Consider the following 47542-nt stretch of genomic DNA (forward strand, 5'->3'; position numbering starts at 1 on the left):
CAACTCCTGCTGCCGGCGCTGCACCGCGCCGAACACGCCCGCGTCGTCATGATGACGGCGAGCATCCCGCCGTCCACACCCGCGGAGTTCGAGAGGTTCCCCGCGTTCGAACAGTTCAACTTCCGGCACGACAGGGAGGCGGTCCAACTCGCCAACCACCACTACGCCGCCCACCTCACGCGTGCCGAACCGGGGCTGCGCGCCGGGGTGGTGAACGCCGGCGCCGCGAAGACCGACATCCTGCGGATGTCACCGTGGTACATGCGGGCGATGGCCAAGGTCGTGGGCCCGTTGTTCTTCGACTCCGTCGAGAAGAGCGCCCACAACGTCGTCGAGGCCTGTCTGCGCGAGGACTGGCCCTCGGCGATGTACTGGCCGAAGCCCGGGGACTTCGAGCAGCGCCTGCCGATCGGCCTCGACAAGTCGACCACGCAACGCCTGATGGACGTCTCCCGGGACCTCACGGGCGTCTGAAGTCAGGGGAAGAGACAGGAAACCTCTTTTCCCTCACCGGAGTTGCGCCGCGAACGCCTCGTAGGCCCGCTCGTCGAACAGCACGAACCGCACCTCCTCCACGGCGGTCTCCGCCTCCCGTACCGCCGCCACCGCGATACGGGCCGCGTCCTCCATCGGCCAGCGGTAGACGCCCGTGGAGATGGCGGGGAACGCGACCGTCCGGGCGCCCAGTTCGTCGGCGACGCGCAGCGACTCCCGGTAGCAGGAGGCCAGTTGGTCCGAGCGGTCCTCCGACGCACCGCCGAACACAGGTCCTACCGTGTGGATCACCCAGCGTGCGTCCAGTTCGCCGGCGGTCGTGGCGACGGCCTTGCCGGTGGCCAGGCCCTTGCCGTACTGCGAGGCGCGCAGGGCTCGGCAGGCGGCGAGGATCTCGGGGCCGCCTCTGCGGTGGATCGCTCCGTCGACTCCTCCCCCGCCCAGGAGTGACGAGTTCGCCGCGTTGACGATCGCGTCGGCACTCTGTCGGGTGATGTCGCCCTTGGCGAGCGTGATGGCGGTCATGACCGTCTCAGCCTTCTCCAGACGGCCTTCGCCGCGTTGTGTCCCGACATGCCGTGCACGCCCGGGCCCGGCGGGGTGGCCGACGAGCAGATGAAGACGGCCGGGTGCGGGGTGGCGTACGGGAAGAGGGAGAGCCTGGGGCGCAGCATCAGCTGGAGGCCGCTGGCCGCGCCGGAGCCGATGTCGCCGCCGACGTAGTTGGCGTTGCGGGCCGCGAGTTCGGGCGGGCCAGCGGTGGCGCGGGCGAGGACGCGGTCGCGGAAGCCGGGGGCGAAGCGCTCCAGCTGGCGTTCGATGGCGTCGGTGAGGTCGCCCGTCCAGCCGTTCGGGACATGGCCGTAGGCCCAGAAGACCTGCTTGCCCTCGGGTGCCCGGGAGGGGTCGGCGACGCTCGGCTGCACGGTGATCAGGAAGGGGGTGTCGGGTGCCCGGTTCTCGCGGGAGGCGGCGCGCAGGGCGGTGTCGATCTCGGCGCTGCTCGCGCCGACCTGGACGGTGGTCGCCGTGCGGGCCTCCTTCGCCGTCCAGGGCACGGGGCCGTCCAGCGCGTAGTCGACCTTGAAGACGCCGGCGCCGTAGCGATAGCCCTCGTAGTAGCCGCCGAAGCCCGCGATCCGGGCCAGTGCGGTGGGTGAGGTGTCGAAGACGTACGCACGTGCGGGTGGAAGGTCGTCCAGCCGCTTGACCTCGTAGTCGGTGTGGACGGTGCCGCCGAGGTCGGTCAGATACGCGGTGAGCGCGTCGGAGATCGACTGGGAGCCGCCCCGGGCGACCGGCCAGCCACGGGCGTGTGCCGCGAGGGCGAAGACCAGGCCCACGGCGCCGGTGGCGACCCCGTTGAGGGGGGCCATGACATGGCCGACGAGGCCTGCGAACAGGGCTTTCGCCCGCTCGTCACGGAAGCGGCGCATCAGCCAGGTCGAGGGCGGCAGCCCGGCCAGGCCGAAGCGGGCGAGGGTGACCGGGTCGCGGGGCAGGGAGGTCAGGGGCAGGGACATGAAGTCGTGGGCCAGGGTGTCCCACCTGCTGAGGAACGGCTCGACCAGCCTGCGGTACGCGCCCGCGTCACGCGGCCCGAAGGAGGCAGCCGTCTCGGCCACGGAACGGGACAGCACCGCCGCCGTGCCGTCCGGGAAGGGGTGGGCCATGGGCAGGTCGGCGTGCAGCCACTCCAGTCCGTACCTGGCCAGCGGCATCGCCCTGAACGCCGGGGAGTTGACGCCGAGCGGGTGCGCCGCCGAGCACGGGTCGTGCCGGAAGCCGGGCAGGGTCAGCTCCTCGGTGCGGGCGCCGCCGCCGACGGTGCCGCGTGCCTCGAAGACGGCCACGGAGAAGCCGCGCCGGGCCAGCTCCACGGCGGCCGTCAGCCCGTTGGGCCCCGCCCCCACCACGACCGCATCGAGCATCGACGGCACCTTCGGACTCCTTCGTCAGCCGACGGCCACTTGAGATCAGGATATGCCGGGACACCGACACTGCCCGGCGCGGGTAACCTCGGCCGGATGACGCGCCGTTTCCGCATCCAATCGCCCGGCGAGGACGCCGACGACACCGCCTGGTACTGGTTCGAGGTCGAGGACGACGGCTGGGTGCTGCGGCAGGCGGTGTTCGAGGCGAGGCTGGAGATCCCGCGCTCCTGCGAGCCCCTGCAGAACGCCGACGGCACCACCTCGGGCGGTGCCTCGATGGCCGCCGCCCAGGCCCAACTGGCGCTGGTGCGCGAGCGGTTCGGGCGCCTGGGCGTCCAGCTCTACCAGACCGTGTACGGGGCGTTCACCGAGGGCGCCGTGGAGGTGCCGCCGGAGGCGGCGGACGTGACCGATTCGGAGTTCGAGCGGGCGTGGTCCACGGCCCTGCGGCACCGGCACCTCAGCCACTACACCACCGGCCCGCTGCCGGAGGGCTCCCTGCTCACGGGCATGGTCTGCGCGCTGCCGTGGGGGCCGGGCCGGACGGGTCTGTTCGTCGACGTCAACCTGCCGGTCGACGCCTTCGTGGACATCGCGTGGCTGCCCTTCGACCCGGGGGACTGGCCGGTGGTCGGCACCGTGGCCGAGTTCGAGGTCGTCACCCTGCGGTTCAGCTCGGCCCGCCCGCAGATCAGGCTCCGCCCGACAGTAGTTCCACCACCCGGCCAGCCGTGGCCGCGTCCCGCGCCGCGGTGAACGGCAGGACGTTGCCGCCGGTTATGCGGAACGGTTCGCCCGCGCGGGTCAGATGGGCGCCGCCCACCTCCTCGACGAGGAGGATGCCCGCGGCGTGGTCCCAGGCGGCCTCCCAGGAGAACGCCGTGGCGTCCAACTCGCCCCGGGCGATGGCCAGATACTCCAGGCCCGCCGAGCCGCACGCGCGCGGCTGCACACCGTCCGTCCACAGACCCAGCAGCGCGCGCTTCTGCTCGTCCGTCGTGTAGTCCGGGTGGGAGGTGGCCACCCGGAGGTCGCGGCCGGGCTCGGGCGAGCCCGCTAGCAGGCGTGTGCCGTCGAGGAAAGCGCCCTGGCCACGGATCGCCGTGGCGAGCTGGCCGCGGGCCGGGGCGAACGTCCAGGACGCACGGACGACGCCCCGGTGGGCGAGCGCGACGAGCGTGCAGAAGCCGGGGTCGCCGTGCACGAACTGGCGGGTGCCGTCCACGGGGTCGACGATCCAGACCGGCGCGTCGCCCTGTATCGCCTCGTACGAGGCGGGGTCGGCGTGCACCGCCTCCTCGCCGACCACGACGGACCCGGGCAGCAGCTTGGGCAGCACCTCGGTGAGATACAGCTCGGCCCTGCGGTCGGCGTCCGTCACCAGGTCGTGCGGGCCGCTCTTCTGGTCGACCTCGTGGGCGGCGAGTTGACGGAAGCGCGGCATGATCTCCGTGGCCGCCGCCTGGCGGACCGCTTCCTCGACGTCGGACGCGTGCCGTGCGAGAAACTCTTCGATGGTTTCGGTGTCTCCGATCATGCCTCCATGAGAGCATGCGCCACTGACAATCCCTGCCCGGCCGGTGGACATGGGATGGAATCGCCCTGAACACCCGGATTCGGACATCAGCGCCCCACGGCGTACCCCTGCATCCCCCGGGGATTGGCCGCCGCTGACAGGACACCCGTCTCCGGGTCCCGGGCGACCGCGCACAGCCGGCCCTCGGACCAGCCGCCGCCGATCGTCACGTCGTGCCCCCGCCGACGCAGCTCCTCGACCACCTCGCCCGGCATCCGGGCCTCCACTGTGACGCTCCCGGGGCGCGCCCCGCGCGGGTAGAAGGAACTCGGGAAGCTGTCGTTGTGCCAGTTCGGGGCGTCGATCGCGCCCTGGAGGTCCAGGCCGCCGCGCACCCTCGGGCGCAGGGCGACCGTGAGGAAGAAGTGCAGCTGCCACTGGTCCTGCTGGTCCCCGCCGGGCGTACCGAACGCCAGCACGGGCACCCCGTCGCGCAGCGCGACCGAGGGCGTGAGGGTGGTCCGGGGCCGACGTCCCGGGGTGAGGGAGTTCGGCAGGCCCTCCTCCAGCCAGGCCATCTGGAGCCGGGTGCCGAGCGGGAAGCCCAGCTCGGGCACGACCGGGTTGGACTGGAGCCAGCCGCCGCTGGGCGTGGCCGCGACCATGTTGCCCCAGCGGTCGACGACGTCGAGATGGCAGGTGTCGCCCCGGGTACGGCCGTCGGCGGCGACATCGGGCTCACCCGACAGCCCACCGATCGCGCCCCCAGCCCCGCCCTCGGCCCCAGCCCGGACCTCGACTCCAACCGTCGGCTCCCCGGCCCCCGGAGCGCTGACCCCGGGCTCGTCCGTGGCCACCACGCGCGCGCGTGCGCACAGCTGCGGACTGCGTCCGCCGGGGCTGCCGGGCCGCAGCTCGTACGAGGCCTTGCCGTCGACGAGGGTCCGCCGGGCGGCGTTGTACGCGTCGGACAGCAGCTCGTCGAGCGGCACGTCGGCTCCGCCTGACGCGTCCCCGTACCAGGCCTCCCGGTCCGCCATGGCGAGCTTGCAGCCCTCGATCAGCAGGTGGACGTAGTCGGCGGACCCGTACGCGGGCAGCTCGGGCGGGAGGAGCGCGAGCTGCTGGAGGAAGGCGGGGCCCTGGCTCCAGGGGCCGGCCTTGCAGAGGGTCCAGCCCTGCCAGTCGTACGTCGCCGGGGCCTCGTAGGACGCGGACCAGGAGGCGAGGTCGGCGGCGGTCAGGGTGCCGGTGTGGTGCTCGCCGCTGGTGTCGAGGGTGGGCCGCGCGGACTGCCGTACGAGCGCCTCGGCGATGAAGCCGGTGCGCCACACCTCCCGTGCCGCCTCGATCTGGGCGATGCGGTCCCCCGCACCGGCGACCTCGGCGAGCAGTCGCTTCCAGGTGGCGGCCAGGGCGGGATTGCGGAACAGCTCGCCGGGCCGGGGCGGCTGTCCGCCGGGCAGGTACACGTCCGCCGACGAGGTCCACTCCGTCTCGAACAGTTCCCGTACGGTCTCGACGGTCGCGCCGATGTTCTCCACGGGCGCGTGCCCGTCCTCGGCGTACCCGATGGCGTACTTCAGGACGTCGGCGAGCGGCTTGGTGCCGTGGTCGCGGAGGAGGAGCATCCAGGCGTCGAAGGCGCCGGGCACGGCGGCGGCGAGGGGTCCGGTGCCGGGGACCAGTTCGAGCCCGAGCCCCTTGTAGTGCGCGACGGTGGCTCCGGCGGGCGCGACGCCCTGTCCGCACAGCACCCGCACCTCGCCGTCGGCCGGGGCGATGATGATCGGCACCTCACCGCCGGGCCCGTTGAGGTGCGGTTCGACGACGTGCAGGACGAAGCCCGCGGCGACGGCGGCGTCGTATGCGTTGCCGCCGTCCTCCAGGACCGCCATCGCCGACTGCGAGGCCAGCCAGTGCGTGGAGGACACCATCCCGAAGGTGCCCTGGAGCGTGGGTCGGGTGGTGAACACGGGCGGCTCCTTCACTACGGCACACGATCCGATGATCGTACGTACGCCACCCGGCCGCAGAGCACCAGTCACCTATGAGTCATTCGCCGCAATTGATCGCATTAACAGTGAATTGGGCACTGTCGACGCCGATTTGGGCATTCTGACGGACAGTCCGGGCGGCCGATCATGAAGGACAGTCATCGCACAGCCACGGAGCGAGTTCTTACTTCCGCCCCACAGGCAGTCATGTGACACTGGCGTCCCGTCCGGAGTGCGGACCCCCCTCCGCACCGTCCCCCACGAGAAGTGCGCCTTGAGCCTTCCTCTGCCGCTCGCGCTCGTCACCCGCCTGGCGCCGGTCGCCGTGCTCGCCACCGCCGGCTGGGCGTTGTCCTCGGGTCCGCTCGCCGCGTCACCGACCGCCGACGAACCCGAGACGACCGCCAAGGGCGCGTCCTCGTCGCCCACCGCGCCCTCGACCTCGGCGGCCTCGAAGACCTTCACCGCCGCGCCCGCGCCCTGCTCGGCCATACCCCCTGGCACGATCAAGTCCCTTGTCCCGGGCGCCAAAGCGGCCGGCAAGGAGATCCCGTCGACGGACACGGAGGCGCGCCGCACCTGCTCCTGGAACGCGCTCAAGGGGTACGACTACCGCTGGCTCGACGTGTCGTTCGAGCTGTCCGACACGGACGCGGCGGCGGAGAAGACGTACAAGGACCGGATGACCGAGAAGAGCGGCGGCGGAGTCGTGCCGGGTCTCGGTGACGCCGCCTACTCCGTCGTCAACCTCACCACCGAGGACAAGCAGCAGACCCGCGAGGGCGTGGTGCTGGTCCGCGCGTCGAACGCGCTCGTGATCATCACGTACAACGGCAGTGACTTCGAGTCGAAGAAGGCGCCCAGCACTGATGTGATCAACAAGGGCGCCATCAAGGCGGCCCGGGACGCGGTGGCAGCGCTGGAGGGCGGCCGGTAGAACCGGCCGCCCTCCACATCGGGTCACAGGGTCAGGCCTGCGCCTCCACCTCGTCCTTCCCCTTGCCGGTCGCCAGCATCAGCACCAGGTAGAGGACCATCGAGGTGCCCAGGCCCACGGCCCAGCCGTAGTCCGCCAGCGAGGACAGCGCCGGGATGGGCCGCCCGTCGATCAGCGGCGCGAAGTTGGCGCCGCCGATCGCCAGCACACCGCCGACCAGGAACGCGACTACCGCACGCCAGTTCCAGCCGTTCTCGTACCAGTAGCGTCCGCCCGGCTTGTACAGGTCGGCGAGGTCGAGCTTGCCTCGGCGCAGGATCCAGTAGTCGGCGATGAGGATGCCGGCGACCGTGCCGAGGAGCCCGCCGACCAGACCGAGCCAGGTGAAGATGTAGCCCTGCGGGTCGGAGTACAGCTTCCACGGGAAGATCAGGACGCCGAGGACGCAGGTGGCGAGCGCACCGGCCCGGAAGCTTATTTTCCGGGGCGCGATGTTGGAGAAGTCGAAGGCCGGGGAGACCAGGTTGGCCGCGACGTTCACGGACAGGGTCGCCACCAGCACGGTGACCAGGGCGAACAGCAGACCGAAGACGTTGTCGGTCTTGGCGGCGAGCTGTACCGGGTCCCAGATCGCCTCGCCGTACACGGCCTGCGAGCCCGAGGTGACCATGACGGACAGGAACGCGAAGAGCGTCATCGTGGTCGGCAGACCGAGCGCCTGCCCCCAGGTCTGGGCCTTCTGGCTCTTCCCGTACCGGGTGAAGTCCGGGATGTTCAGCGACAGCGTGGACCAGAAACCGATCATGCCCATCAGGGCGGGCGCGAAGATCTTCCAGAAGTCCGCGCCGTAGCCCAGCTTGGAGGGCTGGTCGAGCAGCGGACCGAAGCCGCCGGCCTTGTCGGCCATCCACCACAGCATCACGCCCGCGCCGAGAAGCACGAAGGGCGCTGCCCAGTTCTCGAAGCGGCGGATCGTCTCCATGCCCCGGTAGATGATCGCGACCTGGATCGCCCAGAAGATGGCGAAGGACAGCCACATCGTCCAGGCGTAGCCGCCGATCTTCCCGGCGTCGCTCCAGCCGTTGCCGATGAGCTTGCCGGCGAGGAAGTAGATCGCCTCGCCGCCGATCCAGGTCTGGATGCCGAACCAGCCGCAGGCCACCAACGCCCGTACGACAGCGGGGAGGTTGGCGCCCCGGATACCGAAGGAGGCGCGTGCGAAGACGGGGAACGGGATGCCGTACTTGGGCCCGGCGTGCCCGGTGAGCAGCATCGGGATCAGCACGATCACGTTCGCCAGGGCGATCGTGAGCACGGCCTGCTTCCAGTCCATGCCGACGGCGATCAGACCCGAAGCAAGGGTCCAGGAGGCCGTGTTGTGGGCCATGCCCACCCAGAGCGCCGAGAAGTTGTACGTGGTCCAGGTGCGCTTCTCGATCGGAACCGGCAGCAGGTCCTCGTTGGCGTACGGCCCGCTGGGGGCGGGCGCGTCGGGGGAGATCTCCACCCGGCCGTCGGGGAGGGTGAGTTGGGAGGACGGCGGTATGGCCGTGGGAGCGGTGTCGGTCATGGGCAGGCCAATCAAACGAGGGGCGGATCCGGAAAGGCCGTGCGGGCTCCGGCCCCCTCCTCCAGGACGGTGGAGGAGGGGAGAACAGGAGTGGGGGGACGGGGAGTTGTCGTTCTGGGAAGGGGTCAGCTGTTGACGGCGGGGATGACCGTCGTGCCGTACGCGTCGATGACCTTCTCCTGCGCGTCGTGCATGTCGTAGACCGCGAACTGGTCGACGCCCAGTTCACGCAGCTTGTTGAGCTTCTCGATGTGCATCTCCGGTGTGCCGATGATGCAGAACCGGTCGACGATCTCGTCGGGCACGAACTGGGTGTCGGGGTTGTCGGCGCGGCCGTGATGGGAGTAGTCGTACCCCTCACGGGCCTTGATGTAATCGGTGAGTTCCTCGGGTACGGCGGCGGAGTGCTCGCCGTACTTCGACACCAGGTCGGCGACGTGGTTGCCGACCATCCCGCCGAACCAGCGGCACTGCTCGCGCGCGTGGGCGAGCGCCTCGGGCGAGTCGTCCTCGGTGATGTACGCGGGGGCGGCGACGCAGATCTTCACCTCGGACGGGTCGCGTCCGGCGGCGACGGCGGCGTCCTTGACCGTCTTCACCATGTACTCGGTGAGGTAGAGGTCGGCGAGCTGGAGGATGAACCCGTCGGCCTCCTCGCCGGTCATCTTGAGCGCCTTGGGGCCGTACGCGGCCATCCAGACGGGGAGTTCGGCGCCCGGCTTCACCCACGGGAACTTGATGACCGTACCGCCGAGGTCGGCCTCGTCACCGCGACCGAGCGAGCGGATGACCTTCATCGCGCCGCTGATCCGGGCCAGCGTGTTGGGCGAGCGGCCGGCGACACGCATCGCGGAGTCGCCGCGGCCGATGCCGCAGACCGTGCGGTTGCCGAACATGTCGTTGAGGGTCGCGAAGGTGGAGGCGGTGACCTCCCAGGTGCGGGTGCCCGGGTTGGTGACCATCGGGCCGACCGTCAACTTCTCGGTGCTGGAAAGGATCTGACTGTAGATCACGAACGGTTCCTGCCACAGCACGGCGGAGTCGAAGGTCCAGCCGTACGTGAAGCCGTTGCCCTCGGCGCGCTGCATCAGCTCGATGACACGCGAGGCCGGCGGGTCGGTCTGCAGGACGAGTCCGAAGTCCATGAGCGCTGCTCCTAGTTGAGGTACTGACAGGTGGAGCGGGGGGTGTAGACGCCGTGACCCGCGCGTCCGGTGAACTCCCGCTCGGTGATGACGAGTTCGCCCCGCGAGAGGACGGTCTCGACGCGGCCGGTGATCCGCTTGCCCTCGTACGCCGAGTAGTCGACGTTCATGTGGTGGGTCTCGGCGGAGACGGTCTGCTCGGCCGCCGGGTCGTAGATGACGATGTCGGCGTCGGCGCCCGGGGCGATGGTGCCCTTCTTCGGGTAGAGGCCGAACATCCGCGCCGGGGTGGCGCAGGCGATCTCGATCCAGCGGCGACGGCTGATGTGCCCGTCGACGACGGCCTGGTGGAGCAGGTCCATGCGGTTCTCGACGCCCGGGAGCCCGTTGGGGATCTTCGAGAAGTCGCCGCGGCCCAGCTCCTTCTGCCCTTCGAAGCAGAAGGGGCAGTGGTCCGTGGAGACGACCTGGAGGTCGTTCGTGCGCAGGCCCCGCCACAGCGCGGCCTGGTGGTCCTTGGGCCGAAGTGGCGTGCTGCACACGTACTTCGCACCCTCGAAGTCCGGCTCGGCGAGGTTGTCCGTCGAGAGGAACAGGTACTGGGGGCAGGTCTCGCCGAAGACGTTGAGCCCCTCGTCGCGCGCCCGTGCCAGCTCGGCGACTGCCTCCTGCGCCGAGACGTGGACGACGTACAGGGGCGCTCCCGCGACCTGCGCGAGCTTGATGGCGCGGTGCGTGGCCTCCGCTTCGAGGAGGGCCTTGCGGACCTCGCCGTGGTAGCGGGGGTCGGTCTCGCCCCGGGCCAGCGCCTGCTCCACCAGGACGTCGATCGCGATGCCGTTCTCGGCGTGCATCATGATCAGGCCGCCGTTCTCGGCGGAGCGCTGCATGGCGCGCAGGATCTGGCCGTCGTCGCTGTAGAAGACGCCCGGGTAGGCCATGAACTGCTTGAAGGAGGTGACGCCCTCCTCGACCAGCAGGTCCATCTCCTTGAGCGTGTCCTGGTTCACGTCGGAGACGATCATGTGGAAGGCGTAGTCGATGGCGCAGTTGCCGTCGGCCTTGGCGTTCCAGGTGTCGAGTCCGTCGCGCAGGGACTGGCCGACGCTCTGTACGGCGAAGTCGATGATCGTGGTCGTACCGCCCCAGGCGGCGGCCCGGGTGCCGGTCTCGAAGGTGTCCGAGGCGGCCGTACCGCCGAACGGCAGTTCCATGTGGGTGTGCGCGTCGACGCCGCCGGGGATGACGTATTTCCCGGTGGCGTCTATGGTCCGCTCGGCCGTCCAGGACTCGGCGGTCGCGGTTCCGCTCGTGGCGAGGGCGGCGATGCGGCCGTCCTCGATCAGGACATCGGCGTGGATCTCGTCGGACGCGGTGATGACGAGTCCGCCTCGGATGACGGTACGGCCGGCCATGGGTTCACGCTCCGTTCGGTTGTCTCAAAGGTGCCGGTTGGGTGTGGCTGGTCGCGCCCCGCGGCGGAGCCGCAAATGGACGCTGCCCCGCGCCCCTGAAAGCGGGGCGCGGGTGTGACCGTCTGCTTGTTACGGCGCCGTCAGCGGGCCGTACGCCTCCGGGCGGCGGTCGCGGAAGAACTGCCAGCGGTCGCGGACCTCGCGCAGCTTGTTGAGGTCCAGGTCGCGGACGACGAGTTCGGTCTCCTTGTCGCTCGCCACCTCGCCGACGAACTGTGCCTCCGGGTCCACGAAGTACGAGGTCCCGTAGAAGTCGTTGTCGCCCAGCTCCTCGACACCGACCCGGTTGATCGCGCCGACGAAGTACTCGTTGGCAACGGCCGCCGCAGGCTGCTCCAGCTGCCACAGGTAGGCGGACAGACCGCGCGAGGTGGCCGACGGGTTGAAGACGATCTCGGCGCCTTCGAGGCCCAGCGCACGCCAGCCCTCCGGGAAGTGCCGGTCGTAGCAGATGTAGACGCCGATCTTGCCCACGGCGGTGTCGAAGATCGGCCAACCCGCGTTGCCCGGACGGAAGTAGAACTTCTCCCAGAACCCGGCGACCTGCGGGATGTGGTGCTTGCGGTACTTGCCGAGGTACGAGCCGTCCGCGTCGATCACGGCGGCCGTGTTGTAGAGGACGCCCGGCTGCTCCTCCTCGTACATCGGCAGGACGAGGACGATGCCCAGTTCCTTCGCGAGGGCCTGGAAGCGCTTCACGATCGGGCCGTTGGGGATCTGCTCGGCGTACTCGTAGAACGCCTTGTCCTGGACCTGGCAGAAGTACGGTCCGTAGAACAGCTCCTGGAAACACATGACTTGAGCACCCTGCGCCGCGGCGTCGCGGACCGCCTGCTCGTGGACCTGGATCATCGACTCCTTGTCGCCCGTCCAGGCAGTCTGGAAGATGGCGGCGCGAATCACCCTGCTCATCGGGACCTCCGGTCACTCGGTGTACGCCGAGCCTAGGAAGCCCGGAGATCGGGTTTGAGTTGCACGGTGTCACGCCTGCGGGCGTCCGGCGTTCCACGGTGTCACCCTGACTCGGTCCCATGTTTCACCACTGTTTTCCCAGGTCCTTTGATGTTTCGGAGCGGTAAGACGGAGCAATGGAGCGTGCGGTCATCGGCCTTGCTGAGCGTCGTGCGCGAGGAGTGCGATGTGCACGGAGGCGGCCTGCTCGAAGTCGTCGAGATCGAGCCCGAGCCGCGCCTCTATCGCCTCCAGGCGGCGGTAGAGCGCGGGGCGCGAGACGTGGTGGAGTTGCGCGGTACGTGATTTGTTGCGCCCGGTGGCGAGATAGGTCCGCAGGACCGGCAGCAGCTCGGACTCGCCCTCGGCCCCGCACAGCAACCCGTCCAGCTCCCGCTCGGCGAACGCCTGGACATGCGGATCGTCGCGCAACAGCCGCACAAGCCCGCGAAGGCGTACGTCCCTCAGGTGCACCAGGACCGGCAGATCCTGCCCCGCCGGGGTGTCCGCGACGGCCGCCGCGACATGCAGCGCCTCGCGCAGTCCGGTCGGTACGTCGTCCCAGGAGCCGAGCGCCTCGGCGGCGGCCACGACGGTCCGGGCCCCGGCGGTCTCCGTACGCAGCCGGAGCGCGAAGTGTGCGGCGAGCGCCTTGGCGTCCTGGTCCCGGGCGAGACTCAGCAGGACGGCGGTGGCGTCGTCGGCCAGCTCGGCGACCAGCCCCGGCAGCCCCAACAGGCGTAGTACGCGGTCGAGTTCGGCGGGGTCACCGTCCCGTACGACGAGCGGCACGAAGGTCCGCCGGTTGACCGGCAGCCCGGCCGCGCGAGCCCTCGGCAGCAGTTGCCTGGCCGGTACGACCCCGCTCACCAGGTCCGTGAGCAGGCTCTGCGCGGACTGCTCCTCCCAGGTGTGCACGGAGCCCCCGAGCATGCGGTGCAGGACGAGCGCCTCGGCGGCCCGGTCGGCGAGCAGCCGCCCGGTGGCGACGTCGCCGCGATATCCGCAGAGCACGATCCGCCCCCACCGCTCTCCGCGCCCGCCCAGCTCGGCCCGGATCCATCCGTCGCCCTCGCTCCCGCCCGCCTGCCGGGAGATGCGCTCCCAGTCCCGCAGCACGTCGTCGACGGACGACCGCTCCCCCGCCGTGGCGAGGACACGATGGGCGAGGTTGGTGACGACGACCGGACAGCCACTGTGCGAGGCGACCTCGTCGAGGAGCAGTTGCATGGGAGCACCGGAGGTAATCAGCCCCGTAAGAGCGGTCCTTACCGCCTCCGACAGACTCACGGCGGCGAACTTCCGCCGTACGAGCCGGGATTGGACCTCCTCCGTCAACTCCGCGAAGGGGAACGGCCGATGGAGCACCACCATGGGCAGCCCGCACCGCTCGGCCGCGCGCCGCATGACGTCCGGCGGCGCCGGGAAGGCCCGCCCGAGCCCGAGAACGACGGCGGCTGCCTCCGCCCGGTGCAGCGACCGGATGTACTCGGCCTGGGCCTCCTCGTCCCCCGCGAGCAGCACCCCGGTCGTGAGGATCATCTCGCCGCCACTGAGCATCACGCCGACATCGGCGGCCTCGGCGACATGCACCCAGCGCACGGCCCGGTCGAGATGGCCGGCCCCGGCCACCACCTCGGGCTCACCCGCGAGCACCCGTTCCAGGCCGAGGACCTGACGGACCGACAGGGCGGGTTCCAAGGTGGTGGTCGTAAGCATGGGGCCGACTTCCTTGCTGTGGTGTTACTGGACGCAGCTCCTCAGAGCGCGTTCGAGGATCGCGGCGCCCTCCTCGGCCTCCGCGACGGTGAGCGACAGCGGCGGTGCGATGCGCAGCGCGCTCGTGTTGTGGCCGCCGCCCTTGCCGAGGAGCAGCCCCTCCGCCCGGGCCGCTTCGAGCACGGCGGCGGCGGTCTCCGGGTCGGCGGTGTCGGTACCGGGTTTCACCAGCTCGACGCCGATCATCAACCCGCGCCCACGGACCTCCCGTACGCCCGGAAGCTGGGCGGCGACGCCCCGCAGCCGCTCGATCAGCAGACCGCCGACGCGACGGGCGTTGCCCTGGAGGTCGTGTTCCAGGAGGTACGTGAGGTTGGCGAGGCCGGCCGCCATGGTGATCTGGGTGCCGCCGAAGGTCGAGATGGAGTTGGAGTCGAGGCAGTTCATGATCTCGGCGCGAGCCACGACCCCGCCGATGGACATGCCGTTGCCGATGCCCTTGGCGAAGGTGACGATGTCCGGCGGACCGTTCTCCGCGTGGGCCTGCCAGCCCCAGAAGTGCTCGCCGGTGCGACCCCAGCCGGTCTGCACCTCGTCGGCGATCCAGAGGATGCCGCGCGCCGCCAGCACCTCGCGGAAGGCCGCGTACAGCCCGTCGGGCGGCGAGGTGAAGCCGCCGACGCCCTGGATGGGTTCGGCGATCAGGGCTGCGGGGGGACGGACGTGGCCGAGCAGGTCCTCCAGGTCGGCGACGCAGGCGGCGATGAACTCGTCGTCGCTGAGATCCGCGTACGGGCCTCGGCTGCGGACGCCGCCGTGGACGTACAGGGTCTGGAGCGGGGACAGGGAGGTCGGGGACCAGCCCTTGTTGCCGGTGATGCCGACCGTGGAGAAGGAGCGGCCGTGGTAGCTGTTGCGCATCGCCAGGATCTGGTTGCTGCGCCGGTAGGAGGTGGCGAGGAGGAGGGCCGTGTCGTTGGCCTCCGTGCCGGACGTGGTGAAGAAGACGCGCGCGTCCGGGATGCCGGACAACTGGGCGATCCGCTCGGCCAGTTCGACCATCGGGCGGTTCAGGTAGAGCGTGGACGAGTGGATGATCCGCCCGGCCTGTTCGCTCACCGCCTTGGTGATCTCGGGGAGGGCGTGCGCGGTCATCGTGGTGAGGATGCCGCCGAAGAAGTCGAGGTACTGCTTCCCGTTCGCGTCCCACACGTACCGGCCCTCGCCGTGGGTGATCTCGATCGGGTCCTCGTAGTAGAGGGCGAGCCAGTCCGGCAGGACGGCCTTGTGACGCCCGTACAGATCGCTCACGGCTGCACCAGCCCTTCGTACGCGTCCGGCCGCCGGTCCCGGTAGAAGGCCCACTGCTGCCGGACTTCCTCGATGAGATCGAAATCCAGGTCCCGAACCACGAGTTCCTCGTCCTTGTCGCTGGCGACCTCGCCGACGAACTGGCCGCGCGGGTTCACGAAGTACGAGGTCCCGTAGAAGTCGTTGTCCCCGTACTCCTCCTTCCCCACCCGGTTGATGGCTGCGATGAAGTACTCGTTGGCGACGGCCGCGGCCGGCTGCTCCAGCTGCCAGAGGTAGGCGGAGAGACCGCGCGAGGTGGCGGACGGGTTGTAGACGAGCTGCGCGCCGTTGAGGCCAAGCTGCCGCCAGCCCTCGGGGAAGTGGCGGTCGTAGCAGATGTAGACGCCGATCTTCCCGACGGCCGTCTCGAAGATCGGCCAGCCGAGGTTGCCGGGCTTGAAGTAGTACTTCTCCCAGAAGCCCTTGACCTGCGGGATGTGGTGTTTGCGGTACTTGCCGAGGTAGGTCCCGTCGGCGTCGATCACGGCCGCGGTGTTGAAGTAGAACCCGGACTGCTCGACCTCGAACACGGGGACGACGATGACCATGCCGGTCTCGCGCGCCAGCTCCTGCATACGAACCACCGTCGGCCCGTCGGGCACGGGTTCGGCCCAGCTGTAGTGCTCGGGCTCCTGGACCTGGCAGAAGTAGGGGGCGTTGAAGACTTCCTGGAACCCGATGACCTTGGCGCCCTGCCGGGCGGCCTCACGGGCGTGCTCCACATGTTTGGCGACCATGGACTCGGTGTCGCCGGTCCAGGTCGCCTGAACCAGAGCGGCACGTACGACGTTGGCCATGACCCGTTCCTTCCGGCTGGACGTCAGAGAGCCTCTACGCCCGTAGACAGAGGTCGTAGGGGCTTGAAAGTAAGCCTCCGGAACAGCCTTGCCAAGACCATCGCCGTTAACCCGCGGAGTCGATCACGTTTCACACCCCGGTGGGCGAGTCCCACGCACCCGGGTCACGCACTGTGGCCTGCCACCCGGAGCGCGTGCACCAGATCCCAGTAGCAGTCCTCGGACGCGCCCCGGGCCGCCTCCAGGAGCAGCGGTACGAGGTGCTGGGGGTCGGGGCCGACGCTGCGGGCGGCCTCCTCGGGGGTGCGGACGCGGACGTACGCGTCGAGCAGCGCGCGTGCCTCGCGCTGTCTGCCCTCCTCGACGAGCCCGAGCACGGCCTCGCCGACCTCGTGCGCGGGCCGCACGATGCCCTGCCGCAGGATCTGCTGGCCGTCGTTCCCGCGTCCGGCCGCGACGAGCGCATCGGCGGCGGCGACCAGCTGGCCGGCCGGCAGGGACGCGGCCTCCCAGAGCAGGGTCGCCCAGTCGGCGCCGAGCCCGGCGCGGTGCAGCTCGGCGGCGAGCAGCGGGAAACGGGCGGCGGGCCAGTAGGCGGCCTCGACGAGCAGCGCGTGCGCCTCACCGCTGCGCCCCTCGCTCCGCAGTCGTACGAGGCTGCGGACGGCGTCGATGGTGTCGTGCCGGGCGTCGTCGTCCAGCGCCTCCCGCTTGGGCGCGGCGGGCTTCGCGGCAGCGGGGGACCCGGCGAAGCGTGCCCCTCGCGGGGTACGGCGGGTCGGGGCGGCGGCGGGCGCGGGCATGACCGGCATGGAGGTGGGGTCGACGGTCGGCGTGGCGCCGGTGTCCGCGTCGTCCATCATCCCGGCGAACCGGGCACTGCCACGGGTGCGGCGCTTGGAGCGCTGCTTGGAGGCGCGGCCGGATTCCGGCACGGGCTCGGGGTCGGGTTCGGGGGTGGCGGCTGGGGCCGGGGGGTCGTACCAGTCGGCGGGGAGTTGTGGCGTCCCGCGCTCCGCCGGGGGTTCCGGGGTGTCGGGGGCGTCGGCCCGGCGGGGATCGTCGTCGCCGTCCGCGCCGCCGGAGCGACGGATGTGGCCGCGCCAGGGGCGCAGGTCGTCCTCGGAACCCGGCCGGTCGGGGCCGTGGTCATCGGCGTGGCCGACGGGACCGGAGCCGTCCGGAGCCTGCCGCTGGGAACCGGGCCCGTTCCCGTACCCAGCGGTCGGCCGCTCGTCCGCCCCTTGCCGACCGGCGCCACGCTCGTCGTCGTACCCGGCGGCCGGCCGGTCGTCCGCACGCTGACGACCGGCGTCGCGCTCGTCGTCGTACCAGCCGGCAGGGCCGTCGGCGGCAGGCTGGCGACGGGCACCGTGGTCAACGTCGTACCCGGCGGCCGGCCGGTCGTCCGCACGCTGCCGACCGGCGTCGCGCTCGTCGCCGTACCAGCCGGCCGAGTCGTCGCCGGCGCGCTGCCGAACGGCGTCGCGCTCGTCGCCGTACCAGGCTCCCGTGTCGTCGGCCGGGTGCCGCTCGTCGGTGTCGGTGCGCTGTCTCGGCAGGTTCAGGGGGTCGGCGGGCTGCGGGGTGTTCTGGACGCGGGCGGCGAACAGGCCCGCCTCGTCGTCGGGGTCGCGGCGGGGGATGGTCGCGCCGCTCACCGCCCGGCGGGCCAACTGGTCGAGCCTGGACCGGAGTTCGGCGCAGCGCGCGGTGGCGCGTTCATGGTCGTCGTGGGCCCAGGCGAGGTCGAGGCGGAAACCCTCGGCCTCCTCGTGGGTACCGGCGGAGTTGAGCAACCGGCCCAGTTCGGCGAGCCGTTCGGCGGCGTACTTCTGTTCGCGGAGCATCACGTCGAGCCGGTCGCCGAGGGTGTCGCGGGCGCCGGGCCGGGAGTCGAACGCGGTGAGCGAGGCCTGGTGCAGGGCACGCGCCCGCTCGGCCTCGGGGGTGACGGCACCGGTTCCGTATTCGGCGGCGAGATCCTGGAGCAGCGCCTCCACGACGTCCCAGGGCGGCACTTCGTACCCCTCGAGACAGGCGCGCATACCGTCGGGGTCGCGCTGCCAGAACACGCCGCACCAGCCCGCGCCCTGGTCGAGGCGGGCCAGCAAGCCGCTCAGATACCGCGCGAACTCCCGCACCTGCCCCGGGAGTTGTTCCACCGCCATGATGTCCACCCCATGCCCGAACGGAGTACTCCGCCCCGTAGAAAACACCAGTCGTGTTACGGAAGGGCTACGGGGGGTTTTCGGACCGGACGCAGAGTACCGCGCACCCAGCGGAACGTGATGTGAAGCACGGTCACAATGGCCGGAACCGTGCCACGGGGCTCATGCGGCGACCGGGGCGAGTGGCGCGCACTGCCCGACGAGTTCGTCCATGGACAGTCCGAGGACCCGCGCGAGGGCCGCGACCGTGAAGAAGGCCGGCGTCGGCGCCCGTCCGGTCTCGATCTTGCGGAGGGTCTCGGCGGAGATTCCGGCGCGGGCCGCGATCTCCGCCATGCTGCGGCCACCACGCGCCGCACGCAGCAGCCGGCCGAGCCGCTCGCCGCGTTCACGTTCTTCGGGGGTGAGAGGAGTGCGTACCATGCCGCCATTCTAATACCGGTATAGTAATTGGCATGGTGGAACTGAAGACAGACACAGCGATCGACGCCATGTACGAGACGGGCCAGGTGGTCGGCAGAGGCCTGACGGCTGTCCGGGAAGCCGCTGACGTGGGCGTTTCCCTGCGGGAGCTGGACGAGGTCGCGCACGAGGTGCTGCGTGCGGCGGGGGCGACCTCCCCCTTCCTCGGCTACCGCCCCTCCTTCGCGCCGACGCCGTTCCCCGCGGTGCTCTGCGTCTCGGTGAACGACGCGATCGTGCACGGCATCCCGGACGACTACCGGCTGCGCGACGGCGATCTCGTCTCCGCCGACTTCGGCGCGGAGCTGGGCGGCTGGGCGGGCGACTCGGCGATGAGCTTCATCGTGGGCGAGCCGCGCCCGGCCGACGTACGGCTCGTCGAGACCGCCGAGCGGGCCCTCGCGGCGGGTATCGCGGCGGCGGTCGTCGGCAACCGCATCGGCGACATCGCGCACGCGATCGGCGAGGTGTGCCGTACGGCGGGGTACGGCATCCCGGAGGGCTTCGGCGGCCACGGCATCGGCCGCCGGATGCACGAGGACCCGCCGGTCCCGAACGAGGGCCGCCCCGGCCGGGGCATGCCGCTGCGCCACGGTCTGGTCCTGGCGATCGAGCCCATGCTGATCGGCAGCGGCAAGGACGGCTACCACGAGGCCCCGGACGGCTGGACCCTGCGCACGAACGACGGCTCCCGCGCGGCCCACGCCGAACACACGGTGGCGATCACCGAGTCGGGGCCCCGGATCCTCACGGCACGCCAGGAGGCGCACACGAGCCGGGCGTAACGTACGGCTCCATGCGCATCAGGAACGGCACTTCGGCGGACGCGGAGAGCGTCGCGGCCCTGCACACGGCCAGTTGGCGCAGCGCGTACACCGCGCTCATGCCCGCCGCGTACCTGGCCGGCCCGGTGGCGGCGGAGCACCTCGCCAAGTGGCGAACGCGCACAACGGAACTGTCGGCCGACCGATGTCTCCTGCTTGCCGAACAGAACGGAGACCTCTGCGGCTTCATCCACCTGGACACGGCCACGGACGGCCGGGTCCACGTGGACAACCTGCACGCCCGGCCGGACCACGTCGGCACCGGCGTCGGCCGCACCCTGCTCCACCACGGCTTCGCCTGGGCGGCCCGCCACCACCCCGGCCAGGACGTCTACCTGGAGGTCCTGGCCGGCAACACCCGCGCGATCACGTTCTACGAGCGCGCGGGCGGCGTGCGCACGGCCGAACGCCCACTGCGGATGGCAGCGGGCTTCACCGTGCCGGAGATCGAGTACACGTGGCCGGCGGCGACGGTCCGCGACCACGAGGACGGGCGGCCGGCTTCGAACACGCCGCCGCCCGCCGTCGACTGACCGAGGACACGGGGGCACACCAATACGCCTGACCCGCCGCGCGGGCCGCGTCACGCGGGCGGGGCGGCCTCGAACACGCCGACGCCGCCCGCCCTCCGCCGGCCTACGACGCCGGCCGCACCACCATCGCCGAGCCGCCGCCCCGGCGTACCGTCTCCGCCGCCGCCAGCCACTTGCCGGTCGGGAGGCGTTGCACGCCGGTTGCCGCGCCGATCTCGGCGTTGAGGCGGAAGCCGTGGCCGATTGCCTCCAACTTGGTCCTCAACTCACCGGTCCACAGGGCCGGTTCCAGCTCCGTGGTCGTCTGGTTGCGCTGGCTGGCGCGCGGTGCCGCGATCGCGTCGACCAGCGGGAGGCCCCGGTCCAGGAAGCCCGTCAGGGTCTGCAGGACGGTCGTGATGATGGTCGCGCCGCCCGGGGAGCCGAGGGCCACGACCGGCTTGCCGTGGGCGTCGAGGACGATCGTCGGGGACATCGACGAGCGCGGTCGCTTGCCCGGGCCCGGCAGGTTCGGGTCGGGGACGGCCGGGCTGGCCGGGGCGAAGGAGAAGTCCGTCAGCTCGTTGTTCAGGAGGAATCCGCGGCCCGGGACCGTGATTCCGCTGCCGCCGGTCTGCTCGATCGTCAGCGTGTAGGACACGACGTTGCCCCACTTGTCGGCGACGGTCAGGTGCGTCGTGTTCTCGCCCTCGTACGTCGTCGGCGCCGCGACCCCGCCGGTGTTGCAGGCGGCGGGGTTGCGCGGGTCGCCCGGCGCGACCGGGCTCGTCAGCACCGCGTCGTCCTTGATCAGGCACTCGCGCGAGTCGGCGTACGACTGCGACAGCAGCTCCTTCGTCGGTACGTCCTCGAAGGCAGGGTCGCCCACCCAGCGCCCCCGGTCCGCGAAGGCGATTCTGCTCGCCTCGATGTAGCGGTGCAGGAACTGGACCTCGCTCACCTTCGAAAGGTCGGTCTTCTCAAGGATGTTGAGGGCCTCGCCCACCGTCGTACCGCCCGACGAGGAGGGTGCCATCGAGTAGACGCCCAGGCCCCGGTACGTGGTCTTCGACGGCGCCTGGCGCTTCGCGCGGTAGGCGGCGAGGTCGGTCAGCGACAGCTTGCCGGGGCGCGCGTTGTAGCCCGAACCCGGGTCCACCGGCGGCTCGTTGACCGTGTCGACGATCTCCTTCGCCAGCTTCCCCCGGTACAGGGAGCCGACGCCCTTGCGGCCCAACTCCTCGTACGTACGCGCAAGATCGGGGTTCTTGAACGTCGACCCGACCACTGGCAGCGCGCCACCCGGCAGGAACAGCTCCGCCGTGTCCGGGAAGTATCTGAACCGCGCCTCGTTCGACGCCGTCTGCGACCGGAACGTGGCGTCCACCGTGAAGCCGTCGCGCGCGAGCCTCTCCGCGGGCTTCAGCAGCGTACCGAGCCGCTCGCTGCCCCAACTGTCCAGCGCCGCCTGCCAGGTTGCCGGTGTGCCCGGCGTACCGACGCCAAGGCCGCTGGTGACCGCGTCGGCGAAGGCGATCGGCTGCCCGTTCTCCAGGAACAGACCCGAGTCGGCCGTCAGGGGTGCCGTCTCACGGCCGTCGATCGTCTGTACCGTACGGGACTTGGCGTCGTAGTAGACGAAGTAGCCGCCTCCACCGATGCCGTTGGAGTAGGGCTCCGTGACCCCGAGCGCGGCGGCCGTGGCGACGGCGGCGTCGACCGCGTTGCCGCCCTTGCGCAGGATCTCGATCCCGGCGGCCGAGGCGTCCGCGTCCACGCTCGCCACGGCACCGCCGTACCCGACGGCGACCGGGACCTTTTCCGGGGCCGTACCCGCTGGCGTGGCGCCGGAGGGTGGCGCCGCCGCCCCCACCGACACCACAGCAGCCGAAACCGCCAGGACCGCCAGATTCCGCGCGACAGGGCGACGCATCGATACCTCCAGTCAACAGCCGTCCGCGCAGCGTAACTTCATCCCCGTGGTCCCGTAAGGGCCCCTCGAACACCGGTCCGGTCGACCGCTAACATGCGCGCCCATGACTGACGATGTGCGCAATATCGTCCTCGGTGTGGTCGCGGCCGGTATCAGCGCAGCCCTCGGCTGGCTGGCCCGCACCTATCTGTGGAGGCGCAAACTCCGCCGCAAGCAGGCCTTCTTCGGGCTGCCGGACAACTCCGAGTCGCTGCTCGTGGTGAGCCGCGAGGCCGGTGGCCCCGAGCTGACGGTGATGCGCCACGACGTGTTCGCGCTCCTGGAACTCTCCGCCCTCATCAAGGACTGCAACGCCCACGCCCAGGTCGTCGCCCACGACGCCGCACAACAGGGGTTCGGCGAGCGGACCGAGTTCTGTGTGGGCGGACCGGCCTCCAATCGCCGCATGCTGGCCCATCTGCACTCGCTGCTGCCCGGCGTCCGCGTCAACGTCGACGCCGAACCCGGCCCGGACCGCGGCGCCTTCCAGATCGGCACCGAGCGCTACCGGCTGGATGGGGGCAAGAGCGAGTACGTGATCCTCGCGCGGCTCACCGCGGGCCAGAGCGGCGAGGCCCGGCCGGTCTTCCTCTTCTGCGGCCAGCGCGCGATCACCAACCAGGCGGCGACCCGCTATCTCGCCCGCAACCACGAACGGCTCGCCCGCAAACACGGCAACAACTCGTTCGCCCTGCTCCTGAAGGTCGTCAACTCGCAGGCGTACGGGCCCGATGTCGTCGAGGTCGTCACGGACATCACCCGGGCGGCACAGACCCCGCTGCCCGCCGTCGCCGCCCCGCGCAGTTCCCACCGCGCCTCGTAGCCGGCGGTGGAGGGTCGCGGGCGCCGGAACCAAGGAGAGCGGCGCCCACGTCGCGTACCTCTGCGACGTGGGCCCGCTCGGCCTCGGCGAGCTGGTCGGCCCGGGCGACCCGCTCCGCATCGAGCACAACCCGACCGGCGCGCAGCTGACCTCCTCCTCGCCGGAGCACGACGCCACAAAAGTGTCGGTACCCCTGTGCGAGCAGTGATCTCCGGCTGCCGCCGGGCGAACGCATGCCCTTCTACCGCTGCCCGCCTGGCAGCAGCGTCCCTGATTCGGCCGGTGCCACGTCCACGGCCTCGGTCCCCATCCCCGTCGCGGACCGGCCGGGTCACCAACACCACGGGGATGAACCGCAAATCGTAGTCGAGGTTCGCCGCGGCCGATTTCCCGCCCCGGCCGGCGTCGGCCGTCAGTGCTTGAGGATCTTGGAGAGGAAGTCCTTGGCGCGGTCGCTGCGCGGGTTCGTGAAGAACTCGTCGGGGCTGCGGTCCTCGACGATGCGGCCGTCGGCCATGAACACGACCCGGTTGGCGGCCGATCGGGCGAAGCCCATCTCATGGGTGACGACGACCATCGTCATGCCCTCGCGGGCCAGTTGCTGCATGACCTCCAGGACTTCGTTGATCATCTCCGGGTCGAGCGCGGACGTCGGCTCGTCGAAGAGCATCACCTTGGGGTCCATGGCCAGGGCGCGCGCGATGGCGACACGCTGCTGCTGACCGCCGGAGAGCTGGGCCGGGTACTTCGGCGCCTGCGAGGCGAGGCCCACCCGGTCGAGCAGTTCACGTGAGCGCCTGTCGGCCTCGCCCTTGTTCCGCCCCCGGACCTTGACCTGCCCCAACGACACGTTCTGCAGGACGGTCTTGTGGGCGAAGAGGTTGAACGACTGGAAGACCATCCCGACTTCGGCCCGCAGCCGCGCGAGCGGCTTGCCCTCGTCGGGCAGCAGCTCTCCGTCCAGCCTGATCGTCCCGGACTCGATCGGCTCCAGCCGGTTGATCGCCCTGCACAGAGTGGACTTGCCCGACCCGGACGGGCCGATGACCACGACCACCTCCCCCCTGCCGACGATGAGGTTGATGTCCTGGAGAACATGCAGCTCACCGAAGTGCTTGTTGACTTCCTGCAGCTCGATCAGCGGATCGACGGCCATGCCCAGCCCTACTTACTCTCAGCTGTGTCGTGGTTGCCGCAAACTATCCACCCGAGGATGGAGTTAGTACACGACACGCACTTTTCGGGCATAAGCCGTATTTACGTCAGCCATACCTGCCGCGTCTCCCCCTCGGCTACGACTCCGCGACCTCCGCGTACAGCTGCGAAAGCTCGGGGGCACCGCTGGACGCCCACGCGTGACCGGAGGCGACGACGTCGAACTCACGGCCCGACGACAGCCGCACGACGGGCTGGCCGTTCGGCCAGAAGTCCCAGGTGGCACCCTGGACGGTCCGCACGATGACGGTGCCGAGATAGAGGCCCGCGTCGTTGCCGAGCCAGGACAGGGCCTCCTCGTCGTCCCGCCAGCCCGGCAGCAGCTGGTCCAACGCCTCCAACGAGGCGGCGGAGTCGTCGAGTTCGACGCCCTCCCGGCCGGCCTGGGAGCGGAGCAACTCGCACTCGGAGAGAAGCCCGGCGACCGCCTCGGGGTCGTGCTCCCCCTCGGAGAACACCGCCACCCCTCGGGCGAGTCCATGCTTCTTGCGCCAGTTGCCCAGGAAAGGGATGTTCATACGTCCAGCGTGTCATTCACACCGCCGACCGCACCACTGGGCGCGCGGGGCCGCCGGTTCCGGCCAACTTCCTCGCACACCCGTGCCCGGCACACCTGCCGCATTGACGGGCACCTGGTACCTCTTTAGCTTCACACTGCATTGAGCGGCGGCCGAGTCGACCGAGAGGACGAAGATGCGCCGAGTCGAGCGGGGACCGGGACTCCGAGGTCTCTGGGGCCCGGGCATCATCCTCGCCCTGTGCGCGACACTCACCCCCTTGTCGTCCACGGCCGAGGCCACCGAACCCCTCCCCCTCACCCAGTACTTCGACAACACCGCGATCAGCGACGACACCCTCCCCGGCGCGGCCGACTTCGACGGCTCGGGCGCCTCCCTGTCGGCCCAGGACCTGACGGCCGCCGGCTGGACCAGGGGCCGCGCACTCACCGTCCAGGGCGCGAGGCTGACCTGGCCCTGCCGCGACCCGGGCGAGCCGGACAACGTCCGCGCGGCCGGCCAGCCCGTACGTCTGCGCGGGGAGGGCGACGCCCTCGCGTTCCTCCTCACCGCCACCGGCGGCTCCGAGGTGAGCGGCGCGGGCACGGTCTCGTACGCGGACGGCACGGAGTCCTCGTACCGGCTGACCGCCCCGGACTGGCGCACCGGCCCCCTCGGCGCCAAGGCGGTCGCCCTGCCGCATGTGAACACGCCCACCGGCCAACTCGCCGAGAAGGCACGGCTGTACGTCGTCACCGTGCCGATCGCACGCGGCCACGAGGTCGAGTCGGTCCGGCTGCCGTACGCGGCCGACCTGCATGTGTTCGCCCTCTCGGTACGGCCCGACACGGCCGCCTGGACGGGCAGTTGGGCGGCGCCGACCTCGACGTACGCGACCGTCGGCCCCTGGACCGACCGGACCCTGCGACTGGTGGTGCACTCGTCGGCCGGCGGGCCACGGGTGCGGGTCCGCTTCGACAACACCTTCGCGTCGGCGCCGGTACGGATCGGCAGCGCGACGGTGGCCGTGCAGTCGGCGGGCGCGACGGCGAGCGGTACGCCGGTGCCGCTGACGTTCGGGGGTGCGGCAGGGGTCGAACTCCCGGCCGGGGCACAGGCGTTCAGCGACCCGCTGGACTTCACGGTGCCCGCCGACACCAATCTGCTGGTGAGCTTCCACCTCCCGGGCACGGTCACGGCGGCCCCGCTGCACCGGCTCACGCAGCAGCGTTCGTACGTCAGCGAGCCGGGCGACCATACGGCGGACGGCTCCCCGACGCCGTACACCTCGACGCTGACGACGTGGCCGCTGCTGACGGGCGTCGACGTGGGTGACGGTCCCGGGTCGGTGGTGGTGCTCGGCGACTCGATCACCGACGGCGAGCGCTCGACCCTGGACGCCAACCGGCGCTGGCCCGATGTGCTCGCCGACCGGCTGCGGGCCCAGAGCGCGGTTCCCCCCTACGGCGTCCTCAACCAGGGCATCGCCGCGAACCGCATCCTGACCGACCGCTACCCGGGCGACGGCGTCTCGACCGACTCGGGCGGGGTCAGCGCCCTGCACCGCCTGGACCGGGACGTCCTCGCCCAGACGTCGGCCCGGACGGCGATCGTCTTCCAGGGCGTGAACGACCTGCGGACGGGTGCGTCGGCGGGCGATGTCATCGCCGGGCTGCGCGAGTTGGCCGAGCGGGTTCGGGCGCGGGGGGTGCGGGTGCTGGTCGCGACGATCGGGCCGTGCGGGGGTGAGGCGCGGTGCACCTCTGTCGTCGACGGTCAGCGGGGTGCCGTCAACACGTGGATCCGCGAGGAGGCGGTGTCCGACGGTGGTTTCGACGGGGCCGTGGACTTCGACGCGGCGCTACGGGACCCGGCACAGCCGACGCGGTTGCTGGCCGCGTACGACAGTGGGGATCATCTGCATCCCGGTGATGCGGGGTTGGCTGCGCTGGCTGGGGCGGTGGAGCTGGGGGCGCTGGTTCCGTAGGGAACCGTGGGTTTACGTGGCCGTACCTGGGGGCTCCGCCCCCAGACCCTCGTATCGCGCTGAACGCGCTCGTCCTCAATCGCCGGACGGGCTGGAGATGCGCGCCCGGCGCTGAAAAGGCCCCCCACGCCCACGAGAGCAGGCCCCCCGGCTCTACACCTCCAGGTCGACCACCACGGGAGCGTGATCCGACGCCCCCTTGCCCTTCCGTTCCTCCCGGTCCACGTACGCGTCCTTCACCGCTCCGGCGAAGGGCTCGTTGCCGTACACCAGGTCGATGCGCATGCCCCGGTTCTTGGGGAAGCAGAGCTGGCGGTAGTCCCAGTACGTAAAGGGGTGGTCGTACTTCAGGGGGCGGGGGACGACGTCCGTCAGGCCCGTCTCGCGCAGGGACGCCAGGGCGGCGCGCTCCGCCGGGGTGATGTGGGTGAGGCCCTCGAAGGCCGCGAGGTCGTAGACGTCGTCGTCCGTCGGGGCCACGTTGTAGTCGCCCAGGACCGCGAACGGGCGGCTGCCCGCCGCGTCCCCGGCGACCGCTGCCTTCAGGGCCTCGAACCACTGGAGCTTGTAGGCGTAGTGGGGGTGGTCCACCTCGCGGCCGTTCGGCACGTACACCGACCAGACGCGGACCGGGCCGCAGGTCGCGGAGACGGCACGGGGCTCCTCGACGCCCTCGTAGCCGGGGTCGCCGGGCAGGCCCCGCACGACGTCCTCCAGGCCCACGCGGGAGATCACCGCGACGCCGTTCCATCTGCCGGTCGCGTTGACCGCCACCTCGTAGCCCAGCTCGCGCAGCTGGTCGGACGGGAACTGCTCGGCGGCGACCTTGGCCTCCTGGAGGCACAGCACATCCGTGCCGGTGCTCTCCAGCCAGGCCAGCAGCCTCGGCAGGCGGGCGGTGATCGAGTTCACGTTCCAGGTCGCGATACGCATGCCCCACAACCTACCCGCCGGGTCTGACAACGCGGCTCAGACCTCCGCCGAGGCCCCCGATGCAAGGCGCTGGTGCTCGGCGCCGCCCAGGCCGCCGACCAGCCGGTCGTAGATCGGGCGGGCGAGGTCCGTGAGCAGGGCGTCGTGGATGTCGTACGCGCGCTGCGGCTTGACCTCGCGGACGTAGTCGACGACCTCGGAGAGCTTGCTCCACGGGGCCATGACCGGGAGCAGCAGGGTGTCGACCGGGTGGTCGGGGACGGTGAGGGCGTCGCCGGGGTGGAAGACGGCGCCGTCGACGAGGTAACCGACGTTCGTGATGCGCGGGATGTCCGGGTGGATCACGGCGTGCAGTTCGCCGTGGACCTGGACGTCGAAGCCCGCGGCGGTGAACGTGTCGCCGTGGCCGACGGTGTGGACGCGGCCCGGGAAGGCCGCGGAGAGCTGTTCCGCGACCGAGGCGAGGGTCCAGAGTCCGGCGGCCGGGTTGGCGTCCAGGGCGGCGCGCAGGCGTCCCTCGTCGAAGTGGTCGGCGTGCTCGTGGGTGACCAGGATCGCGTCGGCGCCTGCCGCGGCGTCCTCCTCGCTGAACGCACCGGGGTCGAGGACGAGCGTCTGCCCGTTCTTCTCCAGACGGATGCAGGCGTGCGACTTCTTCGTGAGCTTCATGCGTCCCATCCTGCCGCGTGGGCCGGGATGGTGGGCCGCCGAGGCTGGTGGTTTCACCACCAGGCTTCCCCGGTCACTCCTCGGGGGTCGTCTCCTCGCGGATGACCTGCTGGGCCACCTTGAACGCGCTGTTCGCGGCCGGTACCCCGCAGTACACGGCGGCCTGGAGCAGCACTTCCTTGATCTCGACCGGGGTGAGGCCGTTGCGGAGGGCGGCACGGGTGTGGAAGGCGAGTTCGTCGAGGTGGCCGCCCGCGACGAGGGCGGTGAGGGTGACACAGCTGCGGGAGCGCCGGTCGAGGCCGGGCCGGTTCCAGATCTCGCCCCACGCGTATCTGGTGATGAACTCCTGGAAGTCCCCGGAGAACTCGTCCGCCTGCGCCAGCGCCCGGTCGACATGCGCGTCGCCGAGCACCTCGCGCCGGACCTTCATCCCGGCGTCGTACTGGTCCGGGCGGCTGTGCCCGCCGGACTGTGCGGCGGCCGGCGCGATCTCCGCGATGGGGGTGATCGGCTGGGCGGCGGTCAGCACCGGCTTGAGCGGCGCCGCCGAGATGGCCGTCTGGCCGGTCGGGTTGTCGTACGCGGGCTGCCAGGCCGTCGAGAAGTGGCGGACGAGGAGATCCGTGACGGCCGCGGGCTGCTCGACCGGGACCAGGTGCGAGGCACCGGGTACGACCGCGAGGCGGGCGTCCGGTATGCCCGCGACCAGGGTGCGGGCCTCGGCGGGGCCGGTCACCTGGTCGTCGGAGCCGACGAGGACGAGGGTCGGCACACCGACACGGCCCAGTTCGCCCCGTACGTCGAAGGAGGCGAGCGATTCGCAGGCCGCGATGTAGCAGCCGGGGTCGGTGGTGCGGACCATCTGTACGGCCCACTCGGTGATCGCGGGCTGCGCGGCGGCGAAGCCGCTGGTGAACCAGCGTTCGGGGGACGTACGGGCGATGGGGTCGAGCCCGTTCGTCCGGACGATCACCCCGCGCTGGCGGAACTCGTCGGCCGTCCCGAAGCGGGGCGAGGCCGCGATCAGCGCGAGCGAGGCCAGCCGCTCCGGGTGGCGCAGCGCCAGTTCGGCGCCGATCGCGCCGCCGAGCGCGCAGCCCGCGTAGCCGAAGCGCTGTACGCCGACCGCGTCGAGCGTGGCGAGCAGTCGGGTGGCCAGGTCGGTGACCGATCCGGCGGGGTGTGCGGGGGCGCCGCCGTGTCCGGGCAGGTCGAAACGGAAGACCCGCCACTGCTTCACCAGCTCCGGCACCTGCCGGTCCCACATGTGCCACGTCGTGCCCAGCGAGGGACCCAGGATCAGGACAGGTGCGTCTTCCGGCCCGTCAAATCGGTATTGCAGGGTCTCTTTCGTCGTCTCACTCACCCGCTTACGCTCCCATATCTCACATCCCCTCCCGGGACGGGGCCGGGTAGCTCACGAGACCTCCCCATTGGTCCGCCGTCGTACGAAAATCCTCCACATCCGGCGGGTGACCAGGAGGTGGAGGGGCGGACGAGCGCTCCGGGGGCCTACCAGGCGAGCCTGCGCACCGACTGTCTGATGACCAGCTGTGTGCCGAGCACCACATGGTCCTCGCCGCCGAGGGACTCCTCGCGCTCCAGGGCCAGGCGTACGGCGGTACGGCCGAGTTCCTCGTAGGGGACCCGGACGGTGGTGAGGGACGGGGTCAGGTCGGTCGCGAAGGGCACGTCGTCGAAGCCCACGACGGACACGTCGCCCGGTACGTCCCGTCCGGCTTCGCGCAGTGCGGCGAGCGCGCCCAGCGCGACCATGTCGGAGGCGGCGAACACCGCCGTGAACTCCAGCCCGGCGCGCAGGGCGTCCCGGGTGCGGGCATAGCCCGAGGCTCGGGTGTACGTCCCCTCGGTGTCGAGTTCCCCGGCGTGGTCGGCGCCATGGGCGCGCAGTGCGTCCCGGTAGCCGGCCCGGCGTTCGTCGCCGCTGCTCAGCCCGGTCTCCCCGCCGAGGAACAGCACCCGGCGGTGCCCGGAGGCGAGCAGGTGCGAGGCGGCCTGGAAGGCGCCGCCCCGGTTGTCGTAGTCCACGACCGTCAGCGGCAGGTCCGGCGCCGGGGCCGGGCGGCCCACCAGCACCAGCCGTGACCCGGCGGCGTCCAGCGCCCGGGCGTAGCCGGCCATCCGCCGTTCGTACGCCGCGTCCGGCACCACTCCGCCCACGAGGAGTACGGCGGCCGCGTGTTGCTCGCGCATGAGCTGGACCAGGGCGTCCTCCCGGGTCGCGTCGTCGTGCGTGGCGCACACCAGGCTGAGCCTGCCCCGGTCGGCGGCCTCCTGCTCCACTCCGGCGGCGACATGGGCGAGGGACGGCCCGGTGATGTCCTTGATCACCAGGGCAACCGGGCCGGCGACCCGCCCGGAGAGGGCTTTGGCGTGCACGTTGACCACGTAGTGCAGGGACGCGACGGCGGCCATGACCCGGGCCCGGGCCTCGTCGGAGACCGGGTAGTTCCCGGCGAGGGTTCGGGAAACGGTTGCTACGGAGACTCCGGCCTTCCGCGCCACGTCACGGATCGTGCTGGGCCGCTCCTTGGCGCCGTGGTGCGCGTCGGCCCGCTTCCGCTGTCCGGGACGCCCCGCACGCGCGGATGGCCGTTCGCTGTTCCCGTTGTCCGTCACGGCTCGACGTTACTGCATGTGAGATGCCTTGCGGCATGGGCGGGAGAGCGGCCGGCGGGCCGGTTCGGGTATACGTTTTCTATCCATTTCCATCCACCTTTCTGCCTCTCTCCGCCGGGCTTCAGGAATCCGCGGGGTTGCCGAGGCCGGTGAGGGCGCCGACCGGGTCCAGGTCGGGGGTGCCTCGGGGCCACCAGTCGTCGTGGCCCGGTTCGGACTCGTACGCGTACCAGAGGCCGTCACGGCCCAGGCGGAGCTGTATGTGGCCGCGCGGGTGGGTGAGGTGGTTGCGCCAGGGTCTGAAGGCGGGGAGGTCGGCGGCGCGGAGGAGCGGGCGGGCGCGGTCGAAGCGCCCCGCCGGCGGGTCCCACGCCTCCTCAAGGACCTCCAGTCCGTCGAGCCCGCCCTGCCGCCAGGCGGCCACCGCGCGCGCCAGGTCGGCCGGGGTGCGGCCGGCGGCTCTGGCGAGCGAGGAGTAGAGGGCGCGGGTGCCCGCGGTGAGGCCGGAGCCGGGGCGGGCGGCGGCGAGCCGTACGGCGTCCTGCCACAGGGTCAGCTCGCCGACCGGGTCGTGGCCGGTGGTGAGCAGCGTGTGGGCGCGGGCGGCGGCGTCCGTCGCCAACTGGTCCAGCGCGAAGGGGTCCGGGCCGCCGGGGGACGCCGGGTAGGCCGGGGGCGGCTCGGGGTGCGGACGGGGAGGCAGCGGGGCCGGGAGCGGCGGGAGGGTGTGCGGCGCGAGCGCGTCGGAGGCCCGGACCCCGGGGAAGGCGGCCGTCTGCTGCTCCTGAGCGGCACGGGCGCCACGGGCCGCGTTGCGCCGGGACAGTTCGTCCAGCACTTCCCGTTCGCCCCTGCCCCGCAGGAGGAGCAGGACGAAGGGGTCGGCGTCGAGGAGGCGGGCGGTCTGGTAACAGAGGGCGGCGGCGTGCTTGCAGGGGTGTCCGGAGTCGGGGCAGCTGCACCGGGGTTCGAGGTCGCCGGGGCCGGGCAGCAGCGGGGCCCCGCAGTCGGCGAGGGACTGGGGCAGCTCCTTGTCGAGCAGCGCGGCGATGTGCCCGGGCCGCTCCACGGCGGCGTCCAGGAACCGCTCCCACTCCTGGCCTCCGAGGGTGCGCAGCCGCACCTGTACGCGGTACGGCCGGGGGCGGGAGCCCTGTACGTAGGCGAGTACGAGCCCCGGTGTCACGGTGATGGCATCGACGTGCCCCTTCTCGGCGTACCCACGCCCCCGCACCAGCCGGGCGGCGTCCAAGGCGCCCTCCTCCAGGGCGGTCACCCAGGCATTGCCCCACCAGCTCTCCGCGAAGCGGACGCCCTCGGACGCCGTCTCCCGGTTTCCCGAGGCTCGCAGGGCGGGGAAGGTCCGGCGCAGCTCACCGTCACGGCCGGGGGCGGCCATGGAGGAGGGCACGGGGGCGATGCGTGAGGTGTCGCTGTCGCTGTGGCTGTCGTGGGGATCGGCGAGGGGCGGCGGTACGTGTCGGAACTCGGTGGTGGCCCGGGGGTTGGGGGTGTCGCTGGACGCGTCTACCGTCGCTTCGTCGGCCTCGACGCCAGTGTCGCCCCGGGGGGTCGGCGAGGCGACGGCACGCAGGACCTCCCCCACGGTCACCGGCGGCGAGGGGTCCGTGTGCGGCTCGGCGCCAGCAGGCCTGGGGTCCCGCACGGGAGCCGCCGGGGACTCGTCGGTGGGCAACTCGAAGGAACCGGCGAGCAGTTCCCGTACGTCACGCACCCGGTCGCCGGGACTCCGGTCACGCGGGTCCCGCGCGCGCAGGGGCCGAACGGGCCGCCGCGTGGCCTCGGCTGCGGCCGCCTCCGCGTCGAGCCGGGCCCGCAGCGCTTCTCCACGCGCGGCACGCAAGGCCTCGCGGGCGACGTCTCCGGGGCGTCCGCTCTTGCGGTCTCCCGCGTCGGTACGGGCCTGCGGGGCATCGGGGACGTCGGGGGCACCGTCGAGCCCGTCCGGGGCCGCCGGGCCCGGCCCTGCCGTGGCTCCTGTCGGGGGCTTGCTGCTGGCCGATGCCGTCGCACCCCACAGCGCCACACGGGCCGCGTCACCCGGCCTCGCCTTGGGCCCCGTGGCCTCCACGGGCCTGTCGAGCCTCCCGCGCTGCTCGGGCTCCCCGGTCTCCGTGGGCTTCTCATACCTCCCGCGCTGCCCAGGCTTCTCGGGTTCTGTGAGCTTCCCGGCCGCCGCCGCACGTGCCACGCCCCGCGCGGGCACCGCTCCCGGCGCCGCGCCGTGTGTCGCAGATGTCGTCGTCTGGCCCGCGCGCTCCCGGGCGGCCCTCAGGGCTCTGCGGGCCGCGTCGGCCGGTCGGTCCTGGCCGGGATCGTCGGGCAGGGGGCGCTCGCCCGGCATCGGCTCGTCTGCCGGTCGGTCCTCGCTGGGCTCGTCCGGCAGGCGGCGCTCGGCCTGCATCCGCTCGTCTGCCGGTCGGTCCTGCCCGGGGTCGTCCGGCAGAGGACGCTCGGCCTGCACCGGCTCCTCCCCCGCCGGGCCGCGCCCGTCCTCGTGTTCCTCCGTCGGCATCACACCGCCCTCCGCAGCGAGACCAGGTCGGACAGTGCGCGGTCCGTCAGTTCCGTGAGGGATGCCTCGCCGGACGTGAGGATCGCGTCGGCCAGGGCTCGCTTGGATTCGAGCATCTCCGCGATGCGGTCCTCGACCGTGCCCTCGGTGATCAGGCGGTGCACCTGGACGGGCTGGGTCTGGCCGATGCGGTAGGCCCGGTCCGTGGCCTGTTCCTCGACCGCCGGGTTCCACCAGCGGTCGAAGTGGACGACATGGCCCGCGCGCGTCAGGTTCAGGCCCGTGCCCGCAGCCTTCAGGGAGAGGACCAGGATCGGGGTCGCGCCGGCCTGGAAGCGGTCCACCATGCGTTCCCGTTCCGGGACCGGGGTGCCGCCGTGGAGCAGTTCCGCCGGGACCGCGCGGGACGCGAGGTGGGAGGAGATCAGGCGGGCCATCCCCACGTACTGCGTGAACACCAGGGCCGAGCCGTCCTCGGCGAGCAGGGTGTCCAACAGCTCGTCCAGCAGGGCGAGTTTGCCGGAGCGGGCCGCCATCCGGTCGCTCGCGGCGGGCGTCGGCGCCTCCTCCTTGAGATACAGCGCGGGGTGGTCGCAGATCTGCTTCAGGGAGGTCAGCAGCTTCAGGACCAGGCCGCGGCGCGCGATGCCGTCCGTCGTCTCGATGGCGAGCATCGACTCCCGCACCACCGCCTCGTACAGAGCGGCCTGTTCGCGGGTCAGGGGGACCGGGTGGTCGGTCTCCGTCTTCGGCGGGAGTTCCGGGACGATGCCCGGGTCGGACTTCTTGCGGCGCAGCAGGAACGGGCGGACCAGGCGCGCCAGTCGGGCGATCGCCTCCTCGTCCTCGCCTGTCTCCACCGCGCGTGCGTGCCGGGCGCGGAAGGACTTCAGGGGGCCCAGGAGGCCGGGGGTGGTCCAGTCGAGCAGGGCCCAGAGTTCGGAGAGGTTGTTCTCGACGGGGGTGCCGGTGAGCGCCACGCGCGCGGGGGTCGGGATCGTGCGCAGTGCCTTCGCGGTCGCCGAGTACGGGTTCTTGACGTGCTGTGCCTCGTCCGCGACGACCATCCCCCACGGCTGCTCGGCCAGCCGGGTCGCCGTCGACCGCATGGTGCCGTACGTCGTGAGGACGAAGCCGCCCGTCATGTCCTCCAGGGTGCGGTCGGGGCCGTGGTAGCGGCGGACGGGGACGCCGGGCGCGAACTTGGTGATCTCGCGCTGCCAGTTGCCCAGCAGGGAGGCCGGGCAGACCACCAGCGTCGGTTCGCTGCGGGCCCGCCGCAGATGCAGGGCGATGACGGTGATCGTCTTGCCGAGCCCCATGTCGTCGGCGAGGCAGCCGCCGAGGCCGAGGGAGGTCATGAGGTCCAGCCAGGCCAGTCCCCGGAGTTGGTAGTCGCGGAGGGTGGCCTTCAGTCCCGGGGGCGGTTCCACGGGGGTGATGCCCGCCGTGAGCCGGTCGCGCAGGGTCGCCAGCGCGCCGACCGGGACCGCCTCGACCGTCTCACCGTCGGCCTCCACCTCGCCGGTGAGTGCGGCCGAGAGCGCGTCGACCGGGTCGAGCAGGCCCAGTTCGCGCTTGCGTGCCTTCCGGACGAGGGCCGGGTCCACCAGGACCCACTGGTCCTTGAGGCGTACGACTGGACGGTGGGCCTCGGCCAGCAGGTCCATCTCGGCCTCGGTGAGCGGATCCCCGCCGAGCGCCAACTGCCAGCGGAACTGGAGGAGTTCCTCGCTCTCGAAGAAGCCGGTGCCGTCCTTCGCCGAGCCGGGCGCCGGGCGTACGACCGCCTGGGCGGTCAGGTCCTGGGCGAGGTCCCGGGGCCAGTGCACGGCGACGCCCGCGGCGGCGAGCCGGGTCGCTGCCCTCCCGAGCAGGTCGTACAGCTCCTCCTCGGAGAGTGCCAGTACGGCGGGCGCGTCCTGCTCGGTGAGGCGGTCGAGCGGAGGCCAGACGCGGGCGGCGCGACGGACCGCCAAAGCCGCGTCCACGCGTGCGCGTGTCCCGAAGGCCGCGTCCGCGGTGCCCGCCCACAGGGTCGCCGCGTCGGTCACCAGGGTGGGGTCGGCGAGGCTGTGTACCTGGACGATCGCCGCACCCGCGCTGCGCACCCGGTCGGGGTCGTCGAACAGTTCGTACGCCGACAGGTCGAGGCGGAGCGAGATCCGCACGCCCGCGTCCATGCCCGCGGCGACCTCCGCCGCCCAGTCGTGGGCGTCAGGGAGACGCTGTGCCGCGCGCGCGGCGAAGGGCAGCCCCGCTGCGTAGGGAGCCGCCGGGGTGCGCGGGAGGGTGTCCGCGACGGCGTCCAGGAAGGCGCGCACGAGCGCCTCGGGCTCGGGCAGTTGCAGGGGTCCGGAGCCGGGGAGGGGCACCGCGTGGCCCTCGTACGGCAGGGCGGCGGCGATGGCCCTGAGGTGGGCGATGTCGTCGGGCTCCAGCGGGCCCGCGCGCCAGGCGTCGTGTCCGGCGGGGGTGAGCCCGGGCAGCAGCCTGCCGCGGGCGGTGAGCCGCAGGGCGTGCAGCGCGGCGGCGCCCCAGCAGGCGGTGGCGGGATGGGCGGCGGGGTCGCGGCGGGCCCGTACGAGCAGCGGCAGCGCTGCCTCGACGGGCAGCGTCAGCGCGGGGGTGGTCCGGCGGCGGACGCCGGCGCCGTGTCGTCGTACGACCGTCAGTTCCGTGTGTGTGTCGCCCTCACCGGGCAGGCCCGTGTCCCCCGTCGGATCCCAGAAGGCGATGCGGCCCTCGCGCGGGAGCGGGGCCGGGAGGAAGACGGCCGCGAGGCGCACGGACACGTCCGCCACCGCTGTCGTCGATGCCTCGTCGCTCATGCCTACGCCACCTCCCGCCCTCGTGTCGTGTCCGTCGAGTCGGACGTCTTCGACTGTACGGGCGGGGTCTGACAATCGGTCCCGGCGACGGGCCGGAGCCCGGTCGCCCGGCCCGTCAGGGGGTGGTGCGCGAGACGACGTAGACCATGTAGTGGTTGGGGTGCGACCACTTCACGACGATGTGCTGGGTGGGTGCCGGGTTCTTCTGCTGGTGGGCGAGACCCCACCACGGGCCCGGCTCCTTGAACTCCCAGCCGACGATCTTCCGGTCGCGGGCGCTGATGCTGAGCTGGTCCTTCTTCAGGCCGGCGCGGGGGACGCCCATGGCCTTGAAGAAGTAGTCCAGCCCCGCGTTCGTGGTCATGAACTGGACGTACAGACGGCTGGTGCGCCAGTTGTTCGTCTCGTAGTAGGCGACCTTCGTCGACAGGATTCCCTTGCCGTCGGCCTGGCGCGGTACGGGCACCTCGTAGATGTGGCGCTGGACCTTCGAGGGCCAGGCCTCGGTGAGGCCGCGCGCCGCCCACTTGCGTTCCTTGTCCTTGCCGCTGTCGCGGCTCTGGTTGGCGGAGATCACCAGATAGCCGGCCGGGACGCCGATGAGCAGCACGATGATCAGCAGGGTCAGGGCCCGGCGGCGGATCATGTGGCCCCGGTCCTCGGGCGGCTTGGGCTGCTCGTCCGGGGCCATGGCCTGGCGGGGCAGGGAGGCGGTCACAGCGGCCCCTGGGAGGTGCGGCGGGTCTCGGCGTACTTCTCGTAGCGTTCGTATCGCTCGACGCGCCGTCGGTTGGCGCGCCGGAAGCGGCGGGCGACCAGCCGGGCGAGGTCGGCGGCGCCCACCATGCCGGCCTCGGGGCCGAGCTGGGCGCGGGCGATACGGGCCTCGGGGCGGTAGCCACGGCCGGTCAGCTGGCGCCGGAAGGCGTCGCGGGCCGGGCCGATCAGCAGGTCGTCGGCCGCGGAGACGCCGCCGCCGATCACGAAGCAGGAGGGGTCCAGGGCGGCGGCCAGGTTGGCGATGCCGACGCCGAGCCACTGGCCGATGTCCTGGAGCAGTTCGATGCACATGGCATCGCCCTCACGGGCCAGCTCGGTGATCATCGGCCCGGTGATCTCGGCGATGTTGCCCTTGACGTGCTCGATGATCCCGTACGCCACCGGGGAGTCGGCCGCCGCGAGTTCGCGCGCCTCTCTGACCAGGGCGTTGCCGGAGCTGTACTGCTCCCAGCAGCCGCGGTTGCCGCACGGGCAGCGGTGGCCGCCGGGCACGACCTGCATATGGCCGAACTCGCCCGCCACGCCGAACTTGCCGCGCTTGACCTGGCCGTCCTCCAGGATCGCGCCGCCGATGCCGGTGCCGAGCGTGATCATGACGAGGTGGTCCTCGCCGCGACCCGCGCCGAAGCGCCACTCCGCCCAGGCGGCCGCGTTGGCGTCGTTGTCGACCAGGACGGGAACGGCGAGGCGGCTGGAGATGCGGTCCCTCAGGGGCTCGTTGCGCCACGACAGGTGGGGCGCGAACAGGATCCGGTTGCGGTCGGCGTCGACCCAGCCGGCCGCGCCGATGCCGACCGCGTGCACGTCGTGCCGGTCGGACAGGTCGAGGACCAGCTCGACGATGGTGTCCTCGACGACCTTGGGGCTCTTGGACTTGTCCGGCGTCTCGGTGCGGAGCTTCTCCAGGATGTTGCCGTCGGCGTCGACCACTCCCGCCATCACCTTCGTGCCGCCGATGTCGATACCGACGGTGGGCACGCGGGGGGCTGTGAGGTGGGACCGGCGCTCGCGCGTGCCGACGGTACGCAGGGCCGGGGCCCTGCGGGAGCCGATGGGGGCGCTGCCTTCTCGGCTGGAGCCGGCGAGTGCCCTGGGGAGTGCGAGGTCGCGGTAGCTGCTCATCGGGAGTGATTCTGCCTCACCGGCAAGGAGGGTGCGTTGCGGGGGAGCGATGGGGCGGTGCGGTTGTCTGCCGGGTGCGGGTGGTCTGTGGTTGCTCGCGCAGTTCCCCGCGCCCCTAGAGGAGGAGAAAGGGGGCTGCGCCCCTTTCTCCTCCTCTAGGGGCGTACCAGTAGTTGGAATTCGAACGAGTAGCGGGTGGGGCGGTAGGTGTGGGTGCCGAATTCGACCGCTCTGCCTGTGTCGTCGAAAGTTGTGCGCTGCATCGTGAGGAGGGGGGCGCCCTCGCGTTCGGTGAGGCGGTCCGCCTCCTCCGCCGTGGCGCCTCGGGCGCCGATCGACTGGCGGGCGCTGTGGAGGGTGATTCCGGCGGCGCGCATCAGGCGGTAGAGGCCGGTGGCCTCCAGTTGTGCGGTGTTCAGGTCGAAGAGGCCAGGCGGCAGGTAGTTGCAGAGGTACGCCATCGGCTCGCCGTGGGACAGCCGCAGCCGTTCCACGCGGTGTACGTCGCTGCCCTCGGCCACGTTGAGGGCGGCGGCGACCTCGGCGGAGGCCGGCACGACCGTGTTGACGAGGACCTTGGTCGCGGGGCGCTGGCCCGCCGCCTCCAGGTCGTCGTACAGGCTGCTCAGTTCGAGCGGGCGCTTGACCTGGCTGTGCACGACCTGCGTGCCGACGCCTCGCCGGCGTACCAGCAGACCCTTGTCCACCAGGGACTGGATGGCCTGGCGCACGGTCGGGCGGGACAGGCCGAGTCGTCCGGCCAGCTCTATCTCGTTGCCCAGCAGGCTGCCGGGCGTGAGTGCTCCGTGCTCGATCGCGGCTTCGAGCTGCTGGGACAGCTGGAAGTAGAGCGGCACCGGACTGCTCCGGTCCACACTCAGCTCCAGCGGCGCTGTGGGATCCACATCTGGTTTCGGCACGGGCCGAGCGTAGCTGCGGGGATTGTTGACGGGAAGTTGTGTAGTTCGATTGTCCGGACATACGCATTGACAGCGTGCCTGGTCGGACCCCAGTTTGGTTCTCATGCGCATCGGAGTCATCGGGACGGGCCGCATCGGTACATTCCACGCGAACACCCTCAGCCGCCACCGCGAGGTAGGGGGCTCACTCATCGTCACGGACGCGGACAGCGGACGGGCACAGGATCTTGCACATCGTTTAGGAGCAACGGCCGCACCAGGTGTCGACGAGATCTTCACCTGGGGCGTGGACGCCGTGGTGATCACCGCTGCCACCTCGGCCCACGCCGAACTGATCGGTCGGGCAGCACGCTCGGGTCTGCCGGTGTTCTGCGAGAAGCCTATAGCCCTCGATCTGCCCGCCACCTTGGCCGCGATCGCCGAGGTGGAGGCAGCTGGAACGATCCTTCAGATGGGCTTCCAGCGCCGTTTCGACATCGGCTACACGGGCGCACGGGACATCGTGCGCTCCGGGAAGCTCGGCCGGCTGCACACCGTCCGCATGATGACGTCGGACCAGACGCCGCCTCCGCCCGAGTACCTGCCGCTGTCCGGAGGGCTGTACCGGGACACCCTGATCCACGACTTCGACATCCTGCGCTGGGTGACGGGGCACGAGATCGTCGAGGTGTACGCGACCGGGTCGGACACCGGTCCCTCGATGTTCCGCGAGGCGGGCGACATCGGTACGGCGGCCGCCGTACTCACCCTGGACGACGGCACGCTCGCCACGGCGACGGCAACGCGTATGAACGGCGCGGGCTACGACGTCCGTATGGAGCTGGCGGGCGAGCTGGACCAGGTCGGTGTGGGCCTGGACGACCGTACGCCCATCGCGTCCACCGAACCGGCCGGACCGCCGGCCGCGAGCAAGCCCTGGACCGGCTTCCTGGAGCGCTTCGGCCCCGCCTACGAGGCCGAGCTGTCGGCGTTCGTGGAGGTGGTGCGCGGCGAGCGCGCCAACCCCTGCGACGGCCGCGAGGCACTCCAGGCCCTGCGCGTCGCCGAGGCCTGCGAACTGTCCAGACAGGAGCACAGGCCCGTCCACCTCGCGGAGATCGCGGGCGGGTGGGACTGAGCACGGGACCGACGACCGAGGGGGGACGACGGCGGCGACTCCCCGAGGCGTTCCCGGGCCGGCCGGCCATCACCGCACCGGGCCGGACGGTCGCCCCGACGCACGGGAGCGGACGGCTGTCGGCGCGCGCGGGAGCAGACGATTGCCGACGCGCGGAACCGGACGGCTACGGGCGCACAGAACCGGACGGTTACAAGCGCGCGGGACCGGACGGCTACGTGCGCACAGGCCCGGACGGCTACGGGCACACAGGCCCGAACCGCAGCCGACGCACAGGACCGGAGAGTCGCCGGCACACCGCACCGGACGGACACCGGCGCTCGGGACCGGCCCGCTACCAGCGCACCGGCAGGCTCCGCACCCCCCGCATCAGCATCCCAGGGAGCCAGTCGCCGGGCGGGCCGGCGAGCGCCAGGCCGGGGGTGCGGGCCAGCAGGGTGCCTATCGCCGTGCGTGCTTCGAGGCGGGCCAGTGGGGCGCCCAGGCAGTAGTGGAGGCCGTGGCCGAAGGCCATGTGGCCCCGGGTGTCGCGGTGGATGTCGAATCGGTCCGGGGCCGGATAGCGGTCCCCGTCGCGGTCGGCCGCGGTGAGGCCGATCATCACCGCCTCGCCCTTCTCGACGGCTGTGCCGCCTATCTCCAGGGGTTCGGCGGCGAACCGGAAGGTCGCGTTCTCCACCGGTCCCTCGTAGCGCAGCATCTCCTCCACCGCGCCGTCGAGGAGGGTCATGTCGGCGCGCAGTTCGGCCAGTTGGGCGGGGTGGGTGAGCAGGGCGTGGACGCCGCTGGTGATGAGGTTGACGGTCGTCTCGTGGCCCGCGATCAGCAGGATGAACGCCATGCCGCGCAGTTCCGCGGGGGACAGCCGGTCGCCGTCCTCGGCCGTGGTCCGGATCAGGTCGCTGAGCAGGTCGCCGCTCGGTCCGGCGCACCGCTTGTCCTCGATCAGGTCGGAGAGATACGCGGCGAGCTGCACGAACGCGTCGTGGTGGCTCTCCGCGTCGGTGGGCGCGACCGCCTCCGAGGACAGTTTCCGGAAGGCCGTACGGTCGATCTCGGGCACGCCGAGCAGTTCGCAGATCACTGTGAGGGGCAGCGGGTACGCGAACGAGTCCACCAGGTCGGCCCGGCCGCCCGGGATCATCGCGTCGAGGAGTTCGTCGGTGATCTTCTGGATCCGCGGCCGCAGTGCCTCCACGCGGCGGGCGGTGAAGGCGCGGGTGACCAGCGCGCGCAGCCGGGTGTGCTGCGGCGGGTCCGCGACGAGGAGGTACTTGCCGATCAGCTCCTCGTCCAGGAACCGCATCCCGATCTTGTTCACGTCCTTGGCCAGCCGGGGGTCGGCGAGCGCCGCCCGCGCCTCCTCGTACCCGACGACGAGCCAGGTCTCGTGGTGCGCGTCGTGACCCGGCAGCCGGACGCGGTGCACGGGGCCGCGGGCGCGCAGCCGTGCGTACACCGGATGCGGGTCCGCCCTGAACCCGTCGCCGAACTCCCCCAGATCGAGCACGTGCGCTTCCCCCACGACGATCCCCCTGACAGCCGCCCTCGCGGCCGGTCCCGCTGCCGGGCCCGGCCGTCCCCGTTGCCATGAGAACGGGCGGCGGCACCGGCTAGTGCCCGTCCGGACCGTTTTCCTCCAGGAGTCCGGCGTCGTACGTCAACAGAGCGATCTGCACTCGGTTGTTGAGGTCGAGCTTGGCGAGGATGCGGGAGACGTGCGTCTTGACTGTGGCGACGCTCATGAACAGGGCGGCGGCGATCGCGGCGTTCGAGCGGCCCTGGCCGACGGCGACCGCGACCTCGCGTTCCCGGTCGTTCAGGGCACCGATCCGCTCCCGGGCGCCGGCCCGCCGGGTGTCGGCCGTGCCGCCCGCCGCGTGGGCCATCAACTGGCGGGTCACGGCGGGCGACAGGACGGGGTCCCCGGCGGCGACACGGCGTACCGCGGCCAGGATCTCGGCGGGCGGGGTGTCCTTGAGGACGAAGCCGGCGGCGCCCGCGCGCAGGGCGCGCAGTACCTGGTCGTCGGCGTGGAAGGTGGTCAGGACCACGACCTGCGGGGCGTCCTTGAGGGCGCGGAGGCGTTCGGTGGCGGCGAGACCGTCCACCGTCGGCATCCGGATGTCCATGAGCACGACGTCCGGGCCGGTGCGGCCGACGAGCGCCTCGACCTCGCTGCCGTCGGCGGCCTCGCCGACGATCTCGATGTCGTCGGCGCCGCCCATCATCAAGGACAGGCCTGCCCTTACCAGGGGGTCGTCGTCGACGAGGAGCAGTCTGATCACGGTCATGGCCCTACGTAATCACGGTTGTGCGGCGCCGGGTCGGACACGGGCGGAGCGCGGCTACATTGCCCGCCTGAACATCCGTCAAGCGAGAGGCCTTTCGTGCGTTACCGACTGCTGGGCCGGACCGGCCTGCGCGTCTCCGAACTCTTCCTGGGAGCCATGACCTTCGGTGAGCAGGGCGGGGTGGGCGCGCCCAAGGAGGAGTGCGCGCGCATCCTCGACGCGTACGAGGCCGCCGGCGGCAATGTCGTCGACACCGCGATCAACTACCGCGGTGGGGCCAGCGAGACGATCCTGGGCGAACTCCTCAGAGGGCGGCGCGACCGGCTCGTGCTGTCCACCAAGTACACGATCTCGCGCGACGGCGCCGACCCCAACGCCGCGGGCAACCACCGCAAGAACCTCACGCTGTCCCTGGAGACGAGCCTGCGCCGGCTCGGCACGGACTACGTCGACGTCTACTGGGTCCACATCTGGGACCGCGCCACGCCCGTCGAGGAGACCATGCGTGCCCTCGACGACGCCGTGCGCTCGGGGAAGGTGCTGTACGTCGGCATCTCGGACGCCCCGGCCTGGGTGGTGTCCCGGGCCAACACCCTGGCGGAGTGGCGGGGTTGGTCGCAGTTCGCCGCGCTGCAGGTGCCGTACAGCCTGCTGAACCGGGACATCGAGCGTGAACTGCTGCCGATGGCCGAGGCGTTCGGGATGTCGGTGGCGGCCTGGAGTCCGCTGCACAACGGCATTCTGTCCGGCAAGTACACCCGCGCGCGGGGCATCGCCCCCGACGAGTCGGTACGGCTGTCCGCGGACGCGGTCGGCGAGCACGAGCACACGGTGGCGCGGGCCGTGCAGTCGGCGGCGGACGAACTCGGCGCGTCCCCCGCGCAGGTGGCCATCGCGTGGACCATGGCGCACTCCCCCGCCGTGCACCCGATCGTGGGCGCGCGCCGGGTCGAGCAGCTCATGGACAACCTCGGCGCGGCCGAACTGACGCTCCCCGAGGACCTGGTGGTCAAACTGGACGAGACGACCGGATTCCGGCCGGGCTTTCCGACCGAGTTCATCGAGGAGACCTCGGGCTGGGTGTACGGGGAGGCGGGACGTCGGGTGGTACCGCGTACGGTGCGCGGCTGAAAGCGCCCTCTTCTTAAAGAGGTCCCTCATTAAAGAGGTCTCGCTTCAAGGGGTCCCGCTTCAAAGAGGTCCGCCCCACGGCAGCCAGGCCCGTACGGCGAACCCCACGCGCGCGTGCCCGTGTCCGCCCTCTCCCCCGTCCGCCTCCGTGCCGTGCTCCAGCCGGCCGCCCGCCAGCGTCGCGCGCTCGATCAGCCCGATGAGGCCCTGTCCGGAGCCGGGAACGTGCGGGATGTCTCCCGGGGGCGCGGGATTGCGTACGGAGACGGTCAGGCCGTCGCCCGGGGCGCCCGCGAGGGACACCGTGACCTCGGCGCCCGGGGCGTGTTTGCGGGCGTTCGTGAGGCCCTCCTGGACGATCCGGTAGGCGGTGCGGCCGATGGAGGCGGGGACGGCCGCCGGTGCCGTCACACGGCTGTCCAGCACGATCTTCATGCCGGCCTCGCGGGATTCGGTCACCAGGGTGTCGAGCGCGGCCAGGGTCGGCTGTGGGCGCCCCGCCTCCTCCGCGTCGCCCGCCCGCAGGACGCCGATGATCTCCCGCAGGTCCTGGAGGGCCTCGTGGGCGCTCTCCCGGATGACCCCGGCCGCCCGCGCGACCTCCTCGCGGGGTGCGTCGGGCCGGAACTCCAGAGCGCCGGCGTGGACGCTCAGCAGAGTGAGGCGATGGGCGAGTACGTCGTGCATCTCGCGCGCGATGGCCTCGCGGGCGAGCCGCTGCGCCTGTTCGGCCCGCAGCGCGGCCTCCGTCTCGGCCCGCCGCAGCCGGTCCCGCAGGCTGAGCATGAGCTGCCGCTTGGACCGTACGAACATGCCCCAGCCGACCGCGGTCGCGGTCAGCAGCACGCTGAGGATCACCGAGACGACGTACGGCAGGTCCGGGTCGGGGCGCAGCCAGTAGAAGACCGGCATCACGGCGACGGAGGCGGCGGCGACCAGGCCGACGTACCGGAAGGGCCGGTGCACGGCGAGGGAGAAGAGGGCGACCAGGCCGGCGCCGCCCGCGGTGCTCGACACGAGGCTGACCACGAGCATCGCGACGGCGAGGCCGAGCGGCCAGCGGCGGCGCAGCCAGACGGCGGCGCAGGCGAGGGCGCCGAGCCACTGGTCGACGACGGCGAGGGCGTGGGGGGTGTTCGGGTCGTCGGCCAGGGCGTCCGCGCCCAGCACGCCGATGACGACGGCCAGCAGGAAACAGGTGAAGTCGACGACCCAGTCGCGTGCGGTGCGCCGGGGCCGTGCGGACAGCCCGAGCCGGCCGAACCGTCCGGCCCACTTGCGTTCGGAGCCGAGGCCGGGGACGGCGTCGGGGGCGGGGTCCAGTTCGTCGAGCACGGCCGACGGGAAGAGCCACCGCCGCCCCGGGAACGCCGTCGGGGCCTCGGGAACGGATGTCGGCCTGTCACCACTCACAGTCGACAAATCTACGCACTCCTGGCCCGTGTCACCCCTGCCGAGCAGTGATCGTCGACCAAAGTCGGGCCGCCGCAGACTTTCGGCGGTGCCGCCGGGAGCGAACGGCGACTTCGGGAGAGGATGCCTCGCCCTGCGGCCGATGGAAGCGGGCGGCGCCCGGGGTGAGGATCGCGGCATGAAGCAGCTACTGGAGATCATCGGTTTCCTCGCCCTGGTGCAGGGCATCGCGGGCCTGCTGCACGAATTCACCGACGTGCACTGGGGCCTCGTACAGAAGATCGGTTTTCTCGACGGCTACGAGGTCTACGCGAGCGCCGCACTGCTCGTGCTGTCGTTCGCGCTGTTCGCGGCTGCCGAGAGCCGGAAGCGGGGGTGACCGGGGTGACCGGTGAGGTGGTCGATCCCGAAGTTAACTTCCGGAAAACTCATCGGACTTGACGGGAAATTCTTCGGGGTTGTCATTGACATGCCACTATCTACGCGCGTCATCATGAGGGCATGAGATTCCCCCCACGAATCACTCGCATCGGCGCCGCAGCCGCCGTACTGTCCGCTCTCCTGGTGGGTGGCACCGTCACCGTCGGCACGGCCGGTGCCGCCACCACGGCAGTGGGCAGCATCTGCTACGACGACCTGCCGTCGCAGGCCTACACGACGCTCAACCTGATCGCGCAGGGCGGCCCCTACCCGTACTCGCAGGACGGCAGCGTCTTCCAGAACCGGGAGGGCGTCCTGCCCTCGCAGTCCACCGGTTACTACCACGAGTACACGGTCAAGACTCCTGGCTCCTCCACGCGCGGTGCCCGTCGCATCGTCACGGGTGAGGAGTACCAGGAGGACTACTACACCTCCGACCACTACGCCTCGTTCGACCTGATCGACTACGGCTGCTGAGTCCCCCACGACTCGGTACGAGGAACGGTGCGACCTGATCCGCATGTGCCGCTGAACCCCTTGCCCCGCGTACCCCCCACATCGCGACAGGACGCGGGGCAAGGCAGTTCGGAATGACGCGGGATCGCATTTCCACGCCTATACGTTTATACGTTCTCCGGAAGCTCGTACGTGCCATATTCCGGGCGGCCCGCGGACTCGTACGTCTGGATGGACACGCCCGCCGCGGTCGTACGGCCTCCCGTGCGCCGGAAGGCGGTCGGGACGGCGCCCTCTGTAAAGAGGCGGCGGCCGGCGCCGAGGACGACCGGGAAGGTCAGCAGGTGGACCTTGTCGACGAGGTCCAGGGCGAGGAGTGACTGGGCGAGGGCGCCACTGCCGTGCACCTGGACCTCACGGTCCGTGTGTTCCTTGAGGGCGGCGACCTCCTTGCCGAGATCACCGCTCAGCACGGTCGTGCCGGCCCAGTGCGGGTCCCTGAGGCTGGACGACACGACGTACTTCGGCAGGCCGTTCAGGCGGGACGCGACCGGGTCGGCGGGGTCGGTGACCTTGGGCCAGTACGAGGCGAAGATGTCGTACGTACGGCGGCCCAGGAGGAAGACGTCGACGCGTTCGAAGACCTCGGTGATGAACCGGCCGAAGTCCTCGTCCCCGTACGGGACGCTCCAGCCGCCCTGTGTGAAGCCGTCCCGCGGGTCCTCGTTGGGACCGCCCGGCGCCTGGTAGACGCCGTCGAGGGTGACGAAGGACGTGAGGGTGAGGGTGCCCATGGCGGGTGCCTGCTCTCTGGGAGGGGTCCTGGTTGTCATCAGCTCAGACCCCGGCGGCCCCCGCAACTCATCGGTGGACGGGGTTTCGGGTGCCTGACCTCGGTGTCCGTTCGCCGCCAGCACGTGGGGCGGCGGGCCGCTGGGATGGCTCCATGACAACTCCGACAGCGCTGACAACTCTGCAGGGACCCCTGAACGGCAAGGTCGCCCTGGTGACCGGCGGCAGCCGGGGCATCGGCGCGGCGACGGCACTGCGGCTCGCCCAGGAGGGCGCGGACGTGGCCGTCACCTACGTGAACGGCAAGGAGGCGGCCCAGGACGTCGTACGGGCCGTGGAGGCGCTGGGACGCCGTGCGGTGGCCCTCCGGGCGGACTCCGCGGACGCGACGGAGGCCGCCGGCGCGGTGGAACGTACGGCGGAGGCGCTCGGTGGCCTGGACGTGCTGGTGAACAACGTGGGCGTCGGCGTCCTCGGACCACTGACGGACCTGGCCCTCTCCGACGTCGACCGCGTCCTGGCGGTGAACGTACGCGGCGTGTTCCTGGCCTCACAGGCCGCCGCCGCGCGCATGACCTCCGGCGGCCGGATCATCACGATCGGCACCTGCATGACGCAGCGCGTACCCGGCCCCGGCGGAACCCTGTACGCGATGAGCAAGTCGGCCCTGGTGGGCCTGACGAAGGCCCTGGCCAGGGAGCTGGGCGCGCGCGGCATCACGGCGAACATCGTCCACCCCGGCCCGATCGACACGGACATGAACCCGGCGAACGGCCCACACGCGCCCGCCCAGTCCGCGATGACGGCGCTGGGCCGCTTCGGACGGGCGGAGGAGGTGGCGACGACGGTCGCACATCTGGCGACGGCCGACTACATCACGGGCGCAGAGTTCGCGGTGGACGGCGGCCACGCGGCGTAACTCCCGACAGGACAGCTGAATTCGCGCTCCTGTCCACCCGGGACAGGAAGCGGCACCGTCACTGAGCCACAAGGGGCACGATGCCCGCCGAGGTTCCAGGCACAGCCCGAAGCGAGGCGCACGCGACGCAGCCCGGACAGCAACCCCAGAGGCGCGGCCCCGGGCGGACTGCCGTCCCGGCCGGGGAAGTCCCGGCTGCGGGGGCAGTCCCCGC

The 47542-nt window shown here is 71.6% G+C and carries 41 protein-coding genes and 1 pseudogene (1 of these 42 only partly in view); 13 read left to right on the top strand and 29 right to left on the bottom strand.

Going from position 1 to position 47542, the window contains the following annotated elements:
• A protein-coding gene (locus tag ACFYXF_RS39325) for an SDR family NAD(P)-dependent oxidoreductase (protein WP_389356788.1) crosses the window boundary here: on the top strand, positions 1–474 show its 3' portion. The gene continues 345 nt to the left of window position 1, outside the view; 474 of the gene's 819 nt are visible here — the last part of the coding sequence; its start codon lies beyond the left edge, outside the window; it ends in the stop codon at positions 472–474.
• 33 nt (positions 475–507) lie between these two features.
• Here ACFYXF_RS39325 and ACFYXF_RS39330 read toward each other — a convergent pair whose 3' ends face one another.
• Together ACFYXF_RS39330 and ACFYXF_RS39335 are read right to left on the bottom strand one after the other, a co-directional pair.
• Entirely contained in the window at positions 508–1020 is a 513-nt protein-coding gene (locus tag ACFYXF_RS39330; protein ID WP_389356789.1) for an O-acetyl-ADP-ribose deacetylase, read from the bottom strand.
• Entirely contained in the window at positions 1017–2426 is a 1410-nt protein-coding gene (locus ACFYXF_RS39335; RefSeq protein WP_389356790.1) for a phytoene desaturase family protein, read from the bottom strand. Before ACFYXF_RS39335 ends, ACFYXF_RS39330 begins: the two co-directional genes overlap by 4 nt.
• Before the next feature lie 96 nt (positions 2427–2522).
• Here ACFYXF_RS39335 and ACFYXF_RS39340 point away from each other — a divergent pair, with 96 nt between their 5' ends.
• On the top strand, positions 2523–3185 hold the full coding sequence (locus ACFYXF_RS39340) for a hypothetical protein (RefSeq protein WP_389356791.1): 663 nt from the start codon (positions 2523–2525) through the stop codon (positions 3183–3185).
• On the opposite strand, the gene ACFYXF_RS39345 is transcribed toward ACFYXF_RS39340, so the two are convergent.
• Both ACFYXF_RS39345 and ACFYXF_RS39350 read right to left on the bottom strand, forming a co-directional pair.
• Positions 3121–3966 carry an inositol monophosphatase family protein gene (locus ACFYXF_RS39345; protein WP_389356792.1) on the bottom strand — a complete coding sequence of 282 codons (846 nt, stop codon included), beginning with the start codon at positions 3964–3966 and terminating at the stop codon, positions 3121–3123. The two genes, ACFYXF_RS39340 and ACFYXF_RS39345, sit on opposite strands and share 65 nt — an antisense overlap.
• Before the next feature lie 86 nt (positions 3967–4052).
• A complete protein-coding gene (locus ACFYXF_RS39350) occupies positions 4053–5921 on the bottom strand; it encodes a gamma-glutamyltransferase family protein (RefSeq protein ID WP_389356793.1) in 1869 nt (622 codons plus the stop codon).
• Positions 5922–6216: 295 nt separating this feature from the next.
• On the opposite strand from ACFYXF_RS39350, the gene ACFYXF_RS39355 reads away from it, so the two are divergent.
• Complete coding sequence (locus ACFYXF_RS39355; RefSeq protein ID WP_389356794.1) at positions 6217–6879, top strand: hypothetical protein; 663 nt, start codon at positions 6217–6219, stop codon at positions 6877–6879.
• 31 nt (positions 6880–6910) lie between these two features.
• Here ACFYXF_RS39355 and ACFYXF_RS39360 read toward each other — a convergent pair whose 3' ends face one another.
• The 9 genes from ACFYXF_RS39360 to ACFYXF_RS39400 all read right to left on the bottom strand — a co-directional run bounded on the left by ACFYXF_RS39360 (position 6911) and on the right by ACFYXF_RS39400 (position 18483).
• The gene (locus tag ACFYXF_RS39360) at positions 6911–8449 is read right to left on the bottom strand and encodes an NCS1 family nucleobase:cation symporter-1 (protein ID WP_389356795.1); all 1539 of its coding nucleotides are present in this window, start codon (positions 8447–8449) and stop codon (positions 6911–6913) included.
• 125 nt (positions 8450–8574) lie between these two features.
• Entirely contained in the window at positions 8575–9594 is a 1020-nt protein-coding gene (locus ACFYXF_RS39365; RefSeq protein ID WP_369031340.1) for a TIGR03842 family LLM class F420-dependent oxidoreductase, read from the bottom strand.
• Between the two features lie 11 nt (positions 9595–9605).
• Positions 9606–11009, bottom strand: a complete 1404-nt coding sequence (gene hydA, locus ACFYXF_RS39370) for a dihydropyrimidinase (RefSeq protein WP_389356796.1) — start codon at positions 11007–11009, stop codon at positions 9606–9608.
• Positions 11010–11138: 129 nt separating this feature from the next.
• A complete protein-coding gene (locus tag ACFYXF_RS39375) occupies positions 11139–11981 on the bottom strand; it encodes a nitrilase-related carbon-nitrogen hydrolase (protein WP_389356797.1) in 843 nt (280 codons plus the stop codon).
• Between the two features lie 189 nt (positions 11982–12170).
• Complete coding sequence (locus ACFYXF_RS39380) at positions 12171–13739, bottom strand: PucR family transcriptional regulator (protein WP_389356798.1); 1569 nt, start codon at positions 13737–13739, stop codon at positions 12171–12173.
• 24 nt (positions 13740–13763) lie between these two features.
• Complete coding sequence (locus ACFYXF_RS39385; protein WP_389356799.1) at positions 13764–15050, bottom strand: aspartate aminotransferase family protein; 1287 nt, start codon at positions 15048–15050, stop codon at positions 13764–13766.
• Positions 15047–15889: a nitrilase-related carbon-nitrogen hydrolase gene (locus ACFYXF_RS39390; RefSeq protein WP_389356800.1), complete on the bottom strand. Its 843-nt coding sequence runs from the start codon at positions 15887–15889 to the stop codon at positions 15047–15049. The genes ACFYXF_RS39385 and ACFYXF_RS39390 overlap by 4 nt, the downstream gene beginning before the upstream one ends.
• 164 nt (positions 15890–16053) lie before the next feature.
• Positions 16054–18060: a hypothetical protein gene (locus ACFYXF_RS39395; protein ID WP_389356801.1), complete on the bottom strand. Its 2007-nt coding sequence runs from the start codon at positions 18058–18060 to the stop codon at positions 16054–16056.
• A gap of 162 nt (positions 18061–18222) precedes the next feature.
• Positions 18223–18483, bottom strand: a complete 261-nt coding sequence (locus ACFYXF_RS39400) for a helix-turn-helix domain-containing protein (protein ID WP_389356802.1) — start codon at positions 18481–18483, stop codon at positions 18223–18225.
• A gap of 32 nt (positions 18484–18515) precedes the next feature.
• Here ACFYXF_RS39400 and map point away from each other — a divergent pair, with 32 nt between their 5' ends.
• Together map and ACFYXF_RS39410 are read left to right on the top strand one after the other, a co-directional pair.
• Positions 18516–19307: a type I methionyl aminopeptidase gene (gene map, locus ACFYXF_RS39405; protein ID WP_389356803.1), complete on the top strand. Its 792-nt coding sequence runs from the start codon at positions 18516–18518 to the stop codon at positions 19305–19307.
• A gap of 11 nt (positions 19308–19318) precedes the next feature.
• The gene (locus ACFYXF_RS39410) at positions 19319–19879 is read left to right on the top strand and encodes a GNAT family N-acetyltransferase (RefSeq protein ID WP_389356804.1); all 561 of its coding nucleotides are present in this window, start codon (positions 19319–19321) and stop codon (positions 19877–19879) included.
• A gap of 103 nt (positions 19880–19982) precedes the next feature.
• Here ACFYXF_RS39410 and ggt read toward each other — a convergent pair whose 3' ends face one another.
• Positions 19983–21791, bottom strand: a complete 1809-nt coding sequence (gene ggt, locus ACFYXF_RS39415; RefSeq protein ID WP_389356805.1) for a gamma-glutamyltransferase — start codon at positions 21789–21791, stop codon at positions 19983–19985.
• A gap of 103 nt (positions 21792–21894) precedes the next feature.
• On the opposite strand from ggt, the gene ACFYXF_RS39420 reads away from it, so the two are divergent.
• Together ACFYXF_RS39420 and ACFYXF_RS39425 are read left to right on the top strand one after the other, a co-directional pair.
• Positions 21895–22653: a hypothetical protein gene (locus tag ACFYXF_RS39420; RefSeq protein ID WP_389356806.1), complete on the top strand. Its 759-nt coding sequence runs from the start codon at positions 21895–21897 to the stop codon at positions 22651–22653.
• A 28-nt stretch (positions 22654–22681) separates the two neighbouring features.
• Positions 22682–22861, top strand: a pseudogene (locus ACFYXF_RS39425) (acyl esterase); the annotation flags it as partial.
• Positions 22862–23065: 204 nt separating this feature from the next.
• Here ACFYXF_RS39425 and ACFYXF_RS39430 read toward each other — a convergent pair.
• Both ACFYXF_RS39430 and ACFYXF_RS39435 read right to left on the bottom strand, forming a co-directional pair.
• On the bottom strand, positions 23066–23809 hold the full coding sequence (locus ACFYXF_RS39430; protein WP_389356807.1) for an amino acid ABC transporter ATP-binding protein: 744 nt from the start codon (positions 23807–23809) through the stop codon (positions 23066–23068).
• Positions 23810–23945: 136 nt separating this feature from the next.
• Positions 23946–24386 carry a DUF6278 family protein gene (locus ACFYXF_RS39435; protein WP_389356808.1) on the bottom strand — a complete coding sequence of 147 codons (441 nt, stop codon included), beginning with the start codon at positions 24384–24386 and terminating at the stop codon, positions 23946–23948.
• A gap of 175 nt (positions 24387–24561) precedes the next feature.
• On the opposite strand from ACFYXF_RS39435, the gene ACFYXF_RS39440 reads away from it, so the two are divergent.
• Positions 24562–26352: an SGNH/GDSL hydrolase family protein gene (locus ACFYXF_RS39440; protein WP_389356809.1), complete on the top strand. Its 1791-nt coding sequence runs from the start codon at positions 24562–24564 to the stop codon at positions 26350–26352.
• A 153-nt stretch (positions 26353–26505) separates the two neighbouring features.
• Here the strand turns inward: ACFYXF_RS39440 and ACFYXF_RS39445 are convergent, their stop codons facing one another.
• From ACFYXF_RS39445 to ACFYXF_RS39485, 9 genes are all read right to left on the bottom strand, one after another.
• Positions 26506–27285 (bottom strand): exodeoxyribonuclease III, encoded by a 780-nt coding sequence (locus ACFYXF_RS39445; RefSeq protein ID WP_389356810.1) that lies wholly within the window; start codon positions 27283–27285, stop codon positions 26506–26508.
• 36 nt (positions 27286–27321) lie between these two features.
• The gene (locus ACFYXF_RS39450; RefSeq protein WP_389356811.1) at positions 27322–27954 is read right to left on the bottom strand and encodes an MBL fold metallo-hydrolase; all 633 of its coding nucleotides are present in this window, start codon (positions 27952–27954) and stop codon (positions 27322–27324) included.
• A gap of 73 nt (positions 27955–28027) precedes the next feature.
• Positions 28028–29323 carry a 4-carboxymuconolactone decarboxylase gene (pcaC, locus tag ACFYXF_RS39455; protein ID WP_389356812.1) on the bottom strand — a complete coding sequence of 432 codons (1296 nt, stop codon included), beginning with the start codon at positions 29321–29323 and terminating at the stop codon, positions 28028–28030.
• Positions 29324–29469: 146 nt separating this feature from the next.
• Positions 29470–30597 (bottom strand): LacI family DNA-binding transcriptional regulator, encoded by a 1128-nt coding sequence (locus ACFYXF_RS39460; RefSeq protein ID WP_389356813.1) that lies wholly within the window; start codon positions 30595–30597, stop codon positions 29470–29472.
• A gap of 121 nt (positions 30598–30718) precedes the next feature.
• Complete coding sequence (locus ACFYXF_RS39465; protein WP_389357018.1) at positions 30719–32962, bottom strand: SWIM zinc finger family protein; 2244 nt, start codon at positions 32960–32962, stop codon at positions 30719–30721.
• Between the two features lie 170 nt (positions 32963–33132).
• Positions 33133–35964, bottom strand: coding sequence for a DEAD/DEAH box helicase (locus ACFYXF_RS39470; protein ID WP_389356814.1), 2832 nt, complete (start codon positions 35962–35964; stop codon positions 33133–33135).
• A 115-nt stretch (positions 35965–36079) separates the two neighbouring features.
• Positions 36080–36682, bottom strand: coding sequence for a sugar kinase (locus ACFYXF_RS39475; RefSeq protein WP_389356815.1), 603 nt, complete (start codon positions 36680–36682; stop codon positions 36080–36082).
• Complete coding sequence (locus tag ACFYXF_RS39480; protein ID WP_389356816.1) at positions 36679–37866, bottom strand: ROK family glucokinase; 1188 nt, start codon at positions 37864–37866, stop codon at positions 36679–36681. The genes ACFYXF_RS39475 and ACFYXF_RS39480 overlap by 4 nt, the downstream gene beginning before the upstream one ends.
• Positions 37867–38021: 155 nt before the next feature.
• Positions 38022–38771, bottom strand: coding sequence for a GntR family transcriptional regulator (locus ACFYXF_RS39485; RefSeq protein ID WP_389357020.1), 750 nt, complete (start codon positions 38769–38771; stop codon positions 38022–38024).
• 118 nt (positions 38772–38889) lie between these two features.
• Here ACFYXF_RS39485 and ACFYXF_RS39490 point away from each other — a divergent pair, with 118 nt between their 5' ends.
• Positions 38890–39903 carry a Gfo/Idh/MocA family oxidoreductase gene (locus tag ACFYXF_RS39490; RefSeq protein ID WP_389356817.1) on the top strand — a complete coding sequence of 338 codons (1014 nt, stop codon included), beginning with the start codon at positions 38890–38892 and terminating at the stop codon, positions 39901–39903.
• Between the two features lie 334 nt (positions 39904–40237).
• Here ACFYXF_RS39490 and ACFYXF_RS39495 read toward each other — a convergent pair whose 3' ends face one another.
• On the bottom strand, positions 40238–41428 hold the full coding sequence (locus tag ACFYXF_RS39495) for a cytochrome P450 (protein ID WP_389356818.1): 1191 nt from the start codon (positions 41426–41428) through the stop codon (positions 40238–40240).
• Positions 41429–41516: 88 nt separating this feature from the next.
• On the bottom strand, positions 41517–42197 hold the full coding sequence (locus ACFYXF_RS39500; RefSeq protein ID WP_389356819.1) for a response regulator: 681 nt from the start codon (positions 42195–42197) through the stop codon (positions 41517–41519).
• Positions 42198–42293: 96 nt separating this feature from the next.
• Here ACFYXF_RS39500 and ACFYXF_RS39505 point away from each other — a divergent pair, with 96 nt between their 5' ends.
• Positions 42294–43328 carry an aldo/keto reductase gene (locus ACFYXF_RS39505; RefSeq protein ID WP_389356820.1) on the top strand — a complete coding sequence of 345 codons (1035 nt, stop codon included), beginning with the start codon at positions 42294–42296 and terminating at the stop codon, positions 43326–43328.
• A gap of 60 nt (positions 43329–43388) precedes the next feature.
• On the opposite strand, the gene ACFYXF_RS39510 is transcribed toward ACFYXF_RS39505, so the two are convergent.
• Positions 43389–44741, bottom strand: a complete 1353-nt coding sequence (locus tag ACFYXF_RS39510) for a histidine kinase (RefSeq protein WP_389356821.1) — start codon at positions 44739–44741, stop codon at positions 43389–43391.
• 178 nt (positions 44742–44919) lie between these two features.
• On the opposite strand from ACFYXF_RS39510, the gene ACFYXF_RS39515 reads away from it, so the two are divergent.
• Complete coding sequence (locus tag ACFYXF_RS39515) at positions 44920–45120, top strand: hypothetical protein (protein WP_389356822.1); 201 nt, start codon at positions 44920–44922, stop codon at positions 45118–45120.
• A 122-nt stretch (positions 45121–45242) separates the two neighbouring features.
• Positions 45243–45638, top strand: coding sequence for a ribonuclease domain-containing protein (locus ACFYXF_RS39520; RefSeq protein WP_369031373.1), 396 nt, complete (start codon positions 45243–45245; stop codon positions 45636–45638).
• 146 nt (positions 45639–45784) lie between these two features.
• Here the strand turns inward: ACFYXF_RS39520 and ACFYXF_RS39525 are convergent, their stop codons facing one another.
• A complete protein-coding gene (locus ACFYXF_RS39525) occupies positions 45785–46411 on the bottom strand; it encodes a dihydrofolate reductase family protein (RefSeq protein ID WP_389356823.1) in 627 nt (208 codons plus the stop codon).
• A 152-nt stretch (positions 46412–46563) separates the two neighbouring features.
• Between ACFYXF_RS39525 and ACFYXF_RS39530 the strand changes: the two genes are divergently transcribed.
• A complete protein-coding gene (locus tag ACFYXF_RS39530) occupies positions 46564–47328 on the top strand; it encodes an SDR family oxidoreductase (protein WP_389356824.1) in 765 nt (254 codons plus the stop codon).
• Positions 47329–47542: the final 214 nt, after the last annotated feature.

The sequence above is a fragment of the Streptomyces sp. NPDC002680 genome, from assembly GCF_042889145.1.
Taxonomy (GTDB): Bacteria; Actinomycetota; Actinomycetes; order Streptomycetales; family Streptomycetaceae; genus Streptomyces; species Streptomyces adonidis.

Excerpts from the sequence above, each read along its gene's own strand:
- ACFYXF_RS39450 (WP_389356811.1), bottom strand. The coding sequence starts at position 27,954 with ATGAAGCTCACGAAGAAGTCGCACGCCTGCATCCGTCTGGAGAAGAAC.
- ACFYXF_RS39360 (WP_389356795.1), bottom strand. The coding sequence starts at position 8,449 with ATGACCGACACCGCTCCCACGGCCATACCGCCGTCCTCCCAACTCACC.
- ggt (WP_389356805.1), bottom strand. The coding sequence starts at position 21,791 with ATGCGTCGCCCTGTCGCGCGGAATCTGGCGGTCCTGGCGGTTTCGGCT.
- ACFYXF_RS39330 (WP_389356789.1), bottom strand. The coding sequence starts at position 1,020 with ATGACCGCCATCACGCTCGCCAAGGGCGACATCACCCGACAGAGTGCC.
- ACFYXF_RS39435 (WP_389356808.1), bottom strand. The coding sequence starts at position 24,386 with ATGAACATCCCTTTCCTGGGCAACTGGCGCAAGAAGCATGGACTCGCC.
- ACFYXF_RS39340 (WP_389356791.1), top strand. The coding sequence starts at position 2,523 with ATGACGCGCCGTTTCCGCATCCAATCGCCCGGCGAGGACGCCGACGAC.
- ACFYXF_RS39390 (WP_389356800.1), bottom strand. The coding sequence starts at position 15,889 with ATGGCCAACGTCGTACGTGCCGCTCTGGTTCAGGCGACCTGGACCGGC.
- ACFYXF_RS39400 (WP_389356802.1), bottom strand. The coding sequence starts at position 18,483 with ATGGTACGCACTCCTCTCACCCCCGAAGAACGTGAACGCGGCGAGCGG.
- ACFYXF_RS39380 (WP_389356798.1), bottom strand. The coding sequence starts at position 13,739 with ATGCTTACGACCACCACCTTGGAACCCGCCCTGTCGGTCCGTCAGGTC.
- ACFYXF_RS39480 (WP_389356816.1), bottom strand. The coding sequence starts at position 37,866 with ATGAGCAGCTACCGCGACCTCGCACTCCCCAGGGCACTCGCCGGCTCC.
- ACFYXF_RS39470 (WP_389356814.1), bottom strand. The coding sequence starts at position 35,964 with ATGAGCGACGAGGCATCGACGACAGCGGTGGCGGACGTGTCCGTGCGC.
- ACFYXF_RS39345 (WP_389356792.1), bottom strand. The coding sequence starts at position 3,966 with ATGATCGGAGACACCGAAACCATCGAAGAGTTTCTCGCACGGCACGCG.
- ACFYXF_RS39515 (WP_389356822.1), top strand. The coding sequence starts at position 44,920 with ATGAAGCAGCTACTGGAGATCATCGGTTTCCTCGCCCTGGTGCAGGGC.
- ACFYXF_RS39520 (WP_369031373.1), top strand. The coding sequence starts at position 45,243 with ATGAGATTCCCCCCACGAATCACTCGCATCGGCGCCGCAGCCGCCGTA.
- ACFYXF_RS39530 (WP_389356824.1), top strand. The coding sequence starts at position 46,564 with ATGACAACTCCGACAGCGCTGACAACTCTGCAGGGACCCCTGAACGGC.
- ACFYXF_RS39490 (WP_389356817.1), top strand. The coding sequence starts at position 38,890 with ATGCGCATCGGAGTCATCGGGACGGGCCGCATCGGTACATTCCACGCG.
- ACFYXF_RS39525 (WP_389356823.1), bottom strand. The coding sequence starts at position 46,411 with ATGGGCACCCTCACCCTCACGTCCTTCGTCACCCTCGACGGCGTCTAC.
- ACFYXF_RS39410 (WP_389356804.1), top strand. The coding sequence starts at position 19,319 with ATGCGCATCAGGAACGGCACTTCGGCGGACGCGGAGAGCGTCGCGGCC.
- ACFYXF_RS39440 (WP_389356809.1), top strand. The coding sequence starts at position 24,562 with ATGCGCCGAGTCGAGCGGGGACCGGGACTCCGAGGTCTCTGGGGCCCG.
- ACFYXF_RS39430 (WP_389356807.1), bottom strand. The coding sequence starts at position 23,809 with ATGGCCGTCGATCCGCTGATCGAGCTGCAGGAAGTCAACAAGCACTTC.
- ACFYXF_RS39335 (WP_389356790.1), bottom strand. The coding sequence starts at position 2,426 with ATGCTCGATGCGGTCGTGGTGGGGGCGGGGCCCAACGGGCTGACGGCC.
- ACFYXF_RS39420 (WP_389356806.1), top strand. The coding sequence starts at position 21,895 with ATGACTGACGATGTGCGCAATATCGTCCTCGGTGTGGTCGCGGCCGGT.
- ACFYXF_RS39395 (WP_389356801.1), bottom strand. The coding sequence starts at position 18,060 with ATGGCGGTGGAACAACTCCCGGGGCAGGTGCGGGAGTTCGCGCGGTAT.
- ACFYXF_RS39445 (WP_389356810.1), bottom strand. The coding sequence starts at position 27,285 with ATGCGTATCGCGACCTGGAACGTGAACTCGATCACCGCCCGCCTGCCG.
- ACFYXF_RS39365 (WP_369031340.1), bottom strand. The coding sequence starts at position 9,594 with ATGGACTTCGGACTCGTCCTGCAGACCGACCCGCCGGCCTCGCGTGTC.
- ACFYXF_RS39500 (WP_389356819.1), bottom strand. The coding sequence starts at position 42,197 with ATGACCGTGATCAGACTGCTCCTCGTCGACGACGACCCCCTGGTAAGG.
- map (WP_389356803.1), top strand. The coding sequence starts at position 18,516 with ATGGTGGAACTGAAGACAGACACAGCGATCGACGCCATGTACGAGACG.
- ACFYXF_RS39465 (WP_389357018.1), bottom strand. The coding sequence starts at position 32,962 with ATGCCGGGCGAGCGCCCCCTGCCCGACGATCCCGGCCAGGACCGACCG.
- ACFYXF_RS39375 (WP_389356797.1), bottom strand. The coding sequence starts at position 11,981 with ATGAGCAGGGTGATTCGCGCCGCCATCTTCCAGACTGCCTGGACGGGC.
- hydA (WP_389356796.1), bottom strand. The coding sequence starts at position 11,009 with ATGGCCGGCCGTACCGTCATCCGAGGCGGACTCGTCATCACCGCGTCC.